The organism is Planctomycetota bacterium (assembly GCA_021414025.1).
Classification (GTDB): domain Bacteria; phylum Planctomycetota; class Phycisphaerae; order Phycisphaerales; family SM1A02; genus SYAC01.
The window spans coordinates 111,990-169,660 of the sequence record JAIOPG010000004.1 but is presented as its reverse complement, the minus strand read 5'-3'; the positions used below and the strand labels follow the sequence as shown (position 1 = coordinate 169,660).

At 64.7% G+C, this 57,671-nt stretch carries 45 protein-coding genes and 1 rRNA gene (2 of these 46 cut by a window edge); 12 read left to right on the top strand and 34 right to left on the bottom strand.

Annotated features, from left to right (window positions below; all coding sequences use genetic code 11):
- A protein-coding gene (murJ, locus tag K8R92_05310; protein ID MCE9619306.1) for a murein biosynthesis integral membrane protein MurJ crosses the window boundary here: on the bottom strand, nucleotides 1-1,102 show its 5' portion. Its footprint begins 488 nt before the window's first position; the window shows 1,102 of its 1,590 coding nt (coding positions 1-1,102); its start codon is at nucleotides 1,100-1,102; its stop codon lies off the left edge, out of view.
- A gap of 45 nt (nucleotides 1,103-1,147) precedes the next feature.
- Between murJ and K8R92_05305 the strand changes: the two genes are divergently transcribed.
- Nucleotides 1,148-1,543, top strand: coding sequence for a hypothetical protein (locus K8R92_05305; GenBank protein MCE9619305.1), 396 nt, complete (start codon nucleotides 1,148-1,150; stop codon nucleotides 1,541-1,543).
- Between the two features lie 27 nt (nucleotides 1,544-1,570).
- Here K8R92_05305 and K8R92_05300 read toward each other — a convergent pair whose 3' ends face one another.
- The 5 genes from K8R92_05300 to nadC are packed head-to-tail and all read right to left on the bottom strand — an operon-like array spanning nucleotide 1,571 to nucleotide 6,601.
- Nucleotides 1,571-2,425, bottom strand: coding sequence for a ParA family protein (locus K8R92_05300; protein ID MCE9619304.1), 855 nt, complete (start codon nucleotides 2,423-2,425; stop codon nucleotides 1,571-1,573).
- 17 nt (nucleotides 2,426-2,442) lie between these two features.
- Complete coding sequence (locus tag K8R92_05295) at nucleotides 2,443-4,116, bottom strand: hypothetical protein (protein MCE9619303.1); 1,674 nt, start codon at nucleotides 4,114-4,116, stop codon at nucleotides 2,443-2,445.
- A complete protein-coding gene (locus tag K8R92_05290; GenBank protein ID MCE9619302.1) occupies nucleotides 4,113-4,826 on the bottom strand; it encodes a hypothetical protein in 714 nt (237 codons plus the stop codon). The genes K8R92_05295 and K8R92_05290 overlap by 4 nt, the downstream gene beginning before the upstream one ends.
- 33 nt (nucleotides 4,827-4,859) lie before the next feature.
- Nucleotides 4,860-5,657 (bottom strand): biotin--[acetyl-CoA-carboxylase] ligase, encoded by a 798-nt coding sequence (locus K8R92_05285; GenBank protein MCE9619301.1) that lies wholly within the window; start codon nucleotides 5,655-5,657, stop codon nucleotides 4,860-4,862.
- Nucleotides 5,654-6,601, bottom strand: coding sequence for a carboxylating nicotinate-nucleotide diphosphorylase (nadC, locus tag K8R92_05280; protein MCE9619300.1), 948 nt, complete (start codon nucleotides 6,599-6,601; stop codon nucleotides 5,654-5,656). Before nadC ends, K8R92_05285 begins: the two co-directional genes overlap by 4 nt.
- Before the next feature lie 36 nt (nucleotides 6,602-6,637).
- On the opposite strand from nadC, the gene K8R92_05275 reads away from it, so the two are divergent.
- Nucleotides 6,638-7,054: an HIT family protein gene (locus K8R92_05275; protein MCE9619299.1), complete on the top strand. Its 417-nt coding sequence runs from the start codon at nucleotides 6,638-6,640 to the stop codon at nucleotides 7,052-7,054.
- Nucleotides 7,055-7,093: 39 nt separating this feature from the next.
- On the opposite strand, the gene K8R92_05270 is transcribed toward K8R92_05275, so the two are convergent.
- On the bottom strand, nucleotides 7,094-7,930 hold the full coding sequence (locus K8R92_05270) for a carbohydrate-binding family 9-like protein (GenBank protein MCE9619298.1): 837 nt from the start codon (nucleotides 7,928-7,930) through the stop codon (nucleotides 7,094-7,096).
- Nucleotides 7,927-10,764, bottom strand: coding sequence for a pyruvate, phosphate dikinase (gene ppdK, locus K8R92_05265; protein ID MCE9619297.1), 2,838 nt, complete (start codon nucleotides 10,762-10,764; stop codon nucleotides 7,927-7,929). Before ppdK ends, K8R92_05270 begins: the two co-directional genes overlap by 4 nt.
- Before the next feature lie 127 nt (nucleotides 10,765-10,891).
- Here ppdK and K8R92_05260 point away from each other — a divergent pair, with 127 nt between their 5' ends.
- A complete protein-coding gene (locus tag K8R92_05260; protein ID MCE9619296.1) occupies nucleotides 10,892-12,232 on the top strand; it encodes an anthranilate synthase component I family protein in 1,341 nt (446 codons plus the stop codon).
- Between the two features lie 54 nt (nucleotides 12,233-12,286).
- Here K8R92_05260 and K8R92_05255 read toward each other — a convergent pair whose 3' ends face one another.
- From K8R92_05255 to ribH, 11 genes are all read right to left on the bottom strand, one after another.
- Nucleotides 12,287-13,123, bottom strand: a complete 837-nt coding sequence (locus K8R92_05255; GenBank protein ID MCE9619295.1) for a flagellar brake protein — start codon at nucleotides 13,121-13,123, stop codon at nucleotides 12,287-12,289.
- A 32-nt stretch (nucleotides 13,124-13,155) separates the two neighbouring features.
- Complete coding sequence (locus tag K8R92_05250) at nucleotides 13,156-14,517, bottom strand: DUF2314 domain-containing protein (protein MCE9619294.1); 1,362 nt, start codon at nucleotides 14,515-14,517, stop codon at nucleotides 13,156-13,158.
- Nucleotides 14,518-14,915: 398 nt separating this feature from the next.
- Entirely contained in the window at nucleotides 14,916-16,805 is a 1,890-nt protein-coding gene (locus tag K8R92_05245; protein MCE9619293.1) for a hypothetical protein, read from the bottom strand.
- A 92-nt stretch (nucleotides 16,806-16,897) separates the two neighbouring features.
- Nucleotides 16,898-19,762: a leucine--tRNA ligase gene (gene leuS / locus K8R92_05240; protein ID MCE9619292.1), complete on the bottom strand. Its 2,865-nt coding sequence runs from the start codon at nucleotides 19,760-19,762 to the stop codon at nucleotides 16,898-16,900.
- 61 nt (nucleotides 19,763-19,823) lie between these two features.
- Complete coding sequence (locus K8R92_05235) at nucleotides 19,824-21,284, bottom strand: bifunctional folylpolyglutamate synthase/dihydrofolate synthase (protein ID MCE9619291.1); 1,461 nt, start codon at nucleotides 21,282-21,284, stop codon at nucleotides 19,824-19,826.
- Nucleotides 21,285-21,434: 150 nt separating this feature from the next.
- Nucleotides 21,435-23,942, bottom strand: coding sequence for an ATP-dependent helicase HrpB (gene hrpB / locus K8R92_05230; GenBank protein MCE9619290.1), 2,508 nt, complete (start codon nucleotides 23,940-23,942; stop codon nucleotides 21,435-21,437).
- Between the two features lie 38 nt (nucleotides 23,943-23,980).
- A complete protein-coding gene (locus K8R92_05225; GenBank protein ID MCE9619289.1) occupies nucleotides 23,981-24,688 on the bottom strand; it encodes a hypothetical protein in 708 nt (235 codons plus the stop codon).
- Nucleotides 24,685-25,359: a type II secretion system GspH family protein gene (locus tag K8R92_05220; GenBank protein ID MCE9619288.1), complete on the bottom strand. Its 675-nt coding sequence runs from the start codon at nucleotides 25,357-25,359 to the stop codon at nucleotides 24,685-24,687. The genes K8R92_05225 and K8R92_05220 overlap by 4 nt, the downstream gene beginning before the upstream one ends.
- Nucleotides 25,360-25,381: 22 nt before the next feature.
- Entirely contained in the window at nucleotides 25,382-26,317 is a 936-nt protein-coding gene (gene ftsY, locus K8R92_05215) for a signal recognition particle-docking protein FtsY (GenBank protein MCE9619287.1), read from the bottom strand.
- Complete coding sequence (gene nusB, locus K8R92_05210) at nucleotides 26,317-26,760, bottom strand: transcription antitermination factor NusB (protein ID MCE9619286.1); 444 nt, start codon at nucleotides 26,758-26,760, stop codon at nucleotides 26,317-26,319. The genes ftsY and nusB overlap by 1 nt, the downstream gene beginning before the upstream one ends.
- Entirely contained in the window at nucleotides 26,757-27,248 is a 492-nt protein-coding gene (gene ribH / locus K8R92_05205; GenBank protein ID MCE9619285.1) for a 6,7-dimethyl-8-ribityllumazine synthase, read from the bottom strand. The genes nusB and ribH overlap by 4 nt, the downstream gene beginning before the upstream one ends.
- A 64-nt stretch (nucleotides 27,249-27,312) precedes the next feature.
- On the opposite strand from ribH, the gene K8R92_05200 reads away from it, so the two are divergent.
- Nucleotides 27,313-28,278: a hypothetical protein gene (locus tag K8R92_05200; protein MCE9619284.1), complete on the top strand. Its 966-nt coding sequence runs from the start codon at nucleotides 27,313-27,315 to the stop codon at nucleotides 28,276-28,278.
- Nucleotides 28,279-28,353: 75 nt separating this feature from the next.
- Complete coding sequence (locus tag K8R92_05195) at nucleotides 28,354-31,455, top strand: hypothetical protein (GenBank protein ID MCE9619283.1); 3,102 nt, start codon at nucleotides 28,354-28,356, stop codon at nucleotides 31,453-31,455.
- Between the two features lie 36 nt (nucleotides 31,456-31,491).
- Here K8R92_05195 and ruvB read toward each other — a convergent pair whose 3' ends face one another.
- The 4 genes from ruvB to K8R92_05175 form a co-directional block, all read right to left on the bottom strand.
- The gene (ruvB, locus tag K8R92_05190) at nucleotides 31,492-32,523 is read right to left on the bottom strand and encodes a Holliday junction branch migration DNA helicase RuvB (GenBank protein MCE9619282.1); all 1,032 of its coding nucleotides are present in this window, start codon (nucleotides 32,521-32,523) and stop codon (nucleotides 31,492-31,494) included.
- 3 nt (nucleotides 32,524-32,526) lie between these two features.
- Nucleotides 32,527-33,087 carry a LemA family protein gene (locus K8R92_05185; protein ID MCE9619281.1) on the bottom strand — a complete coding sequence of 187 codons (561 nt, stop codon included), beginning with the start codon at nucleotides 33,085-33,087 and terminating at the stop codon, nucleotides 32,527-32,529.
- Between the two features lie 127 nt (nucleotides 33,088-33,214).
- Nucleotides 33,215-33,937, bottom strand: coding sequence for an LON peptidase substrate-binding domain-containing protein (locus K8R92_05180; GenBank protein ID MCE9619280.1), 723 nt, complete (start codon nucleotides 33,935-33,937; stop codon nucleotides 33,215-33,217).
- A 34-nt stretch (nucleotides 33,938-33,971) separates the two neighbouring features.
- Nucleotides 33,972-36,485: a radical SAM protein gene (locus tag K8R92_05175; protein ID MCE9619279.1), complete on the bottom strand. Its 2,514-nt coding sequence runs from the start codon at nucleotides 36,483-36,485 to the stop codon at nucleotides 33,972-33,974.
- 90 nt (nucleotides 36,486-36,575) lie between these two features.
- Here K8R92_05175 and K8R92_05170 point away from each other — a divergent pair, with 90 nt between their 5' ends.
- Genes K8R92_05170 through K8R92_05160 form a run of 3 tightly spaced genes read left to right on the top strand, consistent with a single transcriptional unit; the run spans nucleotide 36,576 to nucleotide 39,619 of the window.
- Nucleotides 36,576-37,340 carry a hypothetical protein gene (locus K8R92_05170; GenBank protein MCE9619278.1) on the top strand — a complete coding sequence of 255 codons (765 nt, stop codon included), beginning with the start codon at nucleotides 36,576-36,578 and terminating at the stop codon, nucleotides 37,338-37,340.
- Nucleotides 37,341-37,400: 60 nt separating this feature from the next.
- The gene (locus tag K8R92_05165) at nucleotides 37,401-38,462 is read left to right on the top strand and encodes a PLP-dependent transferase (protein ID MCE9619277.1); all 1,062 of its coding nucleotides are present in this window, start codon (nucleotides 37,401-37,403) and stop codon (nucleotides 38,460-38,462) included.
- A 32-nt stretch (nucleotides 38,463-38,494) separates the two neighbouring features.
- Nucleotides 38,495-39,619, top strand: a complete 1,125-nt coding sequence (locus K8R92_05160) for an aminopeptidase (GenBank protein MCE9619276.1) — start codon at nucleotides 38,495-38,497, stop codon at nucleotides 39,617-39,619.
- 9 nt (nucleotides 39,620-39,628) lie between these two features.
- Here the strand turns inward: K8R92_05160 and K8R92_05155 are convergent, their stop codons facing one another.
- From K8R92_05155 to tkt, 4 genes are all read right to left on the bottom strand, one after another.
- Complete coding sequence (locus K8R92_05155) at nucleotides 39,629-39,973, bottom strand: hypothetical protein (protein ID MCE9619275.1); 345 nt, start codon at nucleotides 39,971-39,973, stop codon at nucleotides 39,629-39,631.
- Nucleotides 39,974-39,990: 17 nt separating this feature from the next.
- The gene (locus K8R92_05150) at nucleotides 39,991-40,980 is read right to left on the bottom strand and encodes an FKBP-type peptidyl-prolyl cis-trans isomerase (GenBank protein MCE9619274.1); all 990 of its coding nucleotides are present in this window, start codon (nucleotides 40,978-40,980) and stop codon (nucleotides 39,991-39,993) included.
- A gap of 81 nt (nucleotides 40,981-41,061) precedes the next feature.
- Nucleotides 41,062-41,514 (bottom strand): ribose 5-phosphate isomerase B, encoded by a 453-nt coding sequence (gene rpiB / locus K8R92_05145; protein ID MCE9619273.1) that lies wholly within the window; start codon nucleotides 41,512-41,514, stop codon nucleotides 41,062-41,064.
- A complete protein-coding gene (gene tkt / locus K8R92_05140) occupies nucleotides 41,511-43,634 on the bottom strand; it encodes a transketolase (protein MCE9619272.1) in 2,124 nt (707 codons plus the stop codon). The genes rpiB and tkt overlap by 4 nt, the downstream gene beginning before the upstream one ends.
- A gap of 106 nt (nucleotides 43,635-43,740) precedes the next feature.
- On the opposite strand from tkt, the gene K8R92_05135 reads away from it, so the two are divergent.
- Nucleotides 43,741-44,529 (top strand): hypothetical protein, encoded by a 789-nt coding sequence (locus K8R92_05135; protein ID MCE9619271.1) that lies wholly within the window; start codon nucleotides 43,741-43,743, stop codon nucleotides 44,527-44,529.
- 54 nt (nucleotides 44,530-44,583) lie between these two features.
- Here K8R92_05135 and K8R92_05130 read toward each other — a convergent pair whose 3' ends face one another.
- The 7 genes from K8R92_05130 to K8R92_05100 all read right to left on the bottom strand — a co-directional run bounded on the left by K8R92_05130 (nucleotide 44,584) and on the right by K8R92_05100 (nucleotide 54,740).
- Entirely contained in the window at nucleotides 44,584-45,330 is a 747-nt protein-coding gene (locus tag K8R92_05130; GenBank protein MCE9619270.1) for a hypothetical protein, read from the bottom strand.
- Between the two features lie 96 nt (nucleotides 45,331-45,426).
- The gene (locus K8R92_05125) at nucleotides 45,427-46,791 is read right to left on the bottom strand and encodes an MFS transporter (GenBank protein MCE9619269.1); all 1,365 of its coding nucleotides are present in this window, start codon (nucleotides 46,789-46,791) and stop codon (nucleotides 45,427-45,429) included.
- Between the two features lie 274 nt (nucleotides 46,792-47,065).
- Nucleotides 47,066-48,554, bottom strand: a 16S ribosomal RNA gene (locus K8R92_05120).
- A gap of 535 nt (nucleotides 48,555-49,089) precedes the next feature.
- The gene (locus tag K8R92_05115) at nucleotides 49,090-49,746 is read right to left on the bottom strand and encodes a hypothetical protein (GenBank protein ID MCE9619268.1); all 657 of its coding nucleotides are present in this window, start codon (nucleotides 49,744-49,746) and stop codon (nucleotides 49,090-49,092) included.
- A gap of 71 nt (nucleotides 49,747-49,817) precedes the next feature.
- Complete coding sequence (gene acnA, locus K8R92_05110; GenBank protein MCE9619267.1) at nucleotides 49,818-52,526, bottom strand: aconitate hydratase AcnA; 2,709 nt, start codon at nucleotides 52,524-52,526, stop codon at nucleotides 49,818-49,820.
- Between the two features lie 12 nt (nucleotides 52,527-52,538).
- On the bottom strand, nucleotides 52,539-53,831 hold the full coding sequence (locus K8R92_05105; protein MCE9619266.1) for an MFS transporter: 1,293 nt from the start codon (nucleotides 53,829-53,831) through the stop codon (nucleotides 52,539-52,541).
- A gap of 87 nt (nucleotides 53,832-53,918) precedes the next feature.
- On the bottom strand, nucleotides 53,919-54,740 hold the full coding sequence (locus K8R92_05100) for a 3-hydroxybutyryl-CoA dehydrogenase (protein MCE9619265.1): 822 nt from the start codon (nucleotides 54,738-54,740) through the stop codon (nucleotides 53,919-53,921).
- A gap of 455 nt (nucleotides 54,741-55,195) precedes the next feature.
- Here K8R92_05100 and K8R92_05095 point away from each other — a divergent pair, with 455 nt between their 5' ends.
- From K8R92_05095 to K8R92_05085, 3 genes are all read left to right on the top strand, one after another.
- Complete coding sequence (locus K8R92_05095; GenBank protein ID MCE9619264.1) at nucleotides 55,196-55,975, top strand: hypothetical protein; 780 nt, start codon at nucleotides 55,196-55,198, stop codon at nucleotides 55,973-55,975.
- Nucleotides 55,976-56,423: 448 nt separating this feature from the next.
- Complete coding sequence (locus K8R92_05090; GenBank protein MCE9619263.1) at nucleotides 56,424-57,314, top strand: hypothetical protein; 891 nt, start codon at nucleotides 56,424-56,426, stop codon at nucleotides 57,312-57,314.
- A 217-nt stretch (nucleotides 57,315-57,531) separates the two neighbouring features.
- Nucleotides 57,532-57,671, top strand: partial view of a hypothetical protein gene (locus K8R92_05085; GenBank protein ID MCE9619262.1) — the 5' portion only. It continues 646 nt past the right edge of the window; 140 of the gene's 786 nt are visible here — the first part of the coding sequence; its start codon is at nucleotides 57,532-57,534; its stop codon lies off the right edge, out of view.

The following is a 57,671-nucleotide window of genomic DNA, read 5'->3' as shown; positions in this document are numbered from 1 at the left end:
CGGGGGCGTAGCCCAGCAGGATGGTGGCCACGCGGGCGGTGTCCTCGGGTGTGAACCGGCCGCCCTGGAAGATCACCGCCGTCAGCTGCTGCCGCACCACGATCAGCCCGGCGCTGGCCGGGAGCCCGATGAAGAGCGCCAGCCGCAGCCCGCGGCGCAGCGTGTGCGCGAAGAGCGCCGGATCGGAGGCCTGCCGCGCCAGCGTGGGAAAGATGGCCGTGGCGATGGCGATGCCGAAGACTCCCAGCGGAAATTCGTAGAGGCGCTGCGCGTAATTGAGCGCCGCGTTGGAGCCCGTGTCAAGGGGAAAGTCGAAGCCGAAAATCGTGGGGCCGATCACGGTCGGATAGCTGGCGATCAGACCGTCGACGAAGGTGTTGAGCTGAAAGACGCCCAGCCCCACCATCATCGGCAGCATGGTGGTGAGCATGGTGCGCAGCGAATCGCGGCTGTCCCGCCATTGCAGAGAGAGGCCGATGCCGCGGCCGCGCAGGCTCCATGCCATCCACAGCAGCTGCAGAACGCCCGCGCCGACGACGCTCCAGGCGACGATCTGAATGTGCGCCGCCCGCTCCATGCCTCCGTGCACATAGGAGACGCCCGCCGACGCGGCGACGATGGCCGCGTTCAGAAGAATGGGGCTGGCGGCGGCGGCCCCGAACTTGCCGTGCACGTTGAGCACGCTTCCGATGAAAGCCACCACGCAGACCAGCGGCATGTAGGGAAGCATGGTCGCCATCAGCTGGAAGGCGAGCCGCTGGTTCGCATCCTCGGCCGGCAGCGAGAGCAGCACCAGTTCCCCGGCCGCGGTGAGCGCGGCGAGAACCACCGCCAGCAGCGTGATCGTGACCGAGGCGAAGAGCCGCGCCCGCGCCGGGTCGGCGTGGTCGAGCTTGGCATAGACCGGAGTGAATGAGGCGCTCAGCGCGCCCTCGCCGAAGAGGCGACGGAAGAGGTTGGGCAGCATGAACGCGAAGGCGAAGGCGTCCATCACCGGACCCGCGCCGAAGACGCGGCTCTGGGCCGCGTCCCGCACCAGCCCCGACGCGCGGCTGACCAGCGTCAGCAGCGAGACCGTGCGCGCGTGCTTTTCAAACGACATGATCGGACCTCGTCACGGGGGGAATAGGTATTCTCGAATATCGACATGAAGCGAATCCCGCCTGCAATCATTCTCCTCGTTGCGTGGGCGGCGCTCGCGACCGGCTGCTCATCGGGGCCGGACATGATTCTGGAGAGCGACGTTCCGGCTCCGCCCTCCATGGAGAGCCGCCACAGCGCAAACATTGACCAGCGCAGCGGCACGCTCGACGGCGGACTCTTCACCTTCCGCGGCGCCATTCCGGATACCGTCGAGTTCGCCGACAAGGCCGTCGCCATGTTCCAGGGCCAGGGCTGGCACGTGACCAAGCGCGAGGTCCATCCGACTTCGGGAAGCCTCTTCTTCCGAAAGGGGGACCGCGAGGCTGAGCTGAATTTCCGGGCCGGGCAGCTGAATCCCTCGATGAGCGAGGCGACCGTGATCATCCGTCCGGTGAAGTGACGCCCGCTGCGGCGCGAGCCGCGTTCTTCAGGCCGAAGTCACGGAGGGATCGCGCGGGATCCCGGCGCTTTGGCGCTCGCCCCACATCGCGATCAGGCTCTCGGCGATGCCGCGGTAGTCGTCGGCGCCGGCGCACTTTGGGTCGTAGTCGAAGATGGTCTTGCCGAAGGAGGGCGCCTCGGCCAGCTTGATGTTGCGCCGAATCGGCGGCTGCAGCAGTCGGCACTCGCTCCAGGGCAGGTCGCTTCCGCGACAGCCCTCGAAGTGCTGGCGGATCTCGTCGACCACCGCGCGGCCATGGCTCGACTGATTCTCGTGCATGCAGAGCACAACTCCGGTGCAGCGCAGCCTGGGGTTCAATCCCGCGGTGATGTCCGCCACGGTCTGCAGGAGTTTTTCCAATCCGCGCAGCGCCAGATAGTGCGCCTGCATCGGAACGATCACCTCGTCGGCGGCGGTCAGCGCGTTCACACTCAGCACGCCCAGACCCGGCGGACAGTCCAGCAGCACCACATCGAAGCGTCCGCGCACCGTTTCAAGGGCGTTGGCCAGCACGCGCTGCGCGTCCTGCTGCCCCTCCGCCAGGGCCAGCTCCGGATCAGCCGGGACAAACCACAGATTCTCCCTCGCGCGGGTGATGCATTTGGCCAGCGGCAAGGGCGGATCAGCAAAAAGACTCGCGGTGCCCGGCAGCGGCGCGTCGGCGGAGGATTCCACGCCGAAGTGCAGGCTCAGATTGGATTGCGGATCGAGGTCGATCAACAGTGTGCGCAGCCCGGTGGCGGCCAGCGCGGCACCCAGATTGACGGTGGTGGTGGTCTTGCCGACGCCGCCCTTCTGATTGAGGAGCGCCACCACCCGCATTGTGGGCTTGCCGTCCATGCGGCGAGTATAGGGAATCACGGCGCCGAAATGACGCGCTGAACCGGAGGATCGATCCACTTCGAGGCCTCGAGTTGGATGAGCGGCGGGCCGACATGCCAGGGCGGAGTCGCGGCGATCGCGGACTGGCGCGACGCGGCGCCGCTGGTCGAGCGGGAGATGCCGATCACGAAGGGACGTCCCTTGGCGTCCGCGGGCAGCCATTCCTCGGGAATCTCGATGACGCAGCGCCAACGGTCGGCGAAGGAATCCGTGCGGACCTCCGGCTCGGGGGCGCCGCCCGGCGCGTCGACGCCGCGCACTCCCGCCTCGCCGACGCGGACTCGACCCATCGGCCGGCCGCTGTCGCCGATGCGAAGGTCCAGTTCATCCTCGAGCCGGACCTCGCGGCGCAGGCACTCGGCGAAGATTTCCCAGCGTCCGAATTTGCGGCGCACGCTTGCGGTGGTGCCCCAGCCCGCCGGAACCGGCTGGATCTTTCCGGTTTGCGCGTCGGCCAGCGAAAGCATGGGCAGAAAGAGGCCCAGCGAATAGCCGGGCGGTCGGATCACGCACTGCGCCGGCGCCACGCTCATGCGCTGCATTCCGCCCGGCCCGGTGAGCTGCAAAGAGCCGACGATCGGGCTGGATTCCCCGGTGAGCGGATCAGGCATCAGCTCCGCGGGCCGGTCAATGGAAAGACGCCCCATGCCGTAGGGCGGAAGCAGCATCGCCAGCGGCGGCAGGCTGGGCGCCTCGACCCAGGCGAATTGGATCACGATCTCCTCGGGCGAGGCGTTGCACGCGGCGAAATGGATGGCGCGGCCATCGTCGGCCTCGGGCCAGAGCGTGACCGGAGAAATATTCCGCAGCAGTCCCAGCGACGCCTGCATCGACTGCTCGTCGGTTCGGTCGGTGGTGATCAAGCTCGCAAGCAGCGACGAGAGCGCCTCGGCGTTGGCGATCCAGCAAGCCTTGCGGGTCGGAGTCTTCGCGGAGTCGGTTCCGGACTCGGTGCAGACCGCGGTGAGCCGCTCCCGGATCTCCGCCGCGACGCCCGGGCTCTGCCGCTCAATGCGCTCGATGCCCGCCTGCCAGAGCTGGGCGCGGTGCAGCGCAAAGAGGCGCTGCGCCTCGTCGCCGCTCGCAGGCGGTGGCTTCCGGTCCGCCTGGTCGGCGAGGAGCCACCAGCGGAACCACTCCGATGGAGATTCCGGATCGGGCAGCGCGTAGGGATCGCCCAAGGCCAGGGGAAGCTTTGCCCCGTCGGGCTCGAGCTCGGCCAGCTCCAGCCATGTCGGCTCGATGGTGGAATCGCCCACGCGAAGCCGGCCGCGCACGTCGCGCGGCGTCCGCGCCAGCAGCACGACCGATCCCGACACTTCCGGATCGTGATCCTTGGGCGCGTCGGCGATGGGGCGAATGTCCAACTGTTCCTGGGACTGTGTCCAGGATCGCTCCATCGGCGGTGCCTTGGCGCCGATCCACGCGACCACCCCCTCGAACGCGGGAGCGCCATCGACGGGCGCGATACCCAGGCTTGAGGGCCACGATTCATTGGCCGGATGCTGGTGGAGCGGAATGGCGATCACGCCGCCACGGACCGCGGCTGGTCGATCCATCGCCGCAGAAATCTGCGCAGCGGCCTCGGACGCGAGTGCGATCGACGCGAGCGAACCGACCGCGAGCGCGCGCCACAGGTCTGACCTCATGGTTTCGCGGGAGGCTGCGCCGGACCGTCTTTCGAGGATGGGCTCGGAACTGCGGGCATCGATTCGCTCTTTGTCCCAGCAGTGGTCGGCGCTGCCGCGGCGTTGTCGGCCGGCTTCGCCGGCGCCGCCTTTGGAGCGGGCATGTCGACGCTGTGATGTCCGAACCCGGCGTCCTTGGAGGAAACCTTCGCCGGCGAGTCCCGGTTCGCGGGCTCGACTCCCGAGCGCTCGCTCAGCGGCTTGACCTTCACCAAGCCCTCCACCGGCGCTTCGCCGATCCGCGCGTCGGGTCCGCCGACCGATTTCGGCGTCAGTTGTGTTCCGGGAGGAGTGTTGGCGCCGATCTGGCCCTCGCGGATGCCCGAGGCCTTGAGCTTGGTGAAGTCGGGTTGTCCGATGTGAAAGGTCGTTCCCGCCGGCCACTGGGCGAAGGTCTTCGACAGCGTCTTTCCATAGACCGTCCGGTAGGCGCCCTGGTCGAAGACCGCGTAGACGCCGCCCTGAGAGCGCACGAAAAGATCGGGCCTTCCCGCGACGCCGTACAACTTGTTGAAGTTGGTGGTCGTGCTCAGCTCGACCGGCTGGATCCGCAGCGAGGTGCCGGTCACGGATCGGTCGGCGAGTCCCTGCTCGATCGGCACGAGATCGCCGGGCTTAGTGGCGTCGTCCATGGCGAGGGCAAGAACCAGGATGGAGGCGGCGGCAAACATCGGTTGGCTAGTGTAGCTCGGCAGAAACCGGGACTAGCCTTGAACCCGGGTGGTGGCGGCGGGCAGTTTTTTGACGCCATCCGCGGTCTGGACCAGCAAACCGATGGCGGGGTCGCAGCGCAGCACCACACCCTCCACCGCCCCCTGCGGGGTGAGGAACGTCATGCGCAAGCCCGCAGTCCGGTCCAGCGACTGGTATGCCTCCTCGATCACGCGGTCGGACGCAGAGAGAAACTGATCCAGCAGCCGCGTCAGCCGCAGCAGCACCGCGAGCCGGTCGCAGGGCTGCTCCAGCTGCCGCAGGCTGATGGCGCGCGGCACGAGCTCCGCCGGAAAGACCGTTTGCCCGACATTGACGCCGATCCCGATCAGGGATCGCTCATTGCGGCTCTCGACCAGGATGCCAGCAAGCTTCTGCGGCGGCCCGCCGCTCCGCGCCACCACGATGTCATTGGGCCACTTCACCCCGATCCGCGCTGCGACCTCATGGTTGACCAGGGAGCGCAGCGCCGCCGCCGCTGCGATCGCCGCGGCCATCGCCAGCCGTTCGGCGGCCTGCGGCTTGACCACAAAGGTCACCGCGAGCCCCTCGTCGCCGGTGTCCGCCCATTTGGTTCCCAGCCGGCCGCGACCAGATCGCTGTCGGCCCGCCGCGACGACGCACCCCAGCGGACTCGTGGCGGCGTCCTCCTGCGTGCTTCCGGTCTCGTTCCGCACGCTGGCACAATGCAGATGGACGAGCCCGGCGATTTCCTTCTGGATGGCCGCGCTCCACAACTCGACCGGCGTGTCCATGGTGGCGACGGATGCGCGGTCGCGTGCCTCGCTCATCGGCGGAGGGCCCTTCGCTGCGCGGGTTTGATGTCCAGACCCAGGTCGATCTGAGGCGCGGAGTGCGTGATCGCGCCGACGCTGACAAAATCCACGCCGCTGCGGGCGATCGCGCCGACGGTGCGCAGCGTCACTCCCCCGCTGGCCTCCAGCTTCACGCGCGGCGCGAGCAGGTCGCGAAGCGCGACGGCTTTCCGAAGCTTCGCGGCGCTCATGTTGTCCAGGAGCACGGCGTCCACCGCCGCGGGGCGGATCCGCAGCAGGGACTCAAGCTGGCGCAACGAGTCGACCTCGGCCATGGTGAACGAAAGCTTGCGCTTCCGCCGGGCTGCCGCGGCGCCGCGAGCGATCGCCGCCGCCATGCGATCGGGCACCAGTCCGGCCACGTGGTTGTCCTTGGCCAGGAAGGCGTCGAACAATCCGGCGCGGTGCGAGTCGCCGCCGCCGCAGCGGACCGCGTATTTCTCCAGAGCTCGCAGGCCGGGGGTGGTCTTGCGCGTGTCGCGGATTCGCGCGGCGGTTCCCCGGGTCCGATCCACGAAGGCGCGGGTCAGCGTCGCCACGCCGCACATGCGGCCCAGCAGGTTCAGCAGCGTGCGCTCCAACCGCAGGATTTCGCGCAGACGTCCGGAGACCCGCATCAATGCCTGGCCCGCGCGAAAGCGCTCGCCGTCGCGCAGGAGCAGACGGATCTTGATCGAGGGGCCCGCGATTCTGGCCAGCGCTTGCGCCACCCCGGCGCCCGCGAACACGCCGGCGGATCGGGCGACCACGAAGGCGGTGGCGCGGCGATCGACGGAGATCATGGCATCTGAAGTCACGTCGCCGGCGGCGCCGAGATCCTCGCGGAGAAATCCCGCGAGCCTGCGGCGCAGCTCGGCGGACGGTAGCGGGATTCGCGCGGATGCGGCACTCTTCGATCGGTTCGCACCACGGCTCTTCATCGCGGACGGCATGGAGCCGATGGTACGCTCCGACGCATGGCCAGCATTTTCACCCGCATCATCCGCGGCGAAATCCCCTGCCACAAGATCCTGGACAACGAGCTCGTCATCGCCTTCCTCGATGTGAATCCGCTCTCGACCGGCCACGCGCTGGTGGTGCCCAAGGAGGAGAAGGCCTTCCTGCATGAACTCTCCCCCGAGAGCGCCCGGGCCCTGGGCGAGGCAATTTCGCGCGTCGCGGCTGCGGTGATGAGGGCCACCGGGGCTGCGGACTACAACGTGCTGCAGAACAACGGCGCCCGAGCCCATCAGGAGGTGCCGCACGTGCACTTCCACGTCATTCCAAAATACAAGGATGGGAGCGGGCTGGGAATTTCCTGGCCCGCAAAGCCGGTGCATCATCCGGAGGCTGCGCTGCTGGCTGCGCGGATGGCCAAATCGCTGGGCGATTGACCCCGCTTGAATCAAAGCACTTGCGGCGCCTTCGCAGATCTATTTGGTGAAGGTCACCTGGCCCCAATGGTCGATCTGGTGCATGTTCACCGCCCACTGCGGAGTCCAGACCCAGTTCTCCTCCTTGGAGCCGGGCAACTTCACATATCCCGTGGGGACTTTTTCAAGCGGCCACTGCACACGCGAGAAGTTCATGCGCCACATCTCGCCGACCACCGGCGTGTCGCCGTTGCGGACATTCTCCGCGGCATCATCGGTCACGGTGACCGGTGGCCGCAGACACTTGAAGGGAATCATGATCTCGATCGCCCATCCCTCGTCCACATCCGTCGAGTCGTTGAGCGTGCCGACCCGGTCGATCGCCCCGTCCATCCCCTCGCAATTCCATTCGGTGTGGGCCTGACCGCCGAGGCGGTACTCGCGGTTGAGGTAGAGGTCGAGGACGGTGCCGATGACGTTGACCTCGATCTCGTAATAGGAGTCATGGTCGCCGTCGGGATCGAGGAAGACCTCGAAGTCATTCTCGTGGTAGACCATCATGTCGCGCCGGTCGTAGGTGCCCCACAGGTCGGGCTCCTGCAGAAAGGCCGCGATGTAGAGGTTCTTGTCGTCCCACAGCATCTTCATCCAGGATCCGTACTTGGGAATGGGGCCGCTGCCCGTGATGTCGAGGAAGGGCTCGCTCCACGGCGCGTTGGTCCACACCGCGTCCTCGAGCAGGCCGTCCAGGACCGGAGGTGTCATCGTGTAGCGGCAGGGATAGCGGCGCACCGTGCCCGGCGCCAGCTCGCGCGGCCACGGCGCGTAGGAGCTGTCCTGCTGGCACCCGGCCAGCACGAAGAGCGCCAGCAGCCATGCGCGCGACCTTCGGATCACTTGCGGTTCACCCTCGCGCTTTTCGTCCGATTGGAATCCAGGATGGCGGCGCGGGCCGCGGCCAGCCGCGCCACCGGCACGCGGAAGGGCGAGCAGCTCACATAGGCCAGCCCCACCTCGTGGAAGAAGGCGATGCTCGCCGGATCTCCGCCATGCTCGCCGCAGATGCCCAGCTTGATGTCGGGGCGCGCCTGGCGCCCGAGCTCGACCGCGGTGCGGACCAGCGAGCCGACCCCGGCCACGTCGATCGAGGCGAAGGGGTTTTCGCGGGTGATCTCAAGCTCCGCGTAGCGCGGCAGGAAACTGCCGGAGTCGTCGCGGCTCATGCCCAGACACGTTTGCGTGAGATCGTTGGTGCCGAAGGAGAAGAACTCCGCGGTCTCGGCGATCTTGTCGGCGGTCAGCGCGCCGCGAGGAATTTCGATCATGGTGCCCACCATGTACTGCAGTTTCTGCCGGGTGGCCGCCATGACTTCCCGGGCCACGCGGTGGGTGAGCTCGACCTGGATCTCCAGTTCGCGGGCAAAACCCACCAGCGGAATCATGATCTCGGGGCGGACCTTGATCCCCTCGGACTGAACTTTTGCCGCCGCCTCGAAGATGGCCCGCACCTGCATCTCGCTGATCTCAGGATGGACGGTGCCCAGGCGGCAGCCGCGGAATCCCAGCATCGGGTTGAACTCGTGCAGCTCGCGGACGCGAGTCGCCACGTGTTCGGCGCTCACGCCAAGTTTGTTCGCCAGCGCCTGCTGCGCCGCCTCTTCGTTGGGAAGGAACTCGTGCAGCGGCGGATCGAGCAGGCGGATGCACGCGGGGCCGCCGTCGAGCGCCCGGAAGATCCCCTCGAAATCGCCGCGCTGGAAGGGCAGCAATTTGGCCAGCGCGCTGCGCCGCGCCTCCTCAGTGCGGGACATGATCATCTCGCGCATCACGTCGATCCGGTTGGACTCGAAGAACATGTGCTCGGTGCGGCAGAGGCCGATCCCTTCGGCGCCGAAGGCCAGCGCGTTGCGGGTCTGCTCCGGCGTGTCCGCGTTGGTTCGGATGCCCAGGCGCCGGTACTTGTCGGCCAGTTTCATCACGAAGGCGTAGTAGCGGTAGACATCGCTCTCGGATGGCTTCAGGGTCTTGGCGATGAGCACCTGCTTCAGCTCGCTGTCCGCGGTGTCAATGTGCCCCGTGAAAACTTCGCCGGTGGTGCCGTCGATCGAGAGCGCGTCGCCCTCGCGCAGCGTCTTGCCGTTGCAGGTGACGGTGCCCTTGTGGTAGTCGATGTCGAGCGTGCCGGCGCCGACTACGCAGACCTTGCCCATCTGCCGCGCGACAAGAGCGGCGTGGCTGCTGACGCCGCCGCGCGCCGTGAGAATGCCCTCGGCGGCGATCATGCCGCGCAGATCCTCGGGACTGGTCTCGACGCGCACCAGCACGACGCGCCTCCCCTTCTGCACGAGCTCCTCGGCCCTGCTCGCGGTCAGCACGATCTCGCCGCTGGCGGCGCCGGGGCCCGCGGGAAGTCCCTTGCACAGGAACTTGCCCTGCGTTCGCGCCGCTTCGTAGGCCTTGCGGTCGAAGATCGGCTGCAGGAGCTGGTTCATCGCTTCCGGATCGGCGGAGCGGATCGCATCCTCCGGCTTCATCAAACCCTCGCGCACCATGTCGTGCACGATGCGCACATAGGCCAGCGCCGTGCGCTTGCCACGCCGAGTCTGCAGCATCCAGAGTTTCTTGCGCTCGATGGTGAACTCGAAATCCTGCACGTCGCCGAAGCGCTTCTCCAGCGTCTTGCGCACCTTCACCAGCTGGGCGTAGGCCGGGGCCATGTTCTTGTTCTGGGCCATCTGCTCCACCGGCAGCGGCGTGCGGATGCCCGCGACCACGTCCTCGCCCTGGGCGTTGACCAGGTACTCGCCGTAGAAGACGTTCTCGCCCGTCGCCGGGTCGCGGGTAAAGGCCACGCCCGTTCCCGAGTCGTCGCCGGTGTTGCCGAAGACCATCGCCTGCACATTCACCGCAGTGCCCCACTGCGCCGGAATGCGGTACTTGGCGCGGTAGACGATGGCGCGGTCGTTCATCCAGCTGCGGAAGACGGCGGCGATCGATCCGATGAGCTGATCCATCGGGTCGTTGGGGAATTTCTTGCCGGTGCGCTCGTGGATCAGCGCCTTGAAGCGGTTCACCAGCTCATGCAGGTGCGTCTCGGTGAGGTGCGTGTCCTCGGTCACGCCGGCCTCGCTCTTGAGGCGGGCCATCACGTCCTCAAAGGGATCGTGCTCGTTTTCGGTGCGCTTCTGCACGCCCATCACCACGTCGCCGTACATCTGGATGAAGCGGCGGTAGCAGTCCCAGGCGAAGCGACCATTACCGGTGGCCTCCTTCAGAGCCAGCACCGTGCGGTCGTTCAAGCCCAGATTCAGAATCGTGTCCATCATGCCCGGCATGCTCTCGCGGGCTCCGGAGCGCACCGAGACCAGCAGCGGGTTGTGCGCGTCGCCGAACTTCTTCCCCACCGACTTCTCCAGGCGCGACACGTAGGACTTCAGATCCTTCAGCAGCGAGGGCGGCATCTTGCGACCGCCCTCGTAGTAGAGGTTGCAAACCTCGGTGGTGATGGTGAAACCTGGAGGCACGGGCAGGCCGATGGAGCACATCGCCGCGAGGTTGGCCCCCTTGCCGCCGAGCAGGCTCTTCAGATCGCCGCTGCCTTCGGTGCCCTTGGCGGCGAAGAAGTAGATCATCTTGCCGGCCTTGCGGGTCGCGCTCTTCGGCGCGGCGGCGGAGCGGCTGGACTTCTTCTTGGAGCGCGGCGTGGAACGGGCGGGTGTGGCGAGCGACATGAGGAACCTCTTTGAAATTGTGCGACGGAGCGGGCAAGGCGGCTTGGGCCGCGGACGCACAAGGATAAGGATTCCGTGCGTTCCCGCACGTCCGATCGAAGGGGCTCGAAATCCCTAGCATCACGTCATGTCGACGGCCCGGCGCCTGGATTGGAACCTGCGACCCCTGGAAGTGCTGCGGCGCTGGCCGGCGGAAACGCCTCTGGCGGCGCTGCTTTCCGGCGGGGATTCGCCCTGGTCGCGGGTCACCGTGATCGGAGCGCCCGGCCGGTGGAATGCGCTGCGACCGGTCGATGGATTGAAGGCGGGCGATGCGATCGAATGGCTGCGCGCGATCACGCGCGAAACGGTCTCCGCCAAACCGACGGGCCGAACCGACGACGGACCACCGATGGGACCCGGCTGGTTCGCGCAATTTTCATACGAACTCGGCGGCGTGCTGGAGCCGACCGCGCGCGACCGGACGACTTCGGCTCGAGCCCGCGACGCTTCACGGGCATGGCCGCTGATCCAGGTGGCGCGCTGCGAGCACGCCTTCGTGTTCGACCATCTTCAACGGCAGTGGTGGTCCATCGGCGGCGCCATCGACAGGGTTGCGCTGCGCGACCCCGAAGTGGCGGAGCATTGCGAGTGCACCTCGCTCGAGGAGGAGTCCTCCGACGCCGAGTACGCCCAAGCCGTGCGGCGGACCATCGAGCTCATCCACGCCGGCGACCTCTTTCAGGCCAACATCGCCCGGCGCTGGCACGGCGAGCTGCGCGGCTCACCCCGGGCCTTCGCCCATCGCGCGCTGCAGAGCAGCGCCGCCCGCTACGGCGCCTGGTTGGAGACGCCCGCGGGAATGCTGGCGAGCATGAGCCCCGAACTCTTCCTGGATCTCGACGAGCGCCGCCGCGCGGTCTCGCGCCCCATCAAGGGAACGCGGCCCAGCGAAACGGGCGCCGCGGAGCTCGCCCGCAGCGGCAAGGACGCGGCGGAGCTGCACATGATCGTGGACCTGATGCGCAACGACCTCTCGCGGGCATGCCGACCGGGCACGGTGCAGGTCCGCGAGGCGCGGACGCTGGAGACCCACGGCACCGTGGTGCATGGCGTGGCGGAAATTCACGGGGAGCTGCGGGACACCTGCGACCGCGCCGATCTCCTGGCGGGAACTTTCCCGCCGGGATCCGTCACCGGCGCCCCCAAGATCCGCGCCATGCAGGTCATCGACGAACTGGAGCGTGTGTCGCGCGGCCCCTATTGCGGGGCGATCGGCTATCTCAGCGACTCGGGGGCGATGAAGTTGAGCGTGGCCATCCGCACCGCGGAACTGCGCGAGATCGAGCCGCGACGCTTCGCCCTGAGCTACGCCGCGGGCTGCGGCATCACCAGCGACTCGCGGCCCGACGAGGAGGTCGCCGAGTCGCACGCCAAGGTGCGCGTGCTGGAGCAGGCGATCCGCGAAACCGCCCTGTCCGGAGTGTGAATCGCATCACAGCCGGCGGGACAATTCCGCCGCTTGTGCATGAGACTTTTTTTCTCAGCGCGGAATGATCTTCTTGGCCTGGACGCGCTCCACATAGAGCGCGATCTGGGCCGCGACCGTCTTCTGATGCGCCGGATTGAAGGAGAAATCGAAGACGATGCCCGCGTAGGTGTTCTGCATGGAGTCGATGTGCGTGTGCAGGAGCTTGCCCCGGCAGACGATCGGCACGGGATTCGCCTTGCCCATGGCGATCCGGATCCAGAAACTTCGGTTGCGTGAAATAGCCGCCGCCTCGCTGGGCGCAAACTGAATGCCCACACCGCCGCCGCTGACGTTCATCAAGGTTCCCTCGATGGGCGCACCCAGCTCCGGCATCATGGAATGGTCCGCGTCCGGCACCGCGTTCTCGCCGCGCGAAACGGCCTCGAAAGCGAGCTCGTTGGCGCGCTCGGCCAGGCTCACGCTGCGCGGATCGGTGAGGGTCCAAAGCGTCGCCTTGGGAAGCTGCAATCCCTGCAGGTCGAAGCGGTCGTGTTTGCGGTGGCAGCGCTCGATCGATTCCGGCTGGGCCAGGAAGAGCGAGAGCGAGTGCGGAAAATGCGGGGGCTTGGGCAGGATGCTGGTGCGGAAGGCGAAGCGGTTCTGCCCCACCACGAAGGCGGCGTTCAGCTTCACTCCCTCGCGCAGCTTGATGGTGCGACCGATCGCCGAGGGCGACTCGACCTCGATCATGTTGTCGTGCAGAGCCAGCATCTGGCTCCGCCAGATGATGTCCACTCCCTCGTCGGCGCCGGGCTCGCGCTCCACGGCCAGTTCCAGCATGCGCTGGCGATCCAGCACCTGTTGCAGGCTTTTCTTCCAGTCGGTATTGCGGCTTCGGGTCGCGGACATGCCTTGGCTATCGGCACGAAAAGAGGGCGACTTTAGGAGATGCCCCGCAGGCGATCCACCGCTGGAAGCAGCTCGGTCCACATGTCGGAACTGAAATCGCCCTCGGGAAGCTCGACGCGCCAGTCGGTGACTTGGGCGACCCGCAACCGGACCCCCGATCCCGCCTGCAGATCGCCGCGGCTGTGGGGCCGATCCAGCAAAACCGTGTCAAGGAACTCCCCGTCGAACTTCCGGACGATGAACCAGGCCTGCTCGATGCGGTCGGGATCCTCGCCCCCCTCCAGCGGCGCCTGCACCTGGAAAGCACGCTCCACCAGGGCCTGGTGGGCCGCGTCGGGGCTGCGCCGCAGGCTGGCGAAGGCCGTGGCGAAGGCGTCGAAGTGCTTCTGCGCCCGCGCGGCGGTCGCATCGATCGCATGCTCGGTGGCAAAGAGCGCCGCGTGCCCGGTCTCCAGCGCCTCGATCACCTTGGCGGGCCAGGTCCAGACTTTCTTGAACTCGCCGACCGTTTCGGGGTGGCAGACAACGGCGCGCACCCCAAGCAGCGGCGAGTAGCCCTCTTCCGATCGGGCGGCGGCGCGGAAGGTGTTCGATCCCGGTGCACCATCCTCCACGGTCGCGGCGACTTCCTGCCAGGGTTGCAGGCAGACCTCGAGACCGGGGCCGACTTCGATCTTCTCGCCCGCCTCGGGCATGTCGCCTTCAAGCAACAGGCCCGCCATGGCGTCGATCAGGATCAGACCGGCGCGGACGTGCTTGGCGGGAATCTCCATCAGCTCCAGCTCGGGACGGCCGCAGCGCCACAATCCGGTTGTGAAGAGCAGCGTCGGTCGATCCTCGTTGGCTTCCTCCCCCGCGACGCCGACGCCGCCCACGCGCCACAGCCAGCGCTCATGCGGCTTTGCCTCGGGCAAAAGGAATCCCGCCTCCAGCGTCTCGCGCGGCATGAACTGCCCGGTGACGGCGTCGAGGATTCCGGCGACATCGCCCAGCGCCCCGCCCAGCAGGGCGACCGACTTGAAATAGGCCTCGTGCGGCTCGCTCTCGGGCAGCATCACCTGCATCCGCACGACCCATTTGCAATCGCGAATCGCCTGCAGACCCTCCTCATCCTGAATCGGAATCGCCGACTCCGCCCACACCACCGCCGGGGCCTCGATGTCATCCAGCGTGAAGGCCATGACCCAGAGCACGCCCTCTTCCTCGCTTTCGGGGGCTTGGGCGTCGATGTCACGGCCCAGCCACGCCGTGAAGGCGCTGCCGATCTCCTCGCGGGTCGGAGCTTCCTGGTGCGGCCAAAAGGCCACCCAGCTCGAGGAGAAAGCCTCGCCGAGCGTCCATGGGGATGCTTTTTCGGAATCGTCGGGCTCGGAGGCTTCGGGTTCTGCGTCCATCGCGGGCTTTCTCAGCGAGAGTTTCGCATCTTATAGGATCCTCATGCGAAGTTCTTCGCGCGATCTGCATTCAATTTGAAATTGCCTCTGGCGTTTCGATCAACGCGGGCTATTGATGGCTCATGTCATTTGAATCCGTCCGCTCCCTGCTCACGCGACTCGTGCGAATTGTGCTCGGCTCCAAGCCTAAGCCGGTTCCGGTTCGCGTCAGAATGGGACCGAGACGGAGTGTTCGTTAACCCTTTCCTCGAACACAGATGATTGGCAAACCTCGTCCTCGTGCGAGGTTTGCTGCGTTTTGGGCTTCGCGGTGAAAGCTGGAATCACCGCGAATCACGACACGAAAGCGCGGTTGGCCGTGAAAACAATCAGCCGAGGTTGCCGCGACGCCTCGCCGATCACTTCGCGCCGGGCATCGAGGCGTCCGGAGCCACGGCGTCCGGAGCGTCGGCCTCCGGGGCATCGTCGCCGGCGGTCGGGGACTTCTTGCGATTCTCCGCGCGGATCCGCGACTCTTCCTTCTCGTACTGATCGATCAAGGTGCCGAGGCTCTTCACGTCGGTGGTGATGGAGATCCGCTGCGTGCCGCCCTGCACACCCTGGCGAATGGTCAGCAGCGCCGGAGGCCCGTCGGGCAGGTGGAAATCCTTCATTTCAAGGGTGCCCATGGTGCCCACAATCGAGCGCAGATCCAGCGACGCGAACCAGTCGGTGTTGCCCCACGCGTTGGCGTTGATCTGAGAGCGGATGTCCTTGGTGCTTGGAAATGAAATCTTTTCCCCTTCCGGTACGCCGAAATCGGGCGTCACCTTGGTGGTGACGTTGTTTCCCTTGAGGTCCATGGCGATGGTCAGGGGCTTGGCGGACTTGTCGATGGCTTCGATCTGCTCCTGGCTCAGGTCCCCTTCCAGCGCCGACGCGATGCGCTTCAGACGCTTGGCGTCGGGCGTGAGCGTGGTGGTGAGCGTGTCGCCGACACGCTCCACCTTCGCCTCGCTGTAGATGCCGGTCTTGGCGAAGAGGTCGATGCCCTCGGTGTAGGCCTTCTGGAAAGTCGCGGCGTCCTTCACGCGCAGGCCGATCATGTAGCCCGGCTTGCCGCCGACGTCGCCAAAGCCCAGGGCAACTCCGCCGCTCATCATGGCGATGACCTCGCGCATTTTTTCCGTGGCCGCAGTCCACGACTTCTTCTGCTCGTCGGTGGCGCCCAGCGTCATCATGGCGTCGTCGAAGGTGACCTGCTTGTTCAGCGAGATGCCCATGGTGCTGCGCGAGAGGCCCGCGTAGACCGGCATGCCCGGCGGCAGCAGGGCCAGATCCGCGGCGGATTCCGCGGCCGACGTGCCCTCGGGCCAGGCGTCGTTGCGGGTCCAGTCCGTCCAGACATTCAACTGATCGCCCTGCATGCCGATCGAGAAGGAGGCGCTCTTGAGCTCGGTGATGAAGTCCACGAAGAGGGTCGCCTGGTCGCTGATCGCGGCCCCCATCTGCTGCTTCATGTCGGCGTCCTCGCGCTCCTGCTCGGTGGCGTCCTTGCCCACCGGCGGCGCCTGCCCGAAATTCATGCTGAGAAAGCTGGTCGCCATGCGCAGGTTGTCCTCCTGCTCGCGGATGATCGAGGCCAGGTCGAGCCGGCCGCTGATGGCGCCGGCCGGAAGCTGCTTGAGCAGCGGACACACGGCGCTGCCCGCGGCGGGCACCCCGTAGGCGATCTTCTGGTCGCTCACCACCACCATGTCCTTGGCGAGGATGGTCACGCTGACGCGCTTGGTCCGGGGCTTGACGTTCTCCGCGGTCGCGCCGGGAATGCGCACCGCTTGATAGGAGCGGATGTCGGGGCCGCCCATCGGATTCGCATCGGGATCATTCTCACCCGCGACCGGCATGGTCGACCAGAGCAGCACCGGCTGGTCCAGTGGAATCTCCAGCTCGGTCTTCAGGTTGGTCTTGAGGAATTTCTGGACCGCCTTGTCGCGTGCGAGCACGCCGCGCATGGGTCCGCCAAACGACTCGAGCTTCGCGGTCAGCGCCTCGGCGTCGGCGGCGCTGGGCACGTAGACCACGGCGACGGCGTCGGTGGGCACCAGCGCCGCGAGCTCCGCGGGGACATCCACCGTCGGCCCGATGTTGGCGCTCTTGGCCGCGGGAATCGCCTGGGGCGCGCCGGTGGCCGGCGTGGGCTTCGCGGTTGGCGCGGTGGCGGGCTTGGTGGCAGCCGGTCGCGCTGCGGGAGCGACGGGAGGAGCTTGCAGCAACAGGACGACGGCGAGCAGCGTGGAGAAGGTCATTGAATTGCTCCAGGGAAAGATGAGGTCGGATCAGGCGTGGGAGGGAAATCCTACCCGCATTTGATCCGTCGAATCCTTCGCGGCCCCGCGGCCTACGCCACGATGTTGATCAGGCGGCCGGGGACGATGATGATCTTCTTCGGGGCGCGGCCGGCGAGCAGCTCCAGGATTTTGGGTTCGGCCAGCGCCATGCGCTCGATGCTGGCCGCGTCGGCGGACGAGGGAACGCGCAGATGCGTCTTTACCTTGCCGGAGAGCTGCACGGCGAGCTCGACCTCATCGTCGACCAGCAGCGCGGCGTCGAAGGCGGGCCAGGGCGCGCAGGCCAGAGCCTCGCGCTCGCCAAGCTTGCTCCAGATCTCCTCGCAGAAGTGCGGCGCGAACGGCGCGAGCAGCTTGACGAAGCGGATCAGTTGGTCTCGCGTCAGGCCGCCTTGCGGCGCATTCGACGACGAGGTCGATCGCGTTGCGGCGTTGACCACTTCGATCAGCGCCGCGATGGCGGTGTTGAAGGCGAGGCGGTCGATGTCTTCGCCGACTTTCTTTGTGGCGCGGTGCAGCAACTTTTCGATGGCGGGGTCCGCTTCAGCGGCGAGCAGCAGTTCTCCGGTGTGTTCGTCCACGGCGAGGCGCCAGGCGCGCTGGAGAAAGCGGAAGCTGCCGGCGATGTCGCGTGTGTTCCAGGGCTTGGAGGCCTCGAGCGGACCCATGGACATCTCGTAGAGGCGGAAGGTGTCGGCGCCGAAGTTGGCGATGACGTCATCCGGATTCACCACGTTCTTCAGGCTCTTGCTCATCTTGGCCACCACCTGCTTCACCGGCTTCTTGGTGGCCTTCTCCAGGAACTTGCCTTCGCCGCTCTCCTCCACCGCGTCGGCGGCGACCAGCGTGCCATCGTCGCGCTGGTATGCAAAACTGGTGATCAAACCCTGGTGGAAAAGTCGGGCGAAGGGCTCGGGCGTGGAGACATGGCCCAGGTCGAAGAGCACCTTGTGCCAGAAGCGGGCATAGAGCAGATGCAGCACCGCGTGCTCGGAGCCCCCGACGTAGAGGTCGACGCCCTGCTTGCCCATCCAGTACTTCTCCGCCTCGGGGCTGACGAATCGCTTGGTGTTTTTCGGGTCGCAGTAACGCAGGTAATACCAGCAGGAGCCCGCCCAGTTGGGCATGGTGTTGGCCTCGCGCGTCACCGGTGTCTCCGGCGGCAGATCCTCGGCGCTCACGCCCGCGGCGCCGGCGGTGGTGCGGATCCATTCCGCGGCCTTGCCAAGGAGCGGCCGCGGCGTCTCGCTTTCGGTGGGCTTGAAATCCTCCAGCTCGGGCAGGCGCACGGGCAGTGCCTTCTCGGAAATCGCGAAGGGCATGCCCTGGGGATCGAAGACCACAGGGAAGGGCTCGCCCCAATAGCGCTGCCGGCTGAAGAGCCAGTCGCGAAGGCGGAAGTTGACGCGCTTGCGGCCCAGGCCCTTCGTCTCGAGCCAGGCGATGATTTTTTCCTTCGCCTGCGCTGTCGCAAGACCGTCGAGCGACACTTCCGCGTTGCTGCTTGAGGTCGCGATTCCTTCGCCGCCGTAGGCCGCGCCATCTTCCGCCGGCACGACGCTCGGTGCGATCACCACTGTGCGCATCGGCAGCTTGAAGGCCCGGGCAAACTCGAAGTCGCGCTGATCATGCGCGGGCACCGCCATGATGGCGCCCGTGCCGTAGTTCATCAGCACGTAGTCAGCGGTCCAGATTTGAATGTCCTCGCCGGTGGCGGGATTCACCGCGCAGAGCCCGGTGAAGACGCCCGTCTTCGCCTTGCCCTCGGATTGCCGGTCGATGTCAGAGCGATGCCGCGCGGCCTCGACGTAGGCGACGATTTCTTGTTGCGCGGCGCCGCCCGCGTGCGCGCTGGCCAGCTTGACCAGCGGATGCTCCGGCGCGACCACCATGTAGGTGGCGCCGAAGAGCGTGTCGGGACGCGTGGTGAAAACCGTGAGATCGGGGAAAACCGCCGCATTTCCAGCGGGAGTCTTGGCATTCGCGGAGCTCGATGCTCCGCCTGCCGCGCGGACCTTGAAATGAATCTCCGCCCCCTCGCTGCGTCCGATCCATTCCGCCTGCTGCGTGCGCGTGCTCTCCGGCCATTCGACCAGCTTCAAGTCGTTCAACAATCGCTCCGCGTAGGCGGTGATGCGGAACATCCATTGCTTGAGCGGCTTGCGCATGACGGGGAAGCCGCCGCGCTCGCTCTTGCCGTCGACCACTTCCTCGTTGGCCAGCACGGTGCCCAATTTCGGGCACCAGTTCACCAGCTGCTCACCCAGATAGGTGAGGCGCTTCGCATCGATGGCCTCGCGCCGCTCGCCCGGCGTGCAGTCGTTCCACAACTTCGTTGCCTTGTTCGCCAGCTCGACGCGGCGTGCGCCGGACTCGAACTCTTTCTTCAACTCCTCGATCGGTCGCGCCCTCCTGGCCTTCTCGTCGTACCAGGCGTTCCAGCATTGCAGCCAGATCCACTGCGTGAAGCGCACATAGTCGGGATCGATCGTGGCGAACTCGCGGCTCCAGTCGTAGGAGAAGCCGAATCGCTTCAACTGCTGGCGGAAGGTCTTGATGGCGGCGCTGGTGGTGAGCCGCGGATGCACTCCGGTCTGCACGGCGTACTGCTCGGCGGGCAGGCCGAACGCGTCCCATCCCATCGGATGAAGCACGTTGAATCCCTTCATGCGCTTGGCACGGGCCACGATGTCGGTGCCGATGTACCCGACGGGATGGCCCACATGCAGGCCCGCCCCCGAGGGATAGGGGAACATGTCGAGCACGTAGAACTTGGGCTTGGTGGCGTCGAAGCCCGGCTCGCCCGGATTCCGCGCCTGGAATGACCTCCGCTCCTCCCACCACGCCTGCCACTTGCGCTCGAGTCCATCGGCGAAGGCGGCGTCGTAGCGAAATGGAGTCTCCAGTTCGGTCATGGATGGCGAAGCCTACAAACTCCTGGGTTTCGACGGGTTTGACGGAGGGTTTGCGGCCCGATCAATCCTTCAGGGCGCGAACCGGATTTGGCGGAGTGTGGTTCGCATCCTGCTGGACGTGCTTGATCGCCTCGCCCACCAGGTAGAAGGAGCCGGTCACCACGATCAGATCCTCGCGGCTTACGGCGCGAGTGGCGATTTCCAGGGCCTCAGGAAGCGTGCGGGCCACCTGGCTCATCTTGCCGCTGCGCTCGGAGAACATTTTCTGCAAATCTTCCGGCGAGGCCGCTCGCGGCGTGGTCGTGGCGCGGGTGAAGATGACCTTGTCCGCGCCCAGGTTCACCTTGTCGAGCATCGAGGGCACGTCCTTGTCGGCGCAGCAGCCGAAAATGCAGACCATGCTGTCGTAGGGCACGTGGGCGCCGACGCACTTCATCAGGCTCTGCACGCTGGCGGGATTGTGGGCGCCATCCACCAAAATGCGCGGGCGCTCGCTGATGACTTCCATGCGTCCCGGCACCTTGACGTTGCCGAGTCCGCGGGTGACTTTATTTTCCGGGCAATCGAAACCGAGGCTCTTGAGGATGTCGACGGCCGAAAGAGCCAGTCCGCAGTTGGAACTCTGGTGCTCGCCGGGCAGCGGCACGGGAAGGTGCTCAAGGCGGCTGGTCTTGGTGTAGAGACAGACGCGAGCGTGCGGACCGAGATCCGGGTCGGAGCAGAAGCGACTCGAAAATTCGATGTCCTTGTTGACCACGCGAAGATCGGCGCCGACCTTGGCAGCGACTTCGCGGAAGGCTTTTTCAACTTCGCTGGGCGGATCGAAGACCAGGGCGGGAACGCCCTTCTTGAAGATGCCGGCCTTTTCGCGGGCGATCTGCGGCAGAGTGCTCCCCAGCAGCTTGCAGTGGTCGTAGTCGATGGTGGTGACCACACACACCTCGGGAGTGATGACATTGGTGCTGTCCAATCGCCCGCCGAGGCCGACCTCGATCACGGCGATGTCGACGGCCTCGTCGGCGAAGTGCTTCAGGCCGATCGCGGTCATCACCTCGAAGAAGGTGGGCTGGTCGGTGAGCTTCAGCGAGGCCTTGGCCACGGCGCGGATCAGGGCGGTGAAATCGTTCTTGCTGACCATGCGGCCATTGACGACCACGCGCTCGCGGACATCCACCAGGTGCGGGCTGACGAACTCGCCGACGGTGTAGCCGCACTCGCGCATGATGCTGGCGATCATCGCCACGGTGCTGCCCTTGCCCACGGTGCCCGCGACGTGCACGGTCTTGACTTGCTCCTGGGGATTGCCCAGCAGCGCGAGCAGCTTGCGCATGCGGTCCAACTTGAAGGCGTTGTCCGTGTACTGGACATTGCGCACCTTTTCGTAGTCGGCACGTTCGTGAAGCCAGCGCAGGCACAGCGGGTAGGTCGAAAGATCCGGGAGTTTGGCGCTGCGGACCTCCGGCTTGGTTTCGATTGTGGACTTGGCGGGTTTGGCGGGCTTCTTCGCGGTCGTTCGTGACATAAGGAACGATACTAGCGAAAACAAGGGTTAGAGATCAAATTGACGCATCTAATGCGTGATTTGACAGGCAGTTGCGCTAAATGGTCGCACTCGACGATCCGCGGTCCAAACGAGGGATTTTCGCGGTGTTTCCAAATCGCGATTTTTGGGTCAGCGCCATTCATGTTTTGGATAGCGCCGTTTCAGGTTGTTTCGCAATTGCGGATAAAGCGTGCGCCAAAAACCTGCCAGGTCGCCGGTCACTTGCAGGGGCCTCATGTTGGGGCCGAGGATCTCCAGCACGATCGGAGCGCGGCCACCGCCGACCGCCGGCGTGGCGTCGAGCCCGTAAAGCCATTGGATCTTCGCCGCGCCGCGCGGAGGCGATCCCGCCTCGTACTTGAGCGGCATCGAGCGGCCGCTGGGCAACTTCAGAGCAGCAGGCGCCATCTTCTCCACGAAGCGTTGATCTTCGTAGGAGAGCGCCTCCTTCACGGCCGCGAGGCATGGCCGCGACTGCAGCTCGTTGGCGCGGACCGCCCCGCTGACGATCTCCAGCTGGATGCATTCAACGTCGCGCTCGTCGTAGGCCAGTAGATTTCGCTCCGGATGCCAGAGCGACACGCAGCGGACCCGCTCGATCCACTGCGTCACTTCATCGTCCCAGAGCGGCAGCGACACGACGCCCTCACGAATCTTGGTGACCAGGATTGCGGCGGCCTGGGCAAGGTCTTTGGGCGGGCGGCTGGTCGAGCTGAGCACGATGTCGTCGAAGTCCTCCTCTTCCGCTTCCTCGACGGCCTTGAGCGTGTCGTTCCATCGGATGACTTTCTTGGTGGCAAACCGCTGTGGCATGACCTTTTCGAGCCACTCCTTCTCGATCGGAGCGATCATTGAGAGCAACTGCGCCGCGGGATCTGCGGGATTCTCCCGTGCCTCCAGCGCCAGCAAGAAGCCCGCGTGCGAGACCACCGAATCGCGATCCACCAGAGCCTTGCGCCGGCCGGAGGCGAGCACATGCGGCCGCCGCGCGTCGGGCTTCCACACGATGTGGTCCGCGTAGCCGGCCAGCAGCGACAGGGTCAGGTTCTCCAGCGAAGCGCCCAGATCGACCTCCCGCTCCAGATCCAGCGCCGATCGCGTCGCCTGCTCGAGGCGCTCGGCGGCGCGGAGCACTTCGCGCAGCGCCTCCTCCGACACTTCGATTGACCGCGGCAGCTTCCGCGCCTGCCACGCCTCCAGGACGCGTTCGCGCACCAGAATGTCACTCGGCGGATCGCCATCGTGCAATGCGTGCAGCAGAGCAGTCGCGGTCGCAGAGCGCACGATGTCGCGCTCAGTGATGATGGCGGCCCAGCGTGAGGCGCGGCGCAGACATCCGCGCTGCGCCGCCTCGGTCAGCAGACTCGCCACTCGCGGCGGCGCCGGAATGCGGCTCATGCTCCGGCCCCGCGCAGTCAGGGCGCCCGCGGCGTCGATCGCCCCGAGTGCCTGAAGGCTGTCCACCGCCCGCTTCAGGGACTCCGCCGCCGGGGCTTCGATCCAGCGGAAATCCCCATGTTTCCCCGCCAATGCCGCAGCCAGCATGACCGCCTCCGAGAGCTCGCTCCGCTGGATCTCGGGAAGGTCGAAGGCCTCGCGCCGGTCGTGGTCCGCCTCGCTCCAGAGCCGCACGCAGCAGCCCGCCCGGGTCCGCCCTGCACGGCCGGCGCGCTGGTCGGCGGCGGCGCGGCTGATGCGTTCGGGGCGCAGCACGTCGATGCCGCGCTTGGCGTCGAAGCGATGGATGCGCGCGTAACCCGCGTCCACCACGCCGCAGATCCCCGGCACGGTGATGGAGGTCTGCGCGACGTTGGTGCAGACCACGATGCGCCGGCGCTTCGACGGATCGAGCGCCGCGTCCTGCTCCTGCGGCGGCATGGAGCCGTGCAGGCGGCGCACTTCAATCTCCAACGCGCGGGCCAGCGGCTGCAGCTCGCGAAGGGTTGCGTCGATCTCGGCGGCGCCGGGCATGAAGACCAGCACGTCCCCCTGCAGGCGCTGCGCCAGTTCCACCGCCTCCTTCGCCGCGGCCGCGGGCATGTCTTTCCAGAGGGGTTCGCGCCGGTGCTCGATCGTGATCGGAAAGTTACGGCCGCTCGCGTGCACGTGCTCGGCGGTGAGCGACGCGGCCAGCGACTGCGCGTCGAGCGTGGCGCTCATCACCACGAAGGCCAGGTCGCCGCGGGTTTTCTGCAAGCTCGCCACCGCCGAGATTGCCATGTCCGCCTGCAGGGAGCGCTCGTGGAATTCATCCACGATCACCGCGCCGACGCCGCGCAACTGCGGATCGCCCAGCAGCATGCGCAGAAAGACGCCCTCGGTCACAAAGCCGATCCGCGTGTTGGCACTCCACGCCGAATCAAATCGCGTGCGAAACCCGACTGTGTCGCCCAGGTCGGTCCCCATCTCGGCTGCGACCCTCCTCGCTACAAGGCGAGCTGCAAGCCGACGCGGTTCCAACACAAGAATTGTGCCTTTGGTCCCGTGCTGCGCCAAAATCTGCGGCAGCTGTGTGGTCTTTCCGGAGCCGGTTTCCGCCGTCACGATCAGCCGACCGGTTCGCGCCAGCGCCGCGGCCAGCTGCGCGGCCATCAATCGAACCGGCAGCGCTGCCGCGTCGTCCGCGTCGCGCTTCACTTCGAAACCTGCTGTCGCTTGGGGGGCACGCGCCAACTCTAGCGGGTCATCATCCGCGTCCGCACATCGTCGAGGAACTTGGTGATCTGCCCCTGCTCCTTCGGCGTGCTGCTGCCCTGGATCTCCCCCTGCCACATGTCCAGAAATCCGTTGGCCCCGCGGTCGCTCAGGCCGCCGGCTCCGGCCCGGGCGCTCTGCCGCTCCTCGTTGCGCTTGCCCTGGTCGCGCATTTCGTCGAGCCGCTCGGAGTCGGACTTCTTGTCCTCCTTGCCGGTCACCGCCTTCTCCATGGTGCGCTGCCACTGCACGACCCACGAGTCGATGAACTCGCCGCGCTTGGAGGGCGGCAGCGACATGTAGGTTTCGGCGCCTTCGGCGAGCACGTCCTTGGCGATCGACTTGATGTTGTCGCGCAGCTGGTCGCGGGCCGGTCCGGCCAGGCCGGCCAGGAACGCCGCCATCGCAGCGCTCTCGCTGGCCTTCATGCTGCGGAATCGGTCGGCGAACTCCAACATGAAGCGGATGCGCTCGGCAAGTGGAAGCTTGGAGAAATCCTTCAGCGTGAGGTAGCTCAGTGTGTTGTCGATGGGCGTGTCGAAGATGCTCGGCGGCTTGCGGAAGCGTGTGGAGTTCCAGACCAGGGCGACGCAGATCAGAATGGCCGCGAACAAAACGCCGCCGATCTTCGCCAGCTTCCTGCGATCCTCAAGGAACATCTGCATCTTGTAAGGAAGGGCGAAGCTCATTCGGATTGCTCCGGGTCCGCGGTCGCTTCCTCTTCCTGTTGAATCGCCTCGCGCACCGACCCGTCGACGAAGAGGGCGTTGCGCGGCGAGCGCGTTCCAGGATGACGGTCCGCAGAGTCCATGAGCAGCGGATAGTACCCCGCACGCGGTCCGACCCCGCCGGGCCGCTTGTCGATGCCGGTGTAAAAGGTCTCCATGAGCTGGCCTTCCAGATCGGTCCGCGCTTTCGCCATTCCCTTCTCGGAAAGATTTTTCTGCAGGAAGAGGCTCTTGGCCACCGCCATCTGCACCTCGGGGGTGAAGCGCAGCAGTCCGGGCATGTACATGTAACTGGTGCCGGTGGCCAGGCTCTCCGAATCGAGATCGGCAGGACAGAGCCAGACCTCGCTGGTCGGATCGATGTAGCCCTTGAGCAACTGGGGCAGTCCGCTCTCGGGTCCGTGCAAACCGACCGCGGGCAACATGTTGGCAATCGGAATCCGGTCCCCGTTGGAGTGCGAGTAGGCGCGGATCGGCGTGTCCAGCTGCCGCAGGTTCGAGGTGCACACCGCGTTGCGCGATCCTGCACGCACCATGGAGAAGGCCGGAAAGGCGATGCCCATCAGCAGGCCGATGATGCCGATCACCACCAGCAGTTCGATGAGTGTGAATCCACGGCGCGCCATTCGCATGGGGCCATGGTAGGCCCTCGGTTCATTCCTTCAAATCGTCGAGCGACTCGAAGAGAGCCTCGACGAAGCGGTCGGCGTCGAAGGGTTCGACATCTTCGGGGGTTTCCCCCACGCCGACCAGCTTCACCGGAACGCCGAGCTCGTCGCGGATCTGGACCACCGAACCGCCGCGAGCCGTGCCGTCGAGTTTGGAGAGGAAGACGCCGGTGATGCCCGCTGCCTCGCCGAATGCCTTGGCCTGGGCGATGGCGCTCTGACCGGTGGTGGCGTCGAGTACCAGCAGCGTCTCATGCGGCGCACCGGGAATTCTTTTCGCCAGCACCGCGCGGATCTTCGAAAGCTGGCGCATCAGACCTTCCTGGTTGTGCAATCGCCCCGCAGTATCCACCAGCAGCACGTCCGCCTTGCGCGCGATTGCCGCCTCGGCCGCGTCGAACACAACGGACGCCGGATCGGCGTTGGGTGAGCCGCGCACCATGTCGATGTCCAGCCGCTTGGCCCACACTTCCAGCTGGGCCACGGCGCCGGCGCGGAAGGTGTCCCCCGCCGCCAGCAATACCGAGCGCCCCTCATCCTTCAACGCCCTGGCGATCTTTGCCACGCTGGTGGTCTTTCCCGATCCGTTCACGCCCACGACCAGGATCACCGTCGGCCCCGAGGCGACCCGCGCCAGCGACAGATCACTTCCGCGCAGCCGCTCCTTCAACCGGTCTTTCAAAATCGCCACGGCGTCGCTGCCGCGCTTGGCGGTGCCGCCGCGAAAGGCGCGGCGCACTTCGTCCACCACTTCGCGGGCCACGCGCACACCCATGTCCGCCGAGACCAGCGTGCTCTCGATCCGGTCGATGAGTTCCTCGTCGAGGTCGCGCCCCTTGAGCACGGTTCGAAGTCCGCCGCCCACCGAGGCCGCAGTCTTGGAGATGCCGCGGCGCAGCGCCTCCAGCGCCGAGCGAAACATCAGCGCTTGCCCCCGCGCTCTTTCCACCAGCGGTCCAGCACCGCGTTGACGAAGGCGGGGCTCTGTTCGCCGCCGAACTCGCGGGCCAGCTCCACGGCAGAGTCAATCACGGCCACCGGCGGCTCGACGCCCAGCGAGATCTCGTAGACCGCAATGCGAATGACGTTGCGGTCGACCGCGGGCTGCCGGTGGATGGGCCACTCGGGGGAGAGCGACGCGATGGCGACGTCGGAAATCTCCCGGGCCGACCACGCCGCCCGGGCAAGCTCGAGCCCCTGCTCGAGGCACGCCTTGCTTTCAGAAATCTCCGCGTCGTCGCGAAAGGCGCCGGCCAGGCTGTCGACGGCGTTGTCCGGGCTGGCGGCTCCGCCACCCAGATCCATTTCATACATCGCTTGCAATGCGCAGCGCCGCGCATTGCGACGATCTTTCGAAACGCTCATGAATGCTTCTCCGCCCGAAGTCTGTGAAGCTCGGCGTGGGTGCGCAGTGCCGCGTTCATGGCGAAAGCCCCCGCGTCGCCCTTTCGTCCGCCAGAGCGTGCCTTGGCCTGGCCCATGGTGTCCACCGTGAGCACCGCCAGGGAGACCGGCTTGCGGTGCGCCGCCGCAAGCTGCGTGAACTGTCCGAATGCCGCATCGACGATGTGCCGGTCGTGCCGCGTGTCGCCCCGGAGAACGCAGCCGATCACGACCACGCCGTCGACATCCTTGCGATGGAGCAGCTCGGCGACCAGCGGCGGCAGATCGAAGACTCCCTCGGCGCCGGCGCGGCGCAGGTCCTCGGCGCGTCCTCCCGCCTTTTGATAGGCACTCTCGGCGCCGCCCAGCAGCCGCTCGAAGATGTCGCGGTGATATTCGGCGGCGGCGATGCCGATGCGCACGCCCAGCGCGCTGGGAACTTCCGCTGATTCACTCGTGTGGCGCCGCATAGATGCGTGATGGTAGTGATCCTGAAGCACTCGCCGCAATCGGCCATTCCGTAGCATGGATGGAATGCGTCTTTCGCTGGTCCGAATCTTTGCCGCCCTGCAATTGATGCGCATTCCGCTGGCGGCGGGAGCCGCGGTGAACCTGATGTTCGCGGCGATCCTGGCCCGGCTCGATCCGGCGGCGTCCGACCTTCCCGTCTCCACCCTGCCGCTGTGGGCGGTGCTCTTCGCGGCGGCGGTGGTCGGCTCCGGCCTCTTCGGATTCGCCGCCGGCATGAACGACCTGCTCGACGCGCGCCGCGACCAGACCTTCCAGCGCAACCGCCCGCTCTCCTCGGGCCGCCTCACCACACCGCAGGCGACGCTGCTCACCTTCTGCGCGCTCTTCGCCAGCATGGTCGGCGCCAACATGTTCGGCGAGTCCAGCGTGCGCGTTGCCATCTTCACCGCCTTCGGCATCGCCATGTGGAACGCGATGGGCCGCTTCGTTCCCGCGGTCGGCCTGCTCATGCTGGGGCTGGCCCAGGCCGGCAGCTTTTTCATTCCCTGGATGGGACAGCCCTTCACCCTCCCCGCGTCGCTGATCCTGGTCCAGACCATCGCCACCGGATCGCTGCTGCACAAGGTGCTCGAGAAGCGCCCGCGACTGGACCGCTCGGCCACGATCCTGCTGGCGTTCCTCGCCGCGGCGGCGATCGCGGGACTGGCCTGGCTCTCCATCCGGCGCGGCGCCGCGGAGTGGCCCGAGGGCGACGCATGGCGGACGCTGCCGCCGATCGCGGCGATGGCCATCTTCGCCTGGCAATCCACCCGGGCCCTGGCGGCGCGGGACGCCAATGAGACCGCCGGCCTGCTGGGCCGCGCCGCCGCGATGTTCCCCCCCATGGCCGCCGCCGCCTGGATGCTGTCGATCGCCCAGACGCAGTGGTGCGTGGTTTTCACCGTGTTTGCCGCGATGTTGTGGGCTCTTTCCTGGCTGGCGCGCGAAGTCCACGAGATGATCGGCCAAGCCACCGCCTGGCGCGGTTGATCCGAACTCTTTGCCGTGCCGCTGCGCCGCCGGCCGCGGCCCGTCCGGCCGCACATCGGTAGCATCCCTTCATTCATGGTCATGCGCCTGGCCATCCTCGGATTGTTGCTCGCCGGCCAAGCGGCCGCCCAGCTGATCAACGACGTCCCGGTGACCGGCGACCGGCTCAGCGGCTTCGTGCTTCCCATTGTTCCCGTTCAGAGCGACCTCGTCATCGAGGGCACCCGCGCCTACAGCTGGAAAGTCGACGACACGCGGCGCCTGGTCGTCGAGGGAGATGTCCGCGTGACCGTGGGCGCCTATTCCTTCGCCACGCGCCAAGTCGTGGTGTGGATCAACCGGATTCCCTCCGCCGATGGCGTGATCACCCAGGCCGCGATGTTTTTCCCTCAGGTGGGCGAGCCCTCACGCCGCGCCGGACTGGGCGTGGCCGGCGACGATGTCCTGGTGACCTCGAGCTTCCGTGGCAAGACCACGCTGAAGGTTCCGCTGTTGCAGGAGCAGCCGCCTCACATGTCGTACTACGCCAAGGGCGATCAGCGCTTGAAGACTTACCTGCAGCAGCTGGCCGCAGCGCCCGCCCGGCTTCGGACTCGGACCGAGGTCGACCAACCCCCGGCGCAGGCGGGCGAGCTTCCGATGGTGGTCGGCGCCCAGCCCCCGCCTCCGCCGCTTCCGGAGCTCCCCGGCACCACGGTGGCGCTGCCGCAGCGTGGAACGCCCGCGATCTTCCAGGCCGGGGACAAGCTGATCTTCGCCGGCCGCAACACTTCGATCGACGAGCAAAGCGACACGATCCTGGTGACCGGCAACGCGCAGATCGATCTCAGCGCGAATGATCCGCGCCTGGAGACCGGACAGCTCCGTCTTTCCTCCGAACGGGCCGTGGTCTTCCTGAAGCCGGGAACCATTGCGCAGATTCGCGAGGACGCCGGCCAGCTGGATGTGAAGGCGGTGGAGGGCATTTACCTTGAAGGCGATGTCATCGCCACCGACGGCAACTACATCATGCGCGGGCAGCAGGTGTACTACGACGTCGCGCTCAACCGCGCCGTCGCCGCCCAGGCCGTGCTGCGCACTTATCTGCGGACCGGCATTCCGGTGTACGCCCGGGCCAACGAGCTGCGGCAGATCTCCGCCGACCAGTTCGAGGCCACCGATGCGAAAGTGAGCATCAGCGAGTTCTTCACGCCGCACCTCTCCGTCGGCGCCGACCGGATCACCGTGACCAAGAACCCCGGCAAGGACTCAGGCACCATGATCGAGGCCGACCATGTGGTCTTCCGGTCGGGCAACACGCCGATCTTCTACTGGCCCTACATGCGCGGCTCGGCCGACAAGATGGTGCTGCCCGAGATCATGGCGGGATACAACGAGTTCCGCGGCGTCACACTCGGCACGCGCTGGGATCTGTGGGCCCTGCTGGGATACAACCCGCTGCCCGGCATCGAGGCCAAACTGGTCAACGACATCTACACCTACAACGGCGTCGGCCTGGGGGTGAATCTGCACGACCAGCGCGGCCGTTTCAACATGTACGGCTTCTACGACTTCGAGGAGAATGAGCAGGCCTCGACCGGCGTGCAATACACCTCGGGATTGCAATACCGCGGCCTCATCGACGGCAACTACACCTTCCTGATCGACGAGCACTCGCTGGTGCAGACCTCCGTGGCCTGGGTCAGCGACGGCGCCTTCGTGAACACCTTCCGCCAGGACGACTTCACCAGCCGCCTTGAGTACGAGACGATGGCCTTCCTGAAATTGCAGTCGGGCAACAGCGCCTTCTCCCTGCTCCTCAAGAACGACCTGGATGGATACATCAGCAACAGCTGGCAGCTGGCGAGCCGGCCCTACACCGTCAACAAGCTTCCCGAAGCAGCCTATCGCCGTTACGGCGACTCGCTCTTCTCCGACCGCTTCACGTGGACGCAGGAATATTCGGCCAATGCGATGTCGATGCGTCTGCAGGATGGAACGCCCGCAACCATCGCCGTTCCAACGTTCGCACTCAACTATCCCGCCGGCGGGGTTGGAACCCCTGCGAGTCCCGTCTTCTTCGGGAACACGGATATTTCCAATGCCTACGAAAATGCGGGCTACAACGAGGACATCTATGTCCGCGCCTACACCCGGCAGGAGCTGGCCTATCCCATCGACCTCGCGCCGGTCAAGGTCACTCCCTTCGTCAACGCCACCGCCATTGGATACGCGCTGAATGACTTCAACGGCAACTACAACTACCCGAGCCAAACCAGTCAGTCCGGCGTCTTTCGCGGCCTGATCGGCACCGGCGCGCGGGCCAGCGCGGAATTTTCCCAGATGTTCGACGGCGTGCAAAACGCGGCCATGGACATCAATCGATTGCGCTATGTGGTGCAGCCCACCTCGACCGTCTGGGCCGCCTACGACACGGCGGACAAGGGCCAGTACCCGATCTTCGACCAGAATGTCGAAGGCATTTCAGCGGCGCAGGTGGCGCAAATCGGCGTCAAGCAGAGGCTGCAGACCTACCGTGGCGGGCCCGGCGCCTGGAAGAGCGTCGATTGGATCACGCTCGACCTCGGCGCCGTCGTCAACAACAGCAGCAACAACTTCGGCCGCACCAGCGCCACCGGCCTCGCCTACGCGCAGAGCCCCACACCCTCCTTCTACTCATGGCGACCCGAGCTCTCCCAATGGGGCAGCCATCTCTACGGCAGCACCTCGTGGGAAGTCTCCAGCACCTTCACCGCCTACGGCTCTGTGAAATGGATGCTGGACAATGTGCCGACCTACACCACCGGCCAATTCAGAAATCTGGCTCGCGGCTCCATTGGCATTCGAATGCAGCACACGCCCGACACGAGTTTTTTCATTGAGTATCGAACCATCAACAATTTTGTTGATCCAACGGGCGTGTACTCCAATGACGAATTGCTGCAGTTGGGCGTGAACTATCAGATCTCGAAACTCTATTTCATCTCGGTCACTCCGCAGATCGATCTCGTCGCGCGAGACCTCCGCGCCGCCTCCGCCTCGCTGACGCGAAGTTTCCCCGACTACAACCTGAGCGTCTCGGTCGGCTACGACAAGCTCACCCAGGTCACCTCGTTCGGCGTCGGCCTGTCGATCCCGGCCATCGGCGCATCCACGCCGAGCCTGGCCGGCAACACCACCACGGGCCTGAGCCAGTGAGTCTGTTCGCGGCGGTGCCGCACCCATCCTGAAAACTCATTCGGCGAAGAGCGTGCCGGCGGTCTCTTCGAGCTTCTCGCCAATGTGGGCCGCGCCCTCCACGGTGAGTCGGCGCCCCTGCCGTGTGCGCGACAGGAAGCCGCAGCGCAGCAGGTAGGGCTCGACCATGTCCTCGAGCGTTCCCGCGTCGTCGCCCAGCGTGGCCGCGAGCGCTTCAAGTCCGACCGGCCCGCCGCGGTACTGCCTTGCGAGCGTGGTCAGATATTTCCGATCGAGCTCGTCGAGCCCCATGGCATCCACGCCTTCGAGCTCAAGCGCGCCATCCACCGCGCGGTCATCCACTCGCCCGCCTGATTTCACCGCCGCCCAGTCGCGAACGCGGCGCAGCAGCCGCAGTGCCACTCGCGGCGTGCCGCGGCTGCGCCCGGCGATGCGGACCAGCGCCCCGCGCGGGGCCTTCATCGCGAGCAGATCCGCGGCGCGGACCAGAATCCGCTCCAGGTCCTCGTCGGCGTAGAAATCCAGATGGTGGGCGATGCCGAAGCGGCTGCGCAGCGCCTGCGTCAGCAGCCCCGCCCGCGTCGTCGCCCCGATCAGCGTGAAGGGCTTCAGCGGCAGGGTGATGACCCGCGCGTGCATGCCGCTGTCCACGGTGAAATCCACGCGAAATTCCTCCATCGCCGGATAGATGTACTCCTCCACGCTGGCGGGCAGTCGGTGGATCTCATCGATGAAGAGCACATCGCGCGGCTGCATGCGGGTGAGCGTGCCGACCAGGTCGCCCGCCTTGGTGAGCGCCGGCCCGCTGGTGACGTAGGCGCGCGAGCCCATCTCCGCGGCGATCACGTGGGCCAGCGTGGTCTTGCCCAGTCCCGGCGGCCCATGCAGCAGCACGTGGTCGACCGGCTCGTCGCGGGCGCGCGAGGCGTCCAGCGCGATGCGGATGCGCTCCACCAGCGCCGACTGCCCGATGTAGTCGTCCAGCGCCCGCGGCCGCAGCGTGTGCGCCTGTGGATCGAGATGGTCCTCGCCGACTTCCTCGGGGGCGACTAGGCGCTCGCGGGGCATGGACTAGAACTTCACCTGGGGAGCCGACCGCGCCGCCTCGTTGTCTTCCTTGAAGAAGTCCAGTTTGGTGAAGCCGAAGATGCCGGCGACGATGTTGGAGGGGAAAACCGCGATCGCTTCGTTGAAGGAGGCCACGGCCTGGTTGAAGCCCTGTCGTTGTCCGCCGATGCGGTTCTCAGTTTCCGCAAGCTCGCCCTGCAGCTTGATGAAGCCGCCATCCGCCTTCAGGTTTGGGTAGGCCTCGGCGACGGCCATCAACCGCCCGAGCGTTTGCGTTAGCTGTCCCTCGGCCGCCACCCGGTCAGGCAGCGTGCGCGCCTGCGTCGCGGCGGCCCGCGCCTGCATGACGGCAGAGAGCGTTTCCTTTTCGTGCGAGGCATAACCCTTGACCGTCTCCACCAGGTTGGGGATCAGGTCGTGGCGCCGGCGCAGCTCGACGTCGATGTCGGCGAAGGCGCCCTCGGCGGCAATGCGACGGCGCTGCAGGCCGTTGTAGATGCCGATCACCGAAGCGATCAGGATGACGCCGCCAATCACACAGGCCAGAACGATGGGAACAAGCATGTGAAATTCTCCTGGGGTTGACCGGCTCAGCGCGCCGGCCTCGCATGCAATTCAAGATCGGCTCGAGGGGAAAGATACCCGTTCCTTCCGTCGGCGAACAGTTCCGCGCCTCGCGTCCAATCGAAAATCAATTCCAGCTGAGTCCCTTGGGCCACTTGGCCGCGCCCTGCGCCTCGGCCGCCGCCACCACCCCCTCCAGCTTGGCGATCTCCCCCGCCACCAGCTGCGCCCGCTCCCACGGATTGCCGCAGGCCAGCAGTTGGTAGCGCGTCCCTTCGTCGCGCAGGATCGCCGCCCCGACCAGCTCGATCACCGCGTGCGTGGGCATGTCCGCACGGTCCGCCCACTGGGCGACGGTCTTCACGCTCGCCAGCTTCTGCAACAACGGCCGGTGCAGAAGCTCCTGCAGGACCTTTCGCGCCGCCTTCATCTTGGGCGGCGTCTGGTTGGGAGGGTCGATCGGCTGCAGCAGAGCCGTGCGGTAGGCCCGCAGCGCGCCCGGCTCCTGGATCTCCTTGATGCGCGCCCGGCAGACGCCGTGCAACACAATGTTGTGCCGGCCATCCTTGAGCCTCTCGTGTTGCACGATCTGGCCCACGCACACCGCGGGTCGCAGCTTGGGCGAGGCACCGACCGCGTCGAAGGCTTGGCCGCCGATGGTCGCCATGGCGATGGGACCCGCGGTCAGCAGATTGCCGGGGCGCATCTGGCGCAGCGCGTCCTCCACCATCTGCCGGTAGCGCGGCTCAAAGATGTGCAACCCCTGGACCGCGTGCGGCAGAAGCGAGACGCACGCCAGCGGAAAGAGCGGGATGGGCCGATTGAAATCAACCACGATGGAGTCGCGCATGACGGGTCAATGCTAGGGGCCGCGCCCCGCCGCGTCACCTTTCCACGAAGGAGAGCAGTTCATGCCGCTTGACCGCCGTCCGCGCCCGGTGCTGCCGCGCGTAGCGGAAGAGCGTGAGCAATTCCTCGCTGTCCACGCTGCCGACCGAGGTGGTGCCCAGCAGGTCGTCGTTGCGGGCGGGCACGCGGCCATCCGAAAGCACCGTGAGGGCCGATCGATCTTGGTGGCTGCTGCCGTAGATCCAACCTTCCGCTGAGATCGGCGCGTCCGGGATGGGGTCGCCCCACGGGTCGACCTGCGGCGGCGAGTCGACGCAATAGCCCCCGGCCCGGTTCCGCCAGCGCTCGCCGAATTCGGCGATGCGGTCCACCATGTCGCGCAAGCGCTCGATGCGCGGCAGCACCCAGGGGCGGGCGATCCATTCGGCGGCGCCCGGCTCGCGGCGCCGGCCGCGGATCACGCGCTCGATCGCCTCCTGCACAAAGTCAAACCGGTCGTAGCCCATCATGCGCGAGTATTCCTCGGAGTTCGTCGCATGCAGGTCGACGGTAACCACATCGGGATCGATCTCCGCCAGCTTCTCCAGGGCGTCGGGCGAGAGCAGCTCGCTGCGCACCGCAAGGGAGAGCGCGCCCGCCCTGCGGATCTGCGCCGCGAACGCGGCAACGTCGGGGTGCACCAGTGGATCGCCGGCGCCGGCCAGGGTCACGACCACATCGCGGGTCTCGGAAATCCGCGAGAGGATCCGGTCCATCCGCTTGGGCGTCATCGTGGGTCGCTGCAACGTGCCGAATCGGTGCGGACTGGCCAGACCGCAGCCGCGGCGCCCGGTGTTGAGCTCGATGGTGAGCAGCTGGGGTACGAAGGTCGGCGGCGCGCCCGCGTGGCGGTCCAGTGCCTCGAACTGCGCCAGCGCGGAGAGTTCGGAACCGTGCAGCAAGGGCTCCAGCGCCCGCCGGATGCGCTGGATCGATCGTGGCGTGTCCATGATCAGGCGCTCGGCCACGCTCGCGGCGTATTGCGGGACGGCCACGATCGGACCGAGCTTCGCCGCGCCGCCGGCCTCCAGCTCGTCGGCGACCTCCTCGATCCACTGGCCGATGGAAACCGCGGACCCTCCGGCCAGCAGCCGCACGCTTTCGATCGGCAGCAGGCATGATCCGACGCCGACCGCCGCAAGCGAACAGACGAATTTCAACGGCTCGGCCGCCTCGCGCCAGCGCTGCACGAGACCACGCACCCCCCAGGACTCCTGCACGGCGATCAGCGGCCAATCGGCGCCGCAGATCAGCGCGGCGTTGGCGTGAACCTCCTCGCAGGCTTGCAGCGCCGCCTTGGCGGAATACGCCTCGTCGTAGACGGAGAGATTCGCGATTCCGCCGCGGCAGCAGGAGTCGCTCCACGCCCGCGCCAGGCGGATGTCCCCGTGGCCCGAACCGAAGGCGGAGCCGGGCACGCGCAGCAGGTGGAGATGCGAGTTGGGTTCAAGTCCTTCCAGGGCCGCGCGGTGATCCCAGTTCTCCGGCGCCACCAGGCAGACATGCTCGATCTCCTCGCTCTGCAGAAGCCGGTCGATCGTTCGGCGCAGCACCGATCGGCCGCCGAACTCCAGCTCCAGCGAGCGCTCCACGCCCGTGCCTCCGCGCGCCGGATCGATCGCCAGCACCGCGGCCACGCGCGGCGCCTCGCGGATGACCACCACCGTCTTCGCCGCCGACGCCTTCGAACGGGTCCGCTGCGCCCATCGCATCTTGGGATTTCGGTTCGTCGCGAGACGGGCCATGCACTCCGACAGCGCTTCCTCCTGGACGTTGCGCTTGGCCACTCCCCCTTCGGTCGCGTCGATCACCTGCAAACCCTGGGTCAGGTCCTGGGCGAAGGCCGCCTCGAGCAGTTGCAACTCGCGCTGCAGCTCGCGGTTGGTGAGCACGCTCTGCCCGCTCCGCGCGGGCTCGGCCCGCAGGTCGCGCGAGTGACCGGCGATCCAATGGGCGTGCCACCAGTCCCAGCTTCGCACCGGAGAAATCTGCGCGCTCCACTCCAGGTCGAGCTCGTTGCCCTTGGCGTGGGCGACGCCGTCGATGAAGGCCAGGTCGAATCCGACCAGCACCACCGGGTCGCAGCCCAGATGCCGCAACAACAGGTGTCCCAGCAGCGAGTCGACCAAGCCCGCCGGCGCGGGCAGGCCGATGCCGCCGCAATCCGCGCCGGCCTGCTCGACGGCGCAGACGCAATTGGCGTTCATGGAGTGCAGCCATTGCCGGATCGCCTCGCCCAGGGGCGCGGTCGCGGCGACCAATTGCGGCTTCAGCTCCATCGCGCGCAGCGATCCCGCGGCGGCGGCGGTCGCCACCAGAACGAAGCGGTCGAAGAAATCGCGGTCGGCCAGCACCTCGCCATTGCGGGAGAGGCTGGGACCTCCTGAGACCAACACGCCCGGCTGCCCCTTCATGCGGTCGGCCCAGGCACCGGTCATGGCATCGCCGCGCAGGGCCTCGGACACCGCCCGGCACAGTTGCAGGCTCTCTTGATTCGATGCGTCCGTCACGGCCCCAGCGTATCGCTTTCCATCGCGCCCGCCCTCTATCGAACGCGACTTTTGCGTCCCCGATCCCCATTGTGCCGATGTTCCTGAACGATGCGCAGCCTCGTTCGAATCCTTTCCCTCAGTCTGGCCCTGGCCCTGGTGGCCGGCGGCGGCTGGCTTGCCATCTCCATCATGCGCACGGTGCAGTTGCAGCGCGAGGTGGCCCGGCTCGAAGTCGAGATCGAGCATCAGAAGGCGCTGCGGCAGGAAATGTCGGAGCGGCTGGGCAAGACCCGCCGGATCGGTCGCGTCGAGATCCGCTCGCAACAACTCGCCAACGATCCCGCCAAGACGCCGCTCTCCGCCAAGGCCGCCGCCGCGTTGGACCCGAACACGCTGACTACCACCTTGAACTGGATCGAGATGGATGAGCATGGCCGCGAGGTCGGCCGGCGCTCCTACACGATTCCCGGCACAACCCTCTTCGTCGACGCGTGGACGGTGCGATTCCCGCAGGAGTCCGTGGTCGCCGACGATTTTCTGCGCGGCCGCTCGCTGGTGCTGCTGCGCCGCATCTACTCCGACGCCATGAAGCCCAAGGATGGTTTTCCCATCGACACGCCGGGAAGCGTGCCCGATGGCTACGCGGCGGGCGAGCCGCAGCGCTTCGAGCAGTCGGTCTGGAAGGGATTCTGGCGGCTGGCCAGCAATCCGGAGGCCGCCGCGCGCGAGGGGATCCGCGTGGCACAGGGAGAGGCGGTCTACAAGCCCGTCTCCGCGGGCCAGGTTTACGAACTGCAGATCGAGAACGCGGGTGGCCTGACGCTGACTCCGCTGGGCGGCGGCGAAATCGCACAGTCCCCCCGTCGCAACTAAATTTCCCATTCGCCGCGCCTCGCATCCGCCGCTTCGGGCTCGTACAGTGGCCGCGTGAGCATGATCGCCGACCTTCGATCCGACACCGTGACTCGCCCCAGCGAGGCCATGTGGCAGGCAATGCGCGCTGCGCCGCTGGGCGACGACGTGCTCGGCGACGAACCGACGGTCCAGAAACTCGAGGAGCGGATCGCGCATCTGCTGGGCAAAGAGGCCGCGCTCTTCACGCCCAGCGGCACCATGGCCAACCAGCTCGCCATCAAGTCGCAGTGCGAGAGCGGCGATGAGATCGTCGCCCACCACGACAGCCACATCATTCACTACGAGACCGGAGCCCCCGCCGCGCTTTCCGGCTGCATGATTAATCCGCTGGAGGGTGAAGGCGGCATCTTCACCGCCGACGATGTTGCCGCCGCGCACCGCCCGGCGAACATCCACGCGCCGCGGCCGCGCCTGCTGGTGGTGGAGAACACGCACAACCGTGGCGGCGGGACCGTCTGGACCCTCCAGGCCTTCAAGTGCGTCGCAACCAAGGCTCGCGACATTGGCCTGCTCATCCACGTTGATGGCGCGAGGCTCTGGAACGCCTGCGTCGCCGGCGGATATGAGCCCGGCGCCTTCGCCGAGCATGCCGACTCGATCAGCGTCTGCTTCTCGAAGGGACTCGGCTGCCCCGCGGGCTCAGCGTTGTGCGGAACCCGAAAGATGATCGAGCGCGCCCGCCGCTTCCGCAAGATGTTCGGCGGCGGCATGCGCCAGAGCGGCCTGCTTGCCGGCGCCGCCCTCTTCGCGCTGGACCACAACATCAAGCGGCTCGCCGAGGACCATCGACATGCAAAGCAACTCGCCGAAGGCGTGGGCCGCGTCTCCGGCCTGCGTCCCCACGCGGCACCCGATTCCATCCCTTCCAACATGGTCTTTGTGAACGTCGACCCTTCCCTGGGCAGCGCGGCGCAATTCACCGCGGCCCTGGAAAAGCGCGGCGTCCGCACGCTGCCCCTGGATCCCGCGCGGCTTCGCGCCGTCACCCACCTCGATGTCACTTCGGCGCACATCACCCATGCCATTGCCCAGTTCGGTGAGGTCGCCCGCGAGCTGGCCGGTTCCTCCCGGCGCGGCTGAGCGGAGTCGACCGAGCGGCTACATTTGCCGCCATGCTCACCGATCCACGCATCCGCCGTCTGGCCGACCTCCTGATCAACCACTCCGTCAAGCTGGCCAAGGGCGAGCATGTGCTGATCGAAACCTTCGACTGCCCCGACGAAATCGCGGTCGCCCTGTGCGAGGCCGCCCGCGCCGCCAAGGGCCACCCTCACGTGGAGACGCGTCGCAACCGAGTCATGCGCGAACTGAATCAGGGGGGCGAGGATGGCCTCCGCGTCTGGGGCGAGTTCGACTTTGATCGCATGAAGCGCATGCAGTGCTACATCGGCGTGCGCGGCGCCGACAACGCCAGCGAGATGCGCGGCATCGCCGATACGCAGATGAAGTCCCTGGGCCGCCTCTACCAGAAGCCCGTCCACTTCGAACGCCGCATCAACCACACGCGCTGGTGCGTGCTGCGATGGCCCTCGCCCAGCATGGCGCAGCTGGCCCAGACCAGCACGCAGGACTTCGAGGATTTCTACTTCCGCGTCTGCACGCTGGACTACGCCGCGATGGACAAGGCCGCCAAGCCGCTGGCCGCCCGCATGGAGCGGACCGACAAGGTGCACATCAAGGGCCCCGGCGCCACCGACCTGCGCTTCAGCATCAAGGGCATCGGCGTGGTCCCCTGCTGCGGCGACCGCAACATTCCCGACGGCGAAGTCTTCACGGCGCCGGTGCGCGACAGCGTCGAGGGCGTGCTGCAGTACAACACGCCCACGCTGCACAACGGCAACAGTTTCGAAAGCATCCGCCTGGAGTTCTCCAAGGGGAAAATCGTGAAAACCGACTGTGCCTCCGGCGACAAGGCCTTGCTGGAGAGCATCTTCAACACCGACGAGGGGGCCCGCTATGTCGGAGAGTTCGCCATCGGCTTCCACCCGCACATCCGCGACGCCATGAAGGACATCCTCTTCGACGAGAAGATCGCCGGCAGCTTCCATTTCACGCCGGGCCGCTGCTACGAGGAGACCGACAACGGCAACAAGAGCGACATCCACTGGGACCTGGTCTGCATCCAGCGTCCCGAGTACGGCGGCGGCACCATCTCCTTCGACGGCGAGGTGATCCGAAAGGACGGCATCTTCGTCGTGAAGGATCTCGAGGGACTCAACCCCGACAAGCTGGCGTGACGAGCCGAATCATTCCGGCGGATAGGTCGGCGGCTTCGGCGTGTCGGCCGGCGGAGTTCCCGGCGGTTCCTTTGGATCCTTCGGCTTCTTCGGCGGCGGCTCCGCCTTGGTGCCCTGATCGATGGTCTGCTCGATGCTCTCGTTGTAGTCGGCGACCTTGGCCTTGAGATTCTCCGCGCTGTCCATCGCCTTGCCGTAGGTGCTCTCGCGATTTCCCGCGGCCTTGGGCACAACCACGGGCTTGGAATCCGGCGTCTTGCCGCAGGACGCAAGGCACGCCAACGATCCGATGCTCAGCGCTGCGGCCACGGTCCGCCAATGCGCACGGGCGTGTTGAAGTCGATCGACGGACATCGCGGCCTCCTTCGGTTTCATCCGCCGCCCTTGGGCGGTGTCGCACCACCCGCTGGAGTGGCCGGTGCCGTTGCCGGCGGCACGGCGGGCAAGGTGGTCCTGGGAGCGGGCGGCGCCATGTCGGTGTCGAGCAGCTCCACGTCGAAAATCACCGCCGCCCTGGGCGGAATCATCGGCGGGCGTCCTGTGTCGCCCCATGCCAGGTTGTAGGGAATGATCAACTTGCGCTTCTCGCCGACCTTCATGGCCATCACGCCCTGCGTCCAGCCCTTGATCAGGCGGTCCAGGCGAGACTCCAGCGGTTTGCCGCGGTCGACGCTGCTGTCGAACTTGACTCCGTTGACGAGATAGCCGGTGTAGTTCACCTTCACCATCGAGTCGGGGCCCTTGGGTGATGCTCCCGTGCCTTCCTTGAGCACGATCCATTGAACTCCGCCGAACTCACCCTGCATCGGAAGGTCGGTCGCCTCTCCCGGCAACTGCGACGCCACCTGATCGGAGACGATCGATCCGTCGATCGCGTTCACGCTGACCAGATGACTCTTGCCGCCGGCGAAGACCGAGACCTTCCAAGTCGGCGGATCCCCCATCAGGTCGCCCTCCACGTTGCCCACTTTGCCGGGCACCGCCACGAGGGCTTTCTCCACCGCAGCCAGGGCCTCAAGCTTGGCCACGCGGAGCTCGCCGCTCTTGGCGTCGATCAGCACGCGCGAGGGCAGCCCGTTCTGCATGCAGATCAACTCGTAGTCCACCTTGTCCTTGTTCTTCAGGATCCGCATCGTCATGACCTTGCCGCCGGTGGCCTCGGCGGCGGCCTTCATGGCGGCGCCGGCATCCATCTTGAAGGTTGCCAGCTCCACTTCAAGCGTCTTGGGATCGGGCGGAAGTTGCGAATAGTCCACGTCGCCCGGAGGCGGAGCGGCCCCCTGGGCGAGGGCCGTCGACATGAGCGACGACGCGCAAAACGCGGCGAGCATTCCAATGAAACGATGAGGGCGAGCTTGCATGCAATTCTCCTGTGAAGCGGACCAAAGCCGCGCGGCGATGCTAATCCAAGAAGCGCGGATTCGCAGTCGCCCGCTGACCGCCTAGACCTCTCCTTGTTCGATGGCTTTCACCTTGTTCAGCCTACGCAGGTGGCGGGCTTCGCCGCTGAATTTTGCCGCCAGATAGCCGCGAACCATGTCCTCGGCCAGCGACGCCCCCACGATCCTGCCTCCCAGCACCAGCACGTTCATGTCGTCGTGCTCCACGCCCTGGTGCGCCGAGTAGTAGTCCTCGCAGTTACCGGCGCGGATGCCCTTGAACTTGTTGGCCGCGATGCTGGCCCCGACGCCGGAGCCGCACAGCAGGATGCCGCGATCGGCCTGCCCCGCCCGAAGGACCTTGCAGAGAGCGGCGGCAAAATCGGGGTAGTCATCCTCGGCGTCGTAGGTGTGGGCGCCGACGTCGTTGACCTTGTGCCCGAGCGACGCCACCAGCTTCTTCAGCGACTCCTTCAATTCAAAGCCGGCATGGTCCGAGGCCATCACGATGTTCATCGCGCCGCCCCCGTCTTGTTCCTGGCGATGGTCGCCCGCACCACGGCGGCGACGGGCTCGGGCTCGAAGCCGAATTTCTTCAGGAGCTGCTTGAATGGCGCGCTGGCGCCGAAGGTGTGCATGCCGACGATCGCGCCGTCCAATCCGACCCACCGTTCCCATCCCAGCGGATTGGACATCTCAACGGCAATGCGAGTCCGCATCGCAGGCGGGAGCACCGAGTCTCGGTAGGCCTGGTCCTGCTTCTGGAACAATTGCCAGCAGGGCATGCTCACCACGCGAGTGGCAATGCCTTCCTTGGCCAGAAGTTCCTGGGTTTGCAGGCAGAGGTTCACTTCGCTTCCGGTGCCGATCAGGATCGCCTGGGCGGCGCCGCCCTTGGCGTCGCTGAGCACATAGGCGCCCTTGGCGCAGCCGTCGGCCTTGGCGTAAAGGCTTCGATCGATCGTGGGAAGATCCTGCCGGGTCAGCGCCAGCACGCTGGTGGCATGCGTGTGCGTCATGGCGGCTCTCCAGCATTCCGCGGTTTCATTGGCATCCGCAGGACGGAACACCAAAAGCCCCGGCACGGCGCGAAGCCCGGGCAGTTGCTCGATCGGCTGATGGGTCGGGCCATCCTCGCCCACGCCGATCGAATCGTGCGTGAAGACGTAGATCACGGGCAGATCCATAAAGGCGCTCAGGCGCATCGAGCCGCGCATGTAATCGCTGAAGATCATGAATCCGCTTCCGTAGGGGCGCAGTCCGCTCAGCGCGAGACCGTTGCAGAGGGCGCCCATTGCGTGCTCGCGGATGCCGAAGTGAAGATTGCGTCCGCCGTAGCTTCCCGCCTGAAAACTCGCGGCGCCGTCGATGGCCGTTTTGGTGCTGGGGGTCAGGTCGGCGGAGCCGCCGATCATCCAGGGAACTTTCTTCGCGATCGCGTTGAGCACTTTCCCGCCGGAGACGCGGCTGGCCATGCCCTTGGCGTCCGCAGGGAACACCGGGATCTCCGAATCCCATCCCTGGGGCAGCTCGCGGCTCCACATCTGCTGGAGCTGCTTCGCCAGGTCGGGAAATTGCTTGGCGTAATTCGCGAACAAAGTTTTCCACGCCGCATTCGCCTCGCGGCCATGCTTGCCCACGCCCTCGGCGAAGCGCTGCATCACGCCATCGGGCACCAGGAATTTGGCGTCCTCGGGCCAGCCGTAGAGCTTCTTCGTCTTGCGGATCACTTCCTCGCCCAGTGGCTCCCCGTGGGCGGTGCAGGTGTCCTGCCGCGCCGATCCGAATCCGATGTGGCTGTCCACCACGATAAGTGTCGGCCGGCCCTTCGTCTGCGCCGCGACCGCAAGCGTCCGGACCACCGTGTCCAGATCGTTGGCGTCCCCGACGCGCAGCACGTTCCAGCCGTAGCCCAGGAAACGGGTGGAGGGATCGTCGCTGTAGGCGAGGTCGGTCGCCCCCTCGATCGTGATGCGGTTGTTGTCATAGATCCAGACGAGGTTGTCCAACTGCAGATGGCCCGCAATGCTCGCCGCCTCGCCGCTGATCCCCTCCATCATGCAGCCATCGCCGCAGATCGCGTAGGTGCGGAAATTGAATAGCTCGTAGCCGGGACGGTTGAAGGTCGCGGCCAGCCACTTCGAGGCCATTGCCATGCCCACCGAATTTCCCAGGCCCTGCCCCAGCGGACCGGTCGTGGTTTCAAGCCCACTGGTCCAGCCGTGCTCCGGATGACCCGGACAGAGGCTGTCCAGCTGGCGGAACGCCTTGATCGACTCGAGCGGAACCGCCGGCTTGCCCGTGGGTTTGCCGTTCTTGCCCACTTCCTGGGTGCGCGACAGATGCAGCAGGCTGTAGAGCAGCATGCACGCGTGGCCGTTGCTCAAAACGAAGCGGTCGCGGTTGGGCCAAAGCGGATCGGCCGGGTCGAACTTCAAATCGTTCTGCCAGAGGGCGTAGGCCACCGGCGCCAGCGCCATCGGCGTGCCCGGGTGGCCGCTGTTGGCGGCCTGCACCGCGTCCATTGAGAGTGTCCGAATGGTATTGATGGCGAGCACGTCCTCCACGGGCACATTCCCGGGAGTGCCGGCATAGGGCGTTGCGGGCGTGGACGCTGAGACGGTCGCGGTGGTCATTCGATGTTTCCTTGCAAGGGGGCGGAACTTCAGGGTACCGACGAACCGCAAGAATGTCCGATCGAATGAAGTCGAACTGGATAGGATTTCCCCAGGAGACCCCGCCATGAATCCAAAGAGCACCTTCCGTTTTCCGCGAACCATCGTTGCACCGATTGCCGCCGCCATGGTGTTGACCGCCGCGCTCGCGGCGGCTCAAAACACTCCGCCCACGCAACCTGCGACGCCCCAGACCAAACCCGCGCCGGCTCCGGCGACGCCGGCGGGAGCGCAGCCACCTGCGTCCGCCCAGCCCGGCATCCGCAGCGTCCAGGGGGCGCAAGCGTCTCCGCAGGTTCGGCCCTCCGGACGGCCCGCGCCGATGCCTCCGCAGCAATCGGTTCCGGTCCCCGCCGGCGGCGATCCCCGCAACACCGACCGATCCATTCCCACCAGCCAGTTGCAACAGGATCCGAATGGAAATGAAAATACCTGGAGCACTCCCGGCACGGCGCTGCCGAACCAGAGCTCGATTCCACGGGGCGCCGGCTACAACAATCCCGGCGGCATGGTCAATCCCGACGCCCTGCAAAGCGAGGCCATGAACCATGTTCACTACCACTACCACTATGAGAATGGCGGCGGATTCGTGGGCAATGTGCAGCCGGGCTACGCCCAAGCGCAATATGTGAATCCCGACGACATGAACCAGGCCGTCAATCCGATGAATGTCCGAACTTCCACTCCAGGCGGAGGTGTGGACGGTGCCGGCGGCGGAGGCATGTATGTCAACAACACGAACGCCCGCGTCGGCAACAATGGGGCCGGGGTCCCGGTGACCTGGAATCCCTTCATGGGCGACGGCTCGGGCATGCTGACCTACGGTGCCGGCTCGGTCGAAGGCTTCAACGACTGAAGTCACACCCGGTCGGTTGACCCGGAACCGAAGCGTCCGGCCACCATGTTGGTGTCATGTCTTGGCGGCGCCGGACGAAGGCCAGTTCACCAGACGCGCGATCAGCACGGCGGGATAGAGCACGCCGATCACCGCTTCGACCAGGGCAGTGCTGCGGGCGCGCGCCGCCACCGGAACGATGTCGCCGTAACCCATGGTGGTCAGCGTCGTGAAGCTGAAGTAGAGAAAATCATCCCAGTTGAACTGCTGCAGGGCGGGAATGCTGGTCACGCTGGTCTGGTAGGCGCCGGGGTTCAGCTCGTTGATGCGGTGGTGAATGATGCTGAAGAAGATGCCGATCAGCATGTAGACGGAGACCCCGCCATAGATTCGGTCGTCCTGGATCGCGTCCTTCTTGAAGACGGCGTGGGCCACGAGCACCGTGGAAAACAGGTAGTAACCAATCACGACCAGGCCGGGCCAGCCGACCAGGGCGTGCCGCAGGTCTTTCTCCATGGAGAAAGCGAGGATCAGGCAGACCACCAGAGCTATGAGCGTGACCACGATGCCGCGCTTGCCCGAGAGCGAGATCACGCCGATGGCGGGCAGCAGCGCGAAGAGCGAGGCGCCGATCAGCGAGGTGTCGTCGTCGCCCTTGGCGAACTGCGGATAGATGAAAAGCAGCAGCACCAGCGCGACGAAAAGGGGGAAGCACCGGTTGCGCAGCCAGTGCATGGGATTGACCACTTTCTGATAGTGCTTCCGCCGCTCCGGATGCCAGATGGACTGGTGCTGCCCGTGCGGATGCGGCTCGTTGTTCATCACCCTCCTATCGACTGCATTGGCCGCCCATGATGCAAAAATGATGCGTTGCCAAGCTTGCGGCGATGAATCCTTGCGGAGATTCGGCCGAAAAACTCACGCCTCCTCGAAATCCAGATCGCGATCAAATGGCTCGGGAAGCCGCCAGACGGCGAGCAGCCCAAGGCCCAGCACCATCGCAGCCACCAGTGCCGCCGCGCCGATGATGCCCGCGCCGGGCGTCAGCAATTCCCACGCCATCACGATGATCACCGCGAAACCCCGCACGAGGTTGGGCGCCGTCGTGGCGGCGGTGGCCCGCAGATTCGTTCCGAAGGATTCGCCCGCCACCGTGACGAAGACCGCCCAGTATCCGGTGGCAAGCCCTGCGGCGAAGGTCCATGCGTAAAAGGCGAAGGCGGAGCGCCCGCCAAAGATGAAAAGTCCCGCGATCGAAATCCCAAGCAGTCCGATGAAGAGCGAAATCGCGGTTCTTCGGCTGCGCATCCACTGGCTCAGGGCGCTGCTGGCCAGATCACCGATCGCGGCTCCGGCGTAGCCGCACATGATCACGGTGGGCGGGCGCACGGGCTCCCCAGTCAGGCCCATGCCCTTCGCCAGTTCCGGCGCGAAGACGAAGATCACCCCTCCCACGAACCAGATCGGTGTTCCAAGGAAGACGACGCAGGCGAATCGACGCAGCCGCTCCGGCGGAAAGAACAGCATGCGCGGATCCCCTCGCCGTCTTGTTCGTTGCGCCGCTCGCGCATAGATCCCGCTTTCGGCAACACCCAGCCGCAACGCGAGCAGCGCGAATCCCATCACTCCGCCAATGATGTAGGCGGTGCGCCACGACACGGTTCCTCCGACCAAGCTGGCGGCGATCGGGCCAAACATGCCGGCGAAGGCCACGATCATGGTTCCCCACCCCCGGGCCCTTTTGCCCAGCAATTCGCTCACCAGCGTCACGCCCGCGCCCAGTTCGCCCGCCAGGCCGAAGCCGGCAATGAAACGCAACCCGGCGTACGCCGGAACGCTGGTCACGAAGGAGGTTGCGATGTTTGCGGTGGAGTAGAGCGCGATCGAGCCGAACAGTGTCGCCAAACGACCGCGCCGGTCCCCCAGCATGCCCCACGCGAATCCGCCCAGCACCATGCCCAGCAATTGCGCGTTCAGGATCGCGACACCGGCGCTGGTGATGTCCCCCTTTTCAAAACCGAAGGTCACACGCATCAAGGAGGCGATCCGATCCCATCCGCCGATGCGCTGCGAGGCATCCGCGGGAAGCAGTCCCAGCCCGTCATTCCCCAGGCTGGCCACACGCACCACGCTGAAGATCACCAGGTCGTAGAGGTCGACGAAGTACCCCAGCGCAGCCACCGCGACCGCCAGCCACGGCGTGGCCCGGGCGGCCAGGTCCTGCGCATCGTCGGCTTCGAATTTCGGCGGCACAGGCAAAGTTGTACAGCAAATGCCCGCCATGGAGAGGTCGCGGTGGCGCACCCCGCCGCCTACCCGAAACCGGGCTTGGGCAAAAAAAGAACACCCCGATCGAGATCGGGGTGTTCAAGCAATCGGCATTCATCGCTGAACGCCGACTGATTTCTTTTGAAATGAACGGTTTGGACGCCTTGGATCCGGGTTGCCCCGGATTTGTCCGTCGGTGTGGGTTGCCCCACGTTGACGGGCGAGAGATGTGTGAACGGATCGCGACAGCTGAGGTCTCCCTCAGACAGCCGTCTATAAAATCCTATAGAAAGGAGGTGATCCAGCCGCAGGTTCCCCTACGGCTACCTTGTTACGACTTAGTCCCAGTCACCAGCCTCGCCGTGGGCACCTCTGAAATGAGGCGACTTCGGGCGCTACCGGCTTCCATGACTTGACGGGCGGTGTGTACAAGGCTCAGGAACATATTCACCGCGGCGTAGCTGATCCGCGATTACTAGCGATTCCAACTTCATGGAGGCGAGTTGCAGCCTCCAATCCGAACTGGGGCACCTTTTGAGCGATTTGCTCCACCTTGCGGTCTTGCATCGTTCTGTCGGTGCCATTGTAGCACGTGTGCAGCCCTAGGCATAAGGGCCATGAGGACTTGACGTCATCCCCACCTTCCTCCGGTTTGACACCGGCAGTCTCACTAGAGTCCACAGCATTACCTGTTTGCAACTAGTGACAGGGGTTGCGCTCGTTGAGGGACTTAACCCGACACTTCACAGCACGAGCTGACGACAGCCATGCAGCACCTGTGCACGTTCCACTCTTGCGAGCGTTACTCCCCTTTCAGGGAACTAATCCGTGCATGTCAAGCCTAGGATAAGGTTCTTCGCGTTGCTTCGAATTAAGCCACATGCTCCACCGCTTGTGTGAGCCCCCGTCAATTCCTTTGAGTTTTAATCTTGCGACCGTACTCCCCAGGCGGCGCACTAATCAGTTTTCCTACGACCGAGAAGGCGTTCAACCCCCTCGACCAAGTGCGCATCGTTTACGGCGTGGACTACCGGGGTATCTAATCCCGTTTGCTACCCACGCTTTCGTGCCTCAGCGTCAGGACTGGCCCAGTGGCCTGTCTTCACCTTCGGTGTTCCGATAGATATCTACGCATTTCACCGCTCCACCTATCGTTCCGACCACCTCTACCAGCCTCAAGATTTGTGGTTCGCCAAGCAGTTCCTCGGTTGAGCCGAGGGATTTCACAAAGCGCCTTCAAATCCGCCTACGCACGCTTTAAGCCCAGTGATTCCGATTAACGCTCGAGCCCTCTGTATTACCGCGGCTGCTGGCACAGAGTTAGCCGGCTCTTCCTTTGGGTTTCCTCATGTTGTTGGTGAACCCTGACAGTGGTTTACACCCCGAAGGGCTTCATCCCACACGCGGCATTGCCCCGTCACACTTTCGTGCATTGCGGAAGATTCGTTACTGCAGCCTCCCGTAGGAGTCCGAGCAGTGTCTCAGTCTCGATGCGGCGGGCCGTGCTCTCACACCCGCTACCCGTCTTCGCCTTGGTGAGCCGTTACCTCACCAACTAGCTGATAGGAGATTCCCCGCTCCCAAGGTGGTAAACCTTTGATCGTTTCCGATGTCATCAGGTATTGTCCCAGATTTCTCTGGGGTATCCCTGGCCTCGGGGTACGTGGGAATCTATTCCTCGCCCTTTCGCCACTTCTGGATTGCTCCAGTCGTTCAACTTGCATGTTTTAGCCATGCCGCCAGCGTTCAATCTGAGCCAGGATCAAACTCTTCACTTAATTTCGTTACGAAGCGGGCAAGCCCGCTGTTGTTTCAAAACTTGAAGATGACCTGGCCACCAAGTGCGTTCCGAAGAACGACTTGGCCGGTCTCTGTCGAATCATCTCTCGACAGCCAACGAGTTCTCACTCGTTGGATTCATATCACTTGTCATAACCTTGCCATCCCGATTGCTCAGGAAGAAAAAGTTGTTGAATTGACCAATTCTTGTCATTGGCTTTCACGGAGGATATGACAAACAGAGACTGTGATCTCTGAGTTGCTCCCAATAATGGGAACTGGCTCCCACGATCTGGCCGTGACCAAATCATGAAAACCGCACATCCTCGCGGCGTATCCAAACTGTTCACTTTTCAAAGAGAATCCTGCCTTCAAGCCTTCCGGCTGGAAATGCAGGGTCGAGGAGTCTAACCAAATCCCCGTGCCTGTCAACTCCAAGGGGGTCGGAATCCACTTTGTTCATAACCCCTGCTCCCCAACCCGGAGAACGCAGGAATTGAGGCGTTTCTGCGGCCCGGAAGCTGCGTCGGACCCCTATTCGACCACGCAAATGACGGCGGCGGCGATCCGAACCGCCCCGCGTTGGCGGAGCACCCGACTGGCCTCCTCAATGGTGGCCCCGGTCGTACGAATGTCATCCACAAGAAGGATGGATTTCCCGGCAAGTCCCCGCCGGTGCCGGCGTCGAGACTTGAACCGCTGCACACGACGCAACCGGCCCGATCGGTCCAGGGTCTTTTGAGTCCGCCCGAAGCGCTGCCAGAGCGCGCGGCATAGGGGCAGGTTCAATTCCCGCGCGACCGACGCTGCGATGAGGTCCGAATGGTCAATCCCGCGGGACAGTCGGCGAAGGAACGGGGTCGGAATCGGAACCACGATCCAGGTGTGCCCCTGCGATTTCAGGGCCGCATTCATGCGCGATGCGACTCTGCGGCCAAGCGCCTGACCCAGCAGTGCGCCCGCTCGCGACCATCGATTCTTCTTGACCGCCAGGGCCAGATCCGAAAGAGGTGGTTGGTAGAGGCCGAGGCAGCACAACTCCCGGGTTTCGAAGGCGGCGAACTTTTTGGGCGATTGCTGGCGAAGCGCGTCCCTGACGGCGCTCTCCGCGTCCGTGCGGGCCCGTCCAAGAAAGTGTTCCTCGCACTGCGCGAACCACTCCCACGCCTTGTGAACAATGGATGTGCTCATCGAAGCATCGTGGCATCGCCGCGCGGCGCGAATGCAAAATCATGCGTTTTATCCCGGAAATCAGCAGGTTTTTAGGATGCCGTCTTCGCCATCCGTCGCAGCACCATGCTCAGGATGCCGCCGTTGCGGTAGTAGTCCACCTCGACGGGTGTGTCGATGCGGCACACCGTCTCGAACGTAATCTCGGCCGCTCCCGGCCGCCGCGCGCGAACGGCGACGAGCTGCCGCGGCTTGATGTCCGTCGGCAGATCGATGTCGAAGGTCTCTTCGCCGGTCAATCCCAAGCCCTGGGCGCTCTGCCCCGGCTGGTAGGTCAGCGGCATCACGCCCATGCCCACCAGGTTGGAGCGGTGGATGCGCTCGAAACTCTCCGCGATCACGGCGCGCACCCCGAGCAGCTGGGCGCCCTTGGCCGCCCAGTCACGCGATGAGCCCATGCCGTAGTCCTTGCCCGCCAGCACCACCAGCGGCGTCCCGGATTTCTTGTAGCTCTCCGCGGCGTCGAAGATCGGCTTCACGGCGCCATCGGTGAAATCCTTGGTCACACCTCCCATGGTCCCCGGCGCCAGCTGATTCTGGATCCGCGTGTTGGCGAAGGTGCCGCGGGTCATGACCCGGTCGTTGCCGCGTCGGCTTCCGTAACTGTTGAACATGCTCACGGGCACGCCATGCTTCATCAGGTATTCGCCGGCGGGGCCATCCTTCTTGATGTTGCCCGCGGGAGAGATGTGGTCGGTGGTCACGCTGTCGCCGAGCTTGGCCAGGCACCGGGCGCCGCGAATGGATCCGATCGGGCCGGGTTCGGCCAGGGTCATCGAGGTGAAGAAGGGCGGCTCCTGGATGTACGTGCTCTTGGAGTTCCACTGGTACATCTCGCCCCGAACGGTGGCGATGTCCTTCCATTCCTGGCTGCCGTCGAAGACGCTGGCGTACTGCGTGCGGAACTGCCCGTTGGTGACGCTCGACGCAACCGCCTCGTCGATTTCCTTCTGGGTCGGCCACACGTCACGCAGAAAGACGGGCTTGCCGCTCGGGGAGAGACCCAGCGGCTCACTCTGCAGATCGATGTCCACCGTGCCCGCGATGGCATAGGCCACCACCAGCGGCGGGCTCGCCAGATAGTTCGCCTTCACGTCGGGATGCACCCGCGCCTCGAAGTTGCGGTTGCCCGAGAGCACGCTCGCCACGACCATGTCATTGCCCTTGACCGCGCCTTCGACCGCCTCCGGCAGCGGCCCGCTGTTGCCGATGCAGGTCGTACAGCCGTAGCCGACGACGTCGAAGCCGAGCTCCACCAGGGCCGCCATCGTCCCCGACTTCTTCAGGTACTCAGTCACAACTTTGGAGCCCGGGGCCAGCGAGCTCTTCACCCAGGGCTTCCGGGTCAGGCCGAAGGAGCGCGCCTTCTTCGCCAGCAGTCCGGCACCGATCATGACGCTCGGGTTGCTGGTGTTGGTGCAACTGGTGATCGCGGCGATGACCACGGCACCATTCTTCAGGATGCACTCCTTGCCATCCATCATGATGGCGACGCCGTCGTCCGCGACCGCCGTCGCGGTGGCCGGCGCGGCGGACTTGCCGCCGGATTTCAATTTCGTCAGCGCGCTCCGCCAGGTGCTCTTCATGGCCTTCAATTCCACGCGGTCCTGTGGCCGCGAGGGGCCGGCCAGGCTCGGCGTGATCGTGGACTGATCCAGCTCAAGGACAGCGGAGTAGGCGACGTCGCGCGAGTCATCGCGCCAAAATCCCTGGGCCTTGGCGTAGGCCTCGACCGTCTTGACCAGCGATTCCTCGCGCCCCGATAGCCTCAGATAGGCCAGCGTCTGCTCGTCGATGGGGAAAAATCCGCAAGTTGCGCCATATTCAGGAGCCATGTTGGCGATCGTCGCCCGGTTCGCCACCGGCATCTCGGCAAGCCCGGCGCCGAAGAATTCAACGAACTTGTTTACGACGCCATGCTTGCGAAGCATCTCGGTCACGCGAAGCACCAAGTCGGTCGCCGTGGCTCCTTCGGGAAGTTTCCCCGTGAGCCGAACACCGACCACTTCTGGAATCAGCATGTAGATGGGCTGGCCAAGCATCACCGCCTCGGCCTCGATCCCGCCAACACCCCAGCCCAGAACCCCCAAGCCGTTGATCATGGTGGTGTGACTGTCGGTTCCGATCAAACTGTCCGGATAGAGCACGCCGTCCTTTTCCCAGACCACCTTCGCCAAATATTCGAGGTTGACCTGGTGGACGATGCCGGTGCCGGGCGGCACCACGCGGAAGTTCTCAAATGCCCCCTGACCCCATTTGAGGAATTCATAGCGCTCGATGTTGCGCTCGAATTCCTTTTCGCTGTTGATCGTCAGCGCCACCCCGCTGGCGAAGGCGTCGACCTGCACCGAGTGGTCGATGACCAGGTCGCAGGGCACCAGCGGATTCACCCGCTTCGGATCGCCGCCCATTCGCTTCATGGCGCCGCGCATCGCCGCGAGGTCCACCACACAGGGCACGCCCGTGAAATCCTGGAGCACCACGCGCCCCGGCATGAAGGGTATCTCCTCATCGCGCCTGGTCCCGGAGTCGCTGGCCACGATCGCCTTCACATGCTCCGGCGTGTAGATCCGGCCATCCTGGTTGCGCAGCACGCTCTCCAGTAGCACCTTGATCGAGCACGGAAGCCGATCCACATTGCCGAATTTCTTCAGCGCCTCAAGGCGGTAGTAAGTCTTGTCACCCAGCGGCGTTGAAATCGAGGTGCGGGCTCCGAACGGGTCATGTGGGCTCTGCGGCATGTTTCAAATTCCTCAATTTGCGAATGAAGGATTGATTCTAGCGGGACGGGTGGCGATGCCGATCAGGGCGATCGCGGGAATCCCGATCAAGATGCTGAAGAGGAAGAAGCCCTGGTAGCCCATCAACTCCACCAGCCAGCCCGACGCGCCGCCGATGGTGGCACCCGCCAGATACATCACACCCGACAGCAAGGCGTATTGGGCGGCGCTGGAAGTCCGATCGCAGAGCGACATGAAGTACGCCACGAACGCCGCCGACACCATGCCGTTGCACAGATTCTCGATCACGATGACGCACGCGAAGGTCGGCACCGACCTCCCGGCCTGGGCCAGCACGATGTAGCCCGCGTTGCTCAGACATTGCAGCAGGCCGAACACCAGAAGCGTTCGAGAGATCCCGAACCGCTTCACGGCGATCCCGCCGATGACGGCTCCGGCCATCGTCATGGCAAATCCCAGCGCCTGCCTCAGGAAACCGATCTCCTCCAGTGTGAAGCCAATCTCGTTCCTCAGGAAGGGCATGGTCATCCGATTGCCAAGCAAATCGGGCAACCGGAACAGAAAGATAAAGACCAGGACCAGCACCAGCCTTCCGTGAAATCGATTGTGAAACGCAAGCAGTGGAGCCACGATGGCCTCGCGAAGGGATTGGGGCGGTTGGCGTTCCGTCGGCTCCGGGGCAAGCAGCGCAGAGATCAACCCAATGAAAAGGAGGCCGGCCGAGCCCGCATAGACAATTCGCCATGCCGTGGCCCTTGCCGCTTCCTCAGATGAGGATTCAAGCCAGGGAGCCACTTTCGCGACCGCCACCAGCGCCAGCGAACCGGCCAGAACAAACGCCATCCGGTATCCCGCCACATAGGCGCTGGCGGCCGGGCCCTTTTCATCCTGGGAGACGTCCGATCGATGGGCATCCACGGCGATATCCAGCGTGGCACTCAGCATTGATGTGGCCAGGGCGATGAGGGCGAACGCCATGAGCGGAGATCCGGAGTGCTCGGGCCCGCACCATGCCAAGGCCAGCAGGGCGACCAGCAGCAATGCTTGAAGGACAATCAGCCAGCTTCTTCGCGCACCAAGCCATCCGAAGCCGGGCACGGCGAAGCGATCCAAGAGCGGCGACCACACAAACTTGAAGGCGTAGGGCAGTGTCACCAGCGCGAAGAGTCCGATGGTCTTGATGTCGATCTTAAGATCCGCCAGCCAGGCGCTGAGCGTGTCCGTGACCATCACATTGGGCAACCCACTCGCGAATCCCAATCCACCGATCACCGCCACAAGCTTGGCGGGCCTGATTGAATTCATGCGGCGATGGTACGGCACCCGATGCCGACATGACTGCGACGTGCGCCGCCGCAGACGCCTCGAAGGCCTGCATGTGCGCCTTCGAAACTATTTCTGCGGATACTCGAAGACTCCCCGGCCGCTCTTGTCCCCCAGCCGCCCCGCAGTCACCAGTTGCCTCAGCAGCGGACAAGGAAAGTACTTCGGATTCCCGAGCTCGCGGTGCATCACCATCATGATGTCGTGGCAGACATCCAGCCCGATGAAATCCGCAAGGCGCAGCGGGCCCATGGGGAAATTGCAGCCCAATTTCATGATTTGATCGATGTCCTCAGGCTGTGCCACCCCATCCATCCAGGCATAAAAGGCCTCATTGATCATCGGCATCAGCACCCGGTTCGAGACGAATCCCGCCCGGTCATGGGCTGGGACCGGTGTTTTTCCAAGTCTTTTTGCAAGATCAATCGTTCGTTGAGTGGTCTCCGGACTGGTGGCCGATCCCTTGATCACTTCGACCAGCGCCATCACAGGGACCGGGTTGAAGAAGTGCATGCCGATCACCCGCGGTGCATCCGCTCCGACCGCGGCGGCGATCTCGGTGATTGAAATGCTGCTGGTGTTGGTGGACAAGATCGCGGGCGCCGGGAAGTGCGATTGCATCTCGCGAAAGATCTTCTTCTTCAATTCGACATTTTCGGTGGCCGCCTCGATGACCCACTCCGCGCCTTTCGCTTGATCCATGGAAGCGACGTAATGAATCCTCGCAAGAGCCGCATCCGCTTCCGTCTGGGACATTCGCTTCTTCTCGACGCTGCGATCGGCAGTCTTCTTGTGATAGGCGCGGGCACGATCGAGCTGTTCAGACTTCACATCCATCTGAAACGTGTCGATCCCGCTCATTGCCGCGACAAAAGCGATGCCCGCACCCATTGTTCCAGCACCAATCACAGCACATTTTTGAATTTGAGCGCTCACGTTGGACTCCTTGTTGAATCAGGCGTTGATATAGAGCCTGTGATTGAACCGCAAACTCGAAAAGATTGCTTCGGATTCAATTTGATTCAATCGATGCAAATTGTTCCCTGGTGAAACCATTTCATAGTCCTATAAATTTAAGCAATAATATGCCGTTTTTATGTCAAAAAAGGCAATTTTTTTGACGCTATAAATTCATTTCAACCTCGAAATCGCTGATTTCAGTCAAATTGAGTCCTCGATTGATCCAAAATAAATGAAGAAAATGACAAAAAAACTGTTTTATTACTTGAGCGCATGCTTTTTCGAGTCATGCTGTGTTCATGGTCTCATCCCGGTAGACCATGTTCCCTTCACTTCACTGTGTTCCCTTTCTTCCCTTTCCCTACCGGACATCTGGAGTATGAACAATGGGTTTCCCAAAGAGCGTAATTGGTTTTGGAGTGCTTGCGACTGCCGCAAGTGCCAACGCGGCCTTCCTCGGCATTACGGGTACAAACTACCTGGTCGTTGATGGCGGCAATCGCTACTCAGTCATGGACGTCTATGCCGATTTCACCGGCGCGTTCGACAAGTGCGTCAACCTGTTCGGTCAGACCGGCACCAATGCCTTCTGCCGCACGACTCGCAATGGCGTTCAGAACGCCGGCGATGCCGCCACTGCAACCAACGGAGCCGCCTGGGTGCACTCCGACGGAAGCGGCTGGATGCCTTCGAACGCAGCCAATGCAAATGCATGGGATTCGTTCGTGAGCATGGGTGCACGTAGTCAGTCCGCCGCGATCACCAACCAAGCAATTGGTGGCGACGTGTACTTCGCCAACGCGGGCACTGCTGGCGCTTCAACCATTCAAGGTGGTTACAACGCGACTCCGGCTTACGTCGGAGCGGGTTGGCAGACCAACTTGCCGAATGATCCAGCCGATTTGGCTGGTTCGTATGCCGACAAGCGTCTTCTGCTCGGTCGTTTCACGGTCAATGTGACCGGGTACACCAACGCGGACACCCTGTCGATGCAGATCAAGGGCAAGCTCACTCTGAAGGTCAACGGCACCATCGCTGGTGGCGGAACGACTTCTCAGCCTGCGTTTAACACGAACTTGGTTTACAACACCTTCGTTGTTCCGGCCCCAGGCGCTCTGGCCCTGGTCGGACTGGCTGGTCTTGTCGGCCGTCGTCGTCAGGCCTGATTTACTAACAATCCCTTTGGAAACCAAGGACCCCGATGATTTAATCATCGGGGTCTTTTATTTTTACTTTGGGTTGGCAAATAACATCGTTGATATTTTTCGAAATTTCGATATTGGATATCTCGGTTCCACAAAATCAAAATTTTTCACTACTTATTTTTGACATGATTCAAAATCGACCTAGTTTGTCCCTGCCTTAGGAATGTTGATCTTGAAAATGATCAGGATCCAAGGGCGTAGTTGAGGTTGGTGAAAAGGAGTGGGACACTCAAGTCATTTCGCAAGGCAAGGGCAATCCTTTCTGGCCTTGGCCGACAGCGAAATTTCTGCGGGATCCTGAAAAACTAGAAATCGTGGTCCAGGCTTGTGCCTATCCAAATCATGTTCGGCGGTTGTTGGAAAAGCGTTTGTCGTATTTCAAACAGAACTGTAAGGGAATCAAGGATTTATGAAAAACTCATATCAAATCGTCTCGACACTGCTCACCATCTCATTCGCCGGCGTTGCCAGCGCGTCAGTCTCGGGAGCTCAAGGCCTCTATGCCCACAACTATCTCGTCACGGACGCGGGTGTTCAATACTCGGTCATGGACGTCTTCCTCAAATTCAATTCCGCTTCCGGAACCGGCACCCAGGGTGAGCGCATGGTGAATCTGTACGGCCAAGCCACTACCGATGCCTCGACGTTTGGGGTCAACAAGACATCTAAGTTCACCAACAGCCTCGGCTTGAACTTCCAGCACAGCAACGTTAGCTGGCTCCCCGGCTCCGGCGCCAACGGCGGCACCGGCAACAACACCTGGGACTCCTTCATGACGGTCGGCGCCCGCACGCAAGGCGCGGGCAACACCGGCAACGTGGCCGCAGATTCCTACTTCACCAATCCGAATTCGAATGTCGGCTCGATCATTGGTGGCTTCAACGCGACTCCTCTCTTTGTCGGCGCCGGAGTCACCCAAAATTCGCCGAGCGATGCTGGGTTTGAAACCAACGCTTCAGCCAATGCCGACCACATGATCATGATCGGGCGCTATAGCCTGAAAACCAGTGACATTCTCGCCAATGGCGGCACGGCCACGATGGCGGTGTGGTTCAATTGGACCGGAAAGTCGACCGCTCAAACCGGCGGAACAACCTTGTACACCATGGCCAGCGCCAATGTGAAAAGCGATGCCCAGACTAAGTACACTATTAGCGGCAAAACTTGGACCTTCGACCCTTCCTTTGATGGTGTGGTTGGCGGCCAAGCTGCTTGGTCCTTCTATGCACCGCCAGTTCCGACTCCCGGCGTTGTTGCACTGCTTGGACTTGCAGGTCTCATGATGCGGCGGCGCAAGTAATCGACCTTCGATTGGATTGAAGACAAAGACGCTCCACTCAAAAGAGGAGCGTCTTTTATTTTTATTTCCTTACGACGACATTGCCCCGATTGGCAAGACCCTGGAACGCTTTAAAAGTGGTTCATAATATGCCTTTTTTTTGGCAAATTGTTGAGTTTTTTTTGCTGCTGGTCAATAATTCTTTCTGCAATTGCTAGTCATTTTTGAGCGAATTCGAATGAATTCCTTTGACTTGCCAGATAAAGGTGTTAATACTGACCGCACGGTCGATTTCCCATCGGCCATTGTTCCCTTTCTTTCCCTTACTTCCCTTTACATAGAGAAAAAAATGAAATCAATGACCACTGCTGTTTCTGT

What these genes read in the sequence shown, in the direction of transcription:
- K8R92_05260 (MCE9619296.1), top strand. Translation starts at nt 10,892, where the DNA reads ATGTCGACGGCCCGGCGCCTGGATTGGAACCTGCGACCCCTGGAAGTG.
- K8R92_05225 (MCE9619289.1), bottom strand. Translation starts at nt 24,688, where the DNA reads ATGAGCTTCGCCCTTCCTTACAAGATGCAGATGTTCCTTGAGGATCGC.
- K8R92_05255 (MCE9619295.1), bottom strand. Translation starts at nt 13,123, where the DNA reads ATGTCCGCGACCCGAAGCCGCAATACCGACTGGAAGAAAAGCCTGCAA.
- K8R92_05095 (MCE9619264.1), top strand. Translation starts at nt 55,196, where the DNA reads ATGGGTTTCCCAAAGAGCGTAATTGGTTTTGGAGTGCTTGCGACTGCC.
- K8R92_05105 (MCE9619266.1), bottom strand. Translation starts at nt 53,831, where the DNA reads ATGAATTCAATCAGGCCCGCCAAGCTTGTGGCGGTGATCGGTGGATTG.
- K8R92_05160 (MCE9619276.1), top strand. Translation starts at nt 38,495, where the DNA reads ATGCTCACCGATCCACGCATCCGCCGTCTGGCCGACCTCCTGATCAAC.
- K8R92_05165 (MCE9619277.1), top strand. Translation starts at nt 37,401, where the DNA reads ATGATCGCCGACCTTCGATCCGACACCGTGACTCGCCCCAGCGAGGCC.
- K8R92_05195 (MCE9619283.1), top strand. Translation starts at nt 28,354, where the DNA reads ATGGTCATGCGCCTGGCCATCCTCGGATTGTTGCTCGCCGGCCAAGCG.
- nadC (MCE9619300.1), bottom strand. Translation starts at nt 6,601, where the DNA reads ATGAAGAGCCGTGGTGCGAACCGATCGAAGAGTGCCGCATCCGCGCGA.
- K8R92_05250 (MCE9619294.1), bottom strand. Translation starts at nt 14,517, where the DNA reads ATGGACGCAGAACCCGAAGCCTCCGAGCCCGACGATTCCGAAAAAGCA.
- K8R92_05090 (MCE9619263.1), top strand. Translation starts at nt 56,424, where the DNA reads ATGAAAAACTCATATCAAATCGTCTCGACACTGCTCACCATCTCATTC.
- K8R92_05155 (MCE9619275.1), bottom strand. Translation starts at nt 39,973, where the DNA reads ATGTCCGTCGATCGACTTCAACACGCCCGTGCGCATTGGCGGACCGTG.
- K8R92_05100 (MCE9619265.1), bottom strand. Translation starts at nt 54,740, where the DNA reads ATGGGTGCGGGCATCGCTTTTGTCGCGGCAATGAGCGGGATCGACACG.
- ftsY (MCE9619287.1), bottom strand. Translation starts at nt 26,317, where the DNA reads ATGTTTCGCTCGGCGCTGGAGGCGCTGCGCCGCGGCATCTCCAAGACT.
- K8R92_05180 (MCE9619280.1), bottom strand. Translation starts at nt 33,937, where the DNA reads ATGCGCGACTCCATCGTGGTTGATTTCAATCGGCCCATCCCGCTCTTT.
- leuS (MCE9619292.1), bottom strand. Translation starts at nt 19,762, where the DNA reads ATGACCGAACTGGAGACTCCATTTCGCTACGACGCCGCCTTCGCCGAT.
- K8R92_05245 (MCE9619293.1), bottom strand. Translation starts at nt 16,805, where the DNA reads ATGACCTTCTCCACGCTGCTCGCCGTCGTCCTGTTGCTGCAAGCTCCT.
- K8R92_05285 (MCE9619301.1), bottom strand. Translation starts at nt 5,657, where the DNA reads ATGAGCGAGGCACGCGACCGCGCATCCGTCGCCACCATGGACACGCCG.
- acnA (MCE9619267.1), bottom strand. Translation starts at nt 52,526, where the DNA reads ATGCCGCAGAGCCCACATGACCCGTTCGGAGCCCGCACCTCGATTTCA.
- K8R92_05200 (MCE9619284.1), top strand. Translation starts at nt 27,313, where the DNA reads ATGCGTCTTTCGCTGGTCCGAATCTTTGCCGCCCTGCAATTGATGCGC.
- K8R92_05135 (MCE9619271.1), top strand. Translation starts at nt 43,741, where the DNA reads ATGAATCCAAAGAGCACCTTCCGTTTTCCGCGAACCATCGTTGCACCG.
- ppdK (MCE9619297.1), bottom strand. Translation starts at nt 10,764, where the DNA reads ATGTCGCTCGCCACACCCGCCCGTTCCACGCCGCGCTCCAAGAAGAAG.
- K8R92_05275 (MCE9619299.1), top strand. Translation starts at nt 6,638, where the DNA reads ATGGCCAGCATTTTCACCCGCATCATCCGCGGCGAAATCCCCTGCCAC.
- K8R92_05235 (MCE9619291.1), bottom strand. Translation starts at nt 21,284, where the DNA reads ATGTCACGAACGACCGCGAAGAAGCCCGCCAAACCCGCCAAGTCCACA.
- K8R92_05115 (MCE9619268.1), bottom strand. Translation starts at nt 49,746, where the DNA reads ATGAGCACATCCATTGTTCACAAGGCGTGGGAGTGGTTCGCGCAGTGC.
- K8R92_05170 (MCE9619278.1), top strand. Translation starts at nt 36,576, where the DNA reads ATGCGCAGCCTCGTTCGAATCCTTTCCCTCAGTCTGGCCCTGGCCCTG.
- nusB (MCE9619286.1), bottom strand. Translation starts at nt 26,760, where the DNA reads ATGAGCGTTTCGAAAGATCGTCGCAATGCGCGGCGCTGCGCATTGCAA.
- K8R92_05220 (MCE9619288.1), bottom strand. Translation starts at nt 25,359, where the DNA reads ATGCGAATGGCGCGCCGTGGATTCACACTCATCGAACTGCTGGTGGTG.
- rpiB (MCE9619273.1), bottom strand. Translation starts at nt 41,514, where the DNA reads ATGAACATCGTGATGGCCTCGGACCATGCCGGCTTTGAATTGAAGGAG.
- K8R92_05290 (MCE9619302.1), bottom strand. Translation starts at nt 4,826, where the DNA reads ATGTTTGCCGCCGCCTCCATCCTGGTTCTTGCCCTCGCCATGGACGAC.
- K8R92_05185 (MCE9619281.1), bottom strand. Translation starts at nt 33,087, where the DNA reads ATGCTTGTTCCCATCGTTCTGGCCTGTGTGATTGGCGGCGTCATCCTG.
- K8R92_05130 (MCE9619270.1), bottom strand. Translation starts at nt 45,330, where the DNA reads ATGAACAACGAGCCGCATCCGCACGGGCAGCACCAGTCCATCTGGCAT.
- ruvB (MCE9619282.1), bottom strand. Translation starts at nt 32,523, where the DNA reads ATGCCCCGCGAGCGCCTAGTCGCCCCCGAGGAAGTCGGCGAGGACCAT.
- K8R92_05150 (MCE9619274.1), bottom strand. Translation starts at nt 40,980, where the DNA reads ATGCAAGCTCGCCCTCATCGTTTCATTGGAATGCTCGCCGCGTTTTGC.
- ribH (MCE9619285.1), bottom strand. Translation starts at nt 27,248, where the DNA reads ATGCGGCGCCACACGAGTGAATCAGCGGAAGTTCCCAGCGCGCTGGGC.
- K8R92_05125 (MCE9619269.1), bottom strand. Translation starts at nt 46,791, where the DNA reads ATGGCGGGCATTTGCTGTACAACTTTGCCTGTGCCGCCGAAATTCGAA.
- tkt (MCE9619272.1), bottom strand. Translation starts at nt 43,634, where the DNA reads ATGACCACCGCGACCGTCTCAGCGTCCACGCCCGCAACGCCCTATGCC.
- K8R92_05300 (MCE9619304.1), bottom strand. Translation starts at nt 2,425, where the DNA reads ATGGACGGCAAGCCCACAATGCGGGTGGTGGCGCTCCTCAATCAGAAG.
- K8R92_05305 (MCE9619305.1), top strand. Translation starts at nt 1,148, where the DNA reads ATGAAGCGAATCCCGCCTGCAATCATTCTCCTCGTTGCGTGGGCGGCG.
- K8R92_05295 (MCE9619303.1), bottom strand. Translation starts at nt 4,116, where the DNA reads ATGAGGTCAGACCTGTGGCGCGCGCTCGCGGTCGGTTCGCTCGCGTCG.